Here is a 56116-nt window from a genome sequence, read left to right on the forward strand (position 1 = left end):
CTTCCGGGGTGAACATCCGCAGGTCGATCCCTGCCGAGAAGGACGGCCCCTCACCCCTGATCACGACGACCCTCACCTGCTGCGGCAGGCTGTCACCGATCCGGGCCAGCGCCGACCAGGTCGCGAACGTCTGAGCGTTCCGCTTGTCCGGCCGGTCCAGCGTGATCGTCGCGATCTCGCCGTCCACCTCGTAGCGCAGACCGGCCTCCTCCGGAGAGGCCCCTTCCGCGCTTCCCGCGAACACCGCTTCCGTCATGGCTCGCCCTCCCCGCTGCCGTCTTCCGTCTCGCCCGAGCCTATCGACTCTCCAGAACGAGGTTCTACAGGCCCGAGCGGGACGTCTCAGCGTGGGGGACGAGCGGCTGCGGTCGCGCGTTCCGAGGCGGTGTCAGCGCTTCGACTTACCCCGGGTGGCGCCGCCGCGCCCTCGCAGAGTCACACCGGACTCGCTCAGGATGCGGTGGATGAAGCCGTACGACCGGCCGGTCGAAGCGGCCAGGGCGCGGATGCTCTCACCCGCGCTGTAGCGCTTCTTCAGGTCGGCGGCCAGTTTTTCACGGTCGGCCCCGGTGACCCGGGTGCCTTTCTTGAGAGTCTCGGCCACGAGTACCTCCTGTAGTGCCAGACTTCCGCAGCGTTACTCACGCCATGATCAGTCATTTCAGCGCGATCGGCTACCTACTCCATGGGAAAAGATCCGTACCCGCTCAAATTAAGATCAGGCAAGTGCCACAAGATCGGAAAATTCATCACTCCAAGCATCTTCGACTCCGTCAGGTAGCAAGATCACCCTATCGGGTCGTAGTGCCTCTACTGCGCCCTCATCGTGCGTGACGAGAACAATCGCCCCAGAATAGGACTTTAGTGCACTGAGGACCTGCTCGCGGCTGGCGGGATCAAGGTTGTTCGTGGGCTCGTCGAGCAGCAGCACGTTGGCCGCGGACAGCACCAGGGTGGCCAGGGCCAGCCGGGTCTTCTCCCCGCCGGACAGCACCCCGGCCGGCTTGTCCACGTCGTCCCCGGTGAACAAGAACGACCCGAGGACCTTGCGCAGCTCGACGTCGGCCAGCTCGCTGGCCGAGCGCATGTTCTCCAGCACGGTCCGGTCGGGGTCGATGGTCTCGTGTTCCTGGGCGTAGTAGCCCAGCTTGAGGCCGTGGCCGGGCCTGACGGCGCCGGTGTCGGGCTGCTCCAGGCCGCCCAGGATGCGCAGCAGGGTGGTCTTGCCGGCGCCGTTCAGGCCGAGGATGACGACCCTGCTGCCCCGGTCGACCGCGGCGTCGACGCCGGTGAAGACCTCCAGAGAGCCGTAGGACTTCGACAGGTCCTCGGCGGTGATCGGCGTGCGCCCGCACGGCGCGGGCTGCGGGAAGCGCAGCCGGGCGACCTTGTCGCCCTGCCGCTCGGTCTCCAGGCCCGACAGCAGCCGCTCGGCGCGGCGCTGCATGTCCTGGGCCGCCTTGGCCTTGGTGGCCTTGGCGCGCATCCGGTCGGCCTGCGACAGCAGGGCCGCGGCCTGCTTCTCCGCGTTGGCGCGCTCGCGCCTCCGGCGCTTCTCGTCGGTCTCCCGCTGGGCCAGGTAGGCCTTCCAGCCGACGTTGTAGGTGTCGACCACCGAGCGGTTGGCGTCGAGGTACAGGACCCGGTTTACCGTCGCTTCAAGAAGCCCGACGTCGTGGCTGATAATGATCAAACCGCCCTGATGGGATCGTAAAAAATCACGAAGCCACCCGATTGAGTCGGCATCGAGGTGGTTTGTCGGCTCGTCGAGCAGGAGAGTCTCCGCCCCGCTGAACAGGATCCGCGCCAGCTCCACCCGCCTGCGCTGGCCTCCCGACAGGGTGGAGAGCGGCTGCCCGAGCACCCGGTCGGGCAGCCCGAGGCTGGAGGCGATCGAGGCCGCCTCCGACTCGGCGGCGTATCCCCCCAGGACGTGCAGCCGGTCCTCCAGCCGCCCGTAGGCCCGCACCGCCCGGTCGCGGGTCCGCTCGTCCGCCGAGGACATGCCGGCCTCGGCGGCGCGCAGCTCGCGCAGCACCTCGTCCAGCCCGCGGGCCGACAGGATGCGGTCGCGGGCCAGCACGTCCAGGTCGCCGGTGCGGGGGTCCTGCGGGAGGTAGCCGACCGCGCCGGTGGTGGTCACCGTGCCCGCCGCGGGCAGCGCCTCCCCGGCCAGCACCTTGGTCAGGGTGGTCTTGCCCGCGCCGTTGCGGCCGACGAGCCCGATCTTGTCGCCCGGGTTGACCCGGAACGACGCGCCCTCGATGAGCAGCCGGGCCCCGGCGCGCAGCTCGATGTCAGAAGCCACGATCATGGTGGAAAACACTCCAGAATGGGATGGAACGGCTCGCCGTACTGCCGAACTGCCGAAGTACCGCCGAACCCGCCGTCGTGTGCTCCTCAGGCTCCCGGCCCGGCCGTCTCGCCTCGGGGGCGGCGTCAATCGGAAGTGCGCATACCGATCAGTGTACGGCGCGCGTGCGAGGGCTCTCCCCAGGTCGCGCCGACCGGCCGTCCCGGCGGGCGCGGCGGGACACGACCGGTCAGGTCGGGTCGACCAGCCGGATCCGGACCGCGCGGAACAGGCCCGGGGCGGTCCGCAGCACGGCCAGCCGGGGGTCGGGGACCGTCAGGAAGGGCCCGGCTTCCAGCGCGAAGACCGCCTCCAGTCTGCGGTCGGCCCGCAGCGCGTCCACCGCGCGCCGGTCGCCGCCCAGGACCACCGCCTCCAGCTCGGCCAGGCCCGGGAGGAGGACGCGCAGCGCGACCTCGGCCGCCGCCGCGTGGGCCTCGCTCACCTGCTTGTCCCTGCGCCGGGCGAACCGCTGCTGGGACCAGCCGCCCGCCGCGCTGCGCCCGTGCACGAGCCGCGAGCCCACCTTGGAGGCCAGGAGCGTCTCCCCCTGGAAGACCCCGGCCGCGTGGCCGCCGAGCCGTACCAGCAGCACGCCGACCCGGCGCTCGGCGCGCGCGTGGGTGATCAGCCGCGCCAGCGGGCCGCCGCCGGAGGACGTCAGCGGCGGGAACGGCACGTGGCACTCGGCCACCGCGCCGTCCGCGGCGGCCAGCCGCACGACCTCGTCGCCGGCCGTCGTCTCCAGAGGGCCGTGCCGGGCCGCGAAGCCGTCGATCCAGCGACCGAGCCGCTCCGGCCCCACCGACACCCAGCGGGCCCCGCCTCCGGCCGGTCGTGACGTCATGGAAGCCGACCATACCGGCCCCCTCCCCGCTCGGGCCCGGCCGGGCGGGTGACGTCCCCGCCGCGGGCGGCACCCCGCCGGCACGTCCCCGGCGGCGTCCGGCCCGCCGCGGTGACGTTTCCGCCACGTCGTCCGGCCGGCCGGCGCAACCCCGGGAGAAAACTCGGTGAACATCCCCGCACCTGGTTCAGGAGCACACCGCGGAGGCCTCATCCTCGGAACGTGCCGAGTAGAACGTCCCCTTTCTCGCCGGCCCCCGGACCCGCCGCCGCGAACCCCGCCCCCGTCGTCGACCTCGACACCGGGGGCGTCATCGCCCTCCAGCCCGCGGTCCGGGGCGAGAACCTCTCCTCGGTACTGCACGCGATCCCGCACGTCACCGGGGCCGGGACCCGCATGCCGCTGCTGCTGCCCCTGCCGTCGGCGGTGGTGATCGGCGGCTCGGCCGCGCTGGCGCCGCTGCACGAGGCCCTGCGCGTCCGCGGGCGGCGCCCTCCGGAGGTGATCCTGCTGGTGCGGGGCGACTTCGCCCGGATCGAGCGCCGGACCCTCCTCACCGGGCTGACGGGACTGCGCGCCGTCGGCTACCTGACGGCGATCGGCGACCTCGGCGCCGGCCACGTCCCGCTGGACCTGATCGCCGACGCCGCGCCGTACCTGGCGGCGCTCTCACCCGCGCTGATGGCCGAGGTGCCGCGGGACCGGCGGCGCGCGGCGCTCGCGGAGTCCCTCTCGGCCCTCGCGCGCGGGCTCGGCGTCCACATGCTCGCCCCTGCCGTGGCCGGGGAGGCCCAGCTGGCCGCGGTGCGCTCCTGGGGGGTACGGCTGGCGCAGGGGCCGCTCCTGGTCCCCGGGCCGTCCGGTCGGGTGCACGTGCCGCTGCCCGTCGTCGAGCGGGAGCCGGCGGCGGCCCCGCTCGGCCCTCGTGTCCAGGACTTCCTGCTTCCGGCGGTGACGCTGCCCTGCGAGGCGACCGCCGAGGAGGCGGTGGCGGCGTTCGGCGGGGAGCCGTCGGTCACCAGCGTGGTGCTGGTGGACGAGTACCAGCGTCCCCGGGCGAGTCTCGACCGGGGACGCTTCCTGCTGGCCATCGCCAGCCGTTTCGGGCACGCGCTGCACGCCCGCAGGCCCGCCGCGCGCCTGGCCGCCCCGGCGCGCGTGGTCCCCAGGTCCACCCCGGCCATCGCCGCCATGCGGACCGCCGGGCACGACCCGGCGCGCGTCTACGACGACCTGGTGGTCACCGACGAGATGGGCCGCTGCATCGGGATCGTCCGCGTCTCGGACCTCATCCGCCACGTCGCGTCCGGCGCTCGCTGACCCTCTCCCCGCTCGGGTCTCCCCCGCCTCCTCCGCCCCCGTCTCCCGCCTGCCGTCCCGGTTCTCCGTCGCCGCCGTCACATCCCCTCGCCGCCACCGCCACCGTCGTCACCACCACCGTCGTCACCACCACCGTCGCCGCCCCGGCCGGATCGGCGGAAGGCTCGGTCCTTTACCTTGTAGATTCACCGGTCACGGCTCCGTACGGCTACGGCTACGGCCGCGCCGGAGGCGGGTCCGGGCGGCGGGAGCACGTTTCGGACTGGAAGCGAACGGGTAACCAGTCCCGAAATCACGACATTTCCTGGCATCAGCCTTGGTGGCGAGCGTCGTGCGCGCCACGGACGACCGCGGGCACGACGCCTCCCGGGCCTCCGGGGCGCGCCCCGCCGGCCGGGTCCACCGAGCGGCCGGCTCCGAAGCCCTCCGACGGGCCCGCGGCGGCCCGCCCGCCGCGAGGGGGACGGACGGACGCGGTGCCCGTGAGCACCGGAAACGCCCCGAAGGCGTGGGACGCGGGAGGCCCCTGGAGGATCAAGTCCGACAAATACTCGTATGATACGAATTAGGTGAACCTAACTTTTCATACCGGAGTGATCATGGCAGAGGGCAGACCGGTGCGCAGGGCGACCCGCGGCGAGGTGGTGCGGGTGGAGCGGCTCACCCCGCACATGATCCGGGTGGTGCTCGGCGGCGACGGCCTGGCCGGGTTCGAGGCGGGCGAGTTCACCGACCACTACGTGAAGCTGCTGTTCCCCCCGGCCGGGGTGTCCTACCCCGAGCCGTTCGACCTGGCGGCCGTCCAGCGCGACCTGCCCCGCGAGCAGTGGCCCACCACGCGGACCTACACGGTCCGCGCGTGGGACCCCGTGGCGCGCGAGCTGACGCTCGACTTCGTCCACCACGGCGACAGCGGCCTGGCCGGACCCTGGGCGGCCCGGGTGCGGCCCGGCGACGAGATCCACTTCCTCGGCCCCGGCGGGGCCTACGCGCCCGACCCCGAGGCCGGCTGGCACCTGATGGCGGGCGACGAGAGCGCCCTGCCGGCCATCGCCGCCGCACTGGAGCGCCTGCCCGCCACCGCCCGCGCCCACGTGTTCCTGGAGGTGGCCGGGCCCGAGGAGGAGCAGCCGCTGAACCACCCGGCGGACACGGAGATCGTGTGGCTGCACCGCGGCGACGCGCCGGTCGGCGAGGCGCTGGTCGCCGCCGTGCGGGCCCTGGACTTCCCCGAGGGCGAGCCGCACGTCTTCGTGCACGGCGAGGCCGGGTTCGTCCGGGACCTGCGCCGCCACCTGCGGGCCGAGCGCGGCCTGCCGCTGTCACGGCTGTCCATCTCCGGCTACTGGCGCGCGGGCCGCGACGACGAGTCCTGGCGGGCCACCAAGAAGGAGTGGAACCGGCGGATCGAGGAGGAGGAGACCACGCTGCTGTCGGCCTGAGGCGCGACGTCGTGGAGCCGCGGCGTCCGGGAACGGCGGCGCGGGCGTCCCGATCCGGGACCGGAGCCGGTCCGTCACGGAGTCAGAGCCAGCCCTGCGACCGGGCGCGCCGGACCGCCTCGATGCGGTTGCGGGCGTGGGTCTTGTGGATGGCCGAGGACAGGTAGTTGCGGACCGTGCCCTCCGACAGGTGCAGGCGCCCGGCGATGTCGCCGACGGTGGAGCCGTCGGCTGCGGCGGCCAGGACGTCGCGCTCGCGGGGCGACAGCGGGTTCGGCCCGGCGCTCAGCGCCACCGCGGCCAGGTCCGGATCGATGACCCGCTCGCCGCGGCGCACCCGCCGTACGGCGGCGGCGAGCTCGCTCGCCGGGCTGTCCTTGACCAGGAAGGCCACCGCCCCGGCCTCCATCGCCCGGCGCAGGTAGCCGGGGCGGCCGAAGGTCGTCAGGATCACGACCCTGCAGTCCGGCACCTCCTCGCGGATCATCGCCGCGGCCGTGATGCCGTCGCCGCCGGGCATCTCGATGTCGAGCAGCGCGACGTCCGGGCGGACCTCCCGCGCCACGGCGACCGCCTCCGGGCCGGAGGCGGCCTCCCCCACGACCTCGATGTCGGGCTCCAGCCCGAGCAGGGACACCAGTGCTCCCCGGACCATCGCCTGGTCCTCCGCCAGCAGCACCCTGATCACGCCCGCGCCTCCCCAGCCGCCGCGGGGACCGTGACCCGCAGGACGAACCCGTCCTTCCGCGGCCCGGCGCTGACCACGCCGCCGGCCGCCTCCACCCGCTCGGCCAGGCCGCGCAACCCGCTGCCCGGCTCGTACGGCTCCGCCCCGCACCCGTCGTCGGCGATCTCCAGCACGGTGACGTCGCCGCCGGAGATCACGCCGATCTCGCACCGGCTCGCCCGGGCGTGCCGTATGACGTTGGTGACGCCCTCCCGCACCGCCCAGCCGAGCAGGCCGTCCAACTCCTCGGGCAGCGGCGTGCCCGCCAGGCGGACCGTCACGTGCGTCCCGGCGGCCTCCAGGGCCGCGCGGGCGCCGTCCAGCTCCTCCGGCAGGCCGCGCCTGCGGTAGCCGGCGACGGCCTCGCGCACCTCGACCAGCGCCTTCCTGGCCACCGCCTCGACGTCGCGGATCTCCGGCAGCGCCCCCTCCGAGCCCTCCTCCGCCAGCCGCCCGGCCAGCTCGCTCTTCAGCACGATGAGCGACAGGCTGTGACCGAGCAGGTCGTGCAGGTCGCGGGCGATGCGCAGCCGCTCCTCGCTCGCCGCCAGCCGGGCCACCTCCTCCTGCGCCCGGCGCAGCTGGGACACCAGCAGCCGGGTGGAGCGCATGCCCCGGAACAGCACGCCGAGGGTGACGGCCTGCAGCAACAGCAGGAGGGTCATGCCGGGGTCGTGCTCCCTGAGCAGGCCGACCAGCAGGACGGTGACGCCCATCGCGGCGATCCCGGCCATCGACACGCGCGACGGCAGCAGGACGCCGTGCATCACGGCCATGAAGATCGGCAAGGCCAGCCAGTCTCCGCCGAAGGCCACCGCCAGCACGACGGCCAGGACCGTGGCGGCGCCCAGCAGCCGGTAGGTCGCCCGGCCGGGATCTCCGAAGGCCCGCATGGCCAGCACGGCGGCGGCGTAGCAGGCCACGAAGGCGACCAGCCCGAGCACGCCCCACGCGGCGCTCACGCCGGTCACCTCCCCGGTGACGATCTCCAGGATCGGAAAGCACAGGTACGTCAGGCCGATCGAGAGCCTGGCCAGCAGCAGGAGACGGTCGCGGTCCACCCCGCGGAGGACCCGGGCAGGGGGGGTGTTCACATCGGGAATCCTCCCATCGGGAGATCTCAGGCGCGCGCGGTGGCCCGCCGGTAGGCGAGGACCGCGATCACCCCCAGGACGGCCGCCCAGACGACGACGGCCAGGGCGTCACCCGCAGGCAGGCCGTCCCCGGCGACGATGCCGCGCCCCATGCCGGCGTAGTCGGCGGACGGCAGCACCCGGGCGACGCTCCGCAGGCCCTCGGGCATGACCTCCAGCGGGATCCACAGGCCGCCGAGGAGCGCCAGCCCGAACATCCCGATCATCGACACCGGCTGCGCGGTGTCGGGGGGCAGCAGCGAGCCGATGGTCAGGCCCAGCGCCGCGAACGGCGCCACGCCGAGCCACATGGCCGCCAGCAGGCCGAGCCACCGCCCGGGGGGCAGCGAGACGCCCTGGACCAGCACGGCGGCGGCGCAGACGAGCAGGACGGCCGGCAGCACCAGCAGCATGGAGGCGACCAGCTTGGTGGTGATGATCTTCCAGCCGGCCAGCGGGGTGATCTGGAGCTGACGCAGCCAGCCGCTCCCGCGCTCCTGCGCCCACGGCACGGCGGTGCTCATCAGGGAGGCGGCGAGCGCGCCGTAGGCGCTCATCGAGACCATGAAGTACGCCTTGCCGCTCAGCCCCCCGGCGGCGACCTCACCGCCGTAGATGCCGGAGAAGACGAGGTAGAAGGCCACCGGGAAGGCCACGACGAAGATGACGTAGCGCTTGTTGCGCAGCATCCGCAGGAGCTCGATCTTGATGTAGTCCGTCATCGGGACTCCTGGACGAGTGAGAGGAAGGCGTCTTCGAGGTCGGCGCCGTCGATCCGCAGGTCGCGGATCTCCAGCGTGGTGCCCCGGTAGAGGGCCGCGACGGTGGCGTCCGGGTCGGCGGTGCGGAGCGTGGCGGTGCCGGCGGAGATCTCCACGGCGGAGACGCCGGGCAGCGCCTCCAGGCCGGCCGCCGCCTGGCCGCCGAGGGTGAAGCGGACGGTGTGCCCGCCCGCACCGGCCTTGATCTCGGCGGCGGTGCCGTCGGCCACGACGCGGCCCCCGGCCACCACGATCACCCGGTCGGAGTTCTCGTCGGCCTCCTGGAGGTAGTGGGTGGCGAACAGGACGGTCCGGCCGCCCTCGGCGTAGGAGCGCATGGCCTCCCAGAACCGCAGCCGCGACTCCACGTCCATGGCCGCGGTGGGCTCGTCCAGCACCAGCAGCCTGGGCGCGCCGACGACGGCCAGGGCGAACCTGACCCGCTGGGCCTGCCCCCCGGACAGCTTGACGGCCCGGCGCCCGGCCAGGGCGGTGAGGTCGGCCATCTCCAGGACCTCGTCCAGGCCGAGCGGGGAGGGGTAGAGCCGCCGCACGAAGGCGACCAGCTCCCGGACGGTGAGCTCGGGGATGAGCTCGCCGCTCTGCAGCATGGCGCCGACCTCTCCCCTGGCGACGGCCTCGTCCGGGGAGTGCCCGAAGACCTCGATGCGGCCCCGCGTGGGGCGCAGCAGCCCGAGCAGCATGTTGATCGAGGTGGACTTGCCGGCCCCGTTGGGCCCGAGCAGGGCGACGGTCCGGCCGGCCTCGACGGTCAGGTCCAGGCCGTCCACGGCGAGCACGTCGCCGTAGCGTCTGCTCACGTCGGCGAAGGCGATGGCGTTCATGAGCGCAACGCTAGGGACGTCCGGGCGCGGGCCTCAGTGCCCGTCGTCCGTGATCGACGGTGACATTTGTCAGATCCGCCGTACGGCCTCCCACCGCGGGCCGTACGGCGGGCGGCGGGGGCGGGCGGCCCGACGGGGACGGCGGCCGGCCGGAGACGCCGCGCGGCCGGGCGGGGCGGGCGTCAGAGGCGGCAGGCGAAGATGGCGGTGACCAGGATGGCCTTCGCGCCGATCTCCCAGAGCCGGTCCATCACCTGCTGGTGCCCCTTGCGCGGCACCATGGCGCGGACCGCCACCCAGCCCTCCCGGTGCAGCGGGGAGACCGTGGGCCCCTCCATGCCGGGGGTCAGGGCGATGGCCTCCTCGATCCGCTCGACGCGGATGTCGTAGTCCATCATCACGTAGTCGCGGGCCACCAGCACGCCGCGCAGGCGGCGCAGGAGCTGCTGCATCCCCTGGGTGTCGGGGGCTCCGACCCGCCTGATCAGCACCGCCTCGGAGCGGGCGATCGGCTCGCCGAACGCCTCCAGGCCCATGTTGCGCAGCGTGGTGCCGGTCTCGACGACGTCGGCCACGGCGTCGGCCACGCCCAGCCGGACGGCGGTCTCGACCGCGCCGTCCAGTTTGATCACCCGGGCGTCCACGCCCTGCTCGGCGAGGTACGCCTCCAGCAGGCCGGCGTAGGCGGTGGCGACGCGCCTGCCCTTGAGGTCGGCGACGCCGGAGAAGCGGCCCGGGTCGGCGGCGAAGCGGAAGGTGGAGCCGCCGAAGCCGAGCGGCAGGATCTCCTCGACCTGCGCGCCGGAGTCGCGGAGCATGTCGCGGCCGGTGATCCCGGCGTCGAGCGTGCCCTCACCGACGTAGACGGCGATGTCCTTGGGACGCAGGAAGAACAGCTCGCAGGAGTTGTCGGGGTCGACGACCACCAGTTCCTTGCTGTCCTTGCGCGGGCGGTAGCCGGCTTCCTTGAGCATGGTCTGGGCGCCCTCGGTGAGGGCCCCCTTGTTGGGGACGGCGAGACGCAGCATGGCGTGGAAGTTCCTTACACGGGTGGAAGAGGTGTCATGGGAGCCGGAGCCGGGCGCGCCGGCTCACAGATGCTTGTAGACCTCGTCCAGCCCGATCCCTTTGGCGATCATGAGAACCTGCACGTGGTAGAGGAGCTGGGAGATCTCCTCCGCGGCCCGCTCGTTCGACTCGTGCTCGGCGGCCATCCAGCTCTCGGCGGCCTCCTCGACGACCTTCTTGCCGATGGCATGGACCCCGGCGTCCAGCGCGGCCACGGTCCCCGACCCCTCGGGCCGGGTGCGCGCCTTGTCGGACAGCTCGGCGTACAGCTCTTCGAAGGTCTTCATCGTCTCTTCTCGAAGTCGTCGGACGTACGCGTCAAGGGTAGCCGGACCCCGGGACCGGCGGGGTAGGTGTTCGCACTTCGGGACGGGTACGGGGACGACGGCCCGCGCCGGGCGGGCGGATCCGGGGTGCTTCGTCCTGGATCCGCCCGCCCGGCCGTCGCGGTCCCGCCCGTGCGGACGCGGAGGGGCCGGTACGGCATCGCCGTACCGGCCCCTCCGGTCAGATCAGGACGCGCGCCGGCGACCCTCAGCGGCCGTGGCGGCGGTTGCCGCGCCCCTCGGGGCGGCCTCCGGAACGGAACGGCTCCCGGTCGCCGCGGAACGGCTCGCGGTCCCCACCGGAGCGGTAACCGCCGCCCTGGCGCTCACCGCCGCGGCGGCCGCCGGGCCTCGAGTCGGGGTGGCCGTCGAAGCGGCGCTCGGTGCGGTACTGGCCGCGCAGCTCCGAGACGTTCCCGCGGGGCTCGCCGGCGCCGCGCTCGCGGGAGCGGTGGCCGTCCTCGCCGTGGGCGGGCCGCTCGCGGAACCGGCGCGGGCCGCGGCCGCCGCCGCCGAAGCCACCGCCGCCGCGACGCTCGCGCTGCTTGGGCGCGGGGGCCGCGGGCTCCCAGACCGGGACCGGCTCGCCGCTGGGCGTGCGCGCCCCGGCGATCTCCGAAAGGCGCGGGTGGCCCGGGGTGACCCGCAGGCGGAACGGCTTGATGCCCGCTCGGCGGGCCATCGTGTCGGTGGAACGGCGCTCGCTGGGGAGCACCAGCGTCATGACGGTGCCCTTCTCCCCCGCGCGGGCCGTACGGCCGCCGCGGTGCAGGTAGCTCTTGTGGTCCTGCGGCGGGTCGACGTGCAGCACGAGGCTGATGTTGTCGACGTGGATGCCGCGGGCGGCGACGTCGGTGCAGACCAGGACGTCGATCGCGCCTTCCTTGAACTCGGCCAGGATGCGGGTGCGCTGGTTCTGGCGTTTGCCGCCGTGCAGGCCGCCGGCCCGGACGCCGACCTGGGCGAGCTGCTTGCACAGCCGGTCGACGCCGTGCTGGGTGCGCGCGAACACGATGGTGCGGCCCTCGCGGTTGGCGATCTCGGCGGTCACCGCGAACTTGTCGTCACGGTGGACCTCCAGGAGGTGGTGCTCCATGGTGTCCACCGGCGAGGAGGCCGGGGCCAGGGAGTGGGTGACCGGGTCGGTGAGGAAGCGGCGGACGAGCTTGTCCACGTCTCCGTCGAGGGTGGCGGAGAACAGCAGGCGCTGGCAGTCGGCCGGGGTCTGCGCGAGCAGGGCGCTGACGACCGGGAAGAAGCCGAGGTCGCACATGTGGTCGGCCTCGTCCAGGACGGTCACCCGGACCTCGTCCAGGACGCACTCGCCCTGCTGGACGAGGTCGGTGAGCCGGCCCGGGGTGGCGACGACGATCTCGACGCCGCGGCGCAGCGCCTCGATCTGGCGGCCCATGGACATGCCGCCGACGACGGTCTTCATCCGCAGTGACAGGCCGCGGCCGAGCGGCTCCAGCGCGTCGGTCACCTGCATGGCCAGCTCGCGGGTCGGCACCAGGATGACGGCGAGGGGGCGGCCGGGGCGGGCCTTGACACCGGCGACGCGGACCATCGTGGGCAGGCCGAAGGCGAGGGTCTTGCCGGAGCCGGTCTGGCCGCGGCCGAGGACGTCGCTGCCGGCGAGGATGTCGGGGATGGTGGCGCGCTGGATGGGGAAGGGCGCCTCGATGCCCCGGCGGGCCAGGCCGGAGACCAGCGGCCGGGGCAGCCCCAGCAGGGTGAACTCTGACGGGCCGGCGGGGGTGCCGGGCTCGCCCTGGGTCTCGGTGATCTCGGGCAGGGCGGCGTCGAGCATGGTCACGAAGAGTCGTGCCTTTCGATAGAAGGACGCGGCACGTCACTTCTGCGAAAGGACGAGCCTGGAACACGCGGCCCTCGGAAGGCCGCGGTCGAACTACGCCCACGTGGGGGGCGGTGGTGCGGTGCGAGTCGAGGCGCACCGCGGGGGCGGGTCTCGGTCACCCGCGCGCAGTCGAACCACGGACTGGCGTACCTGGCCGTCGCAGTGCCAGGTCGATCACGGGGGCGCCTCGCACGGAAAGAGGCGGGCGCCTGCCCGACTATGGAGCCAACGCCCCGTGCCGGATGTTCATTCCCGGCACGGGGCATCCTCTCACACGATTCACATGATTCACGCGATCCGGCCGCGGCCCGGCACCCGGCGGGTGCGGGCCGCGGCCGGCGGGACGGTCAGACGTTGAAGCCGAGCATGCGCAGCTGCTCGCGCCCCTCGTCGGTGATCTTGTCCGGGCCCCACGGCGGGAGCCAGACCCAGTTGATCTTCACGTCCGAGACCATGCCGTCCAGGGCCGAGTGGGCCTGGTCCTCGATGACGTCGGTCAGCGGGCAGGCCGCGCTGGTCAGCGTCATGTCGATGGTGGCGATCGGCGCGGCGCCGGTCTCGGCGGGGTCGAGGTTGACCCCGTAGACCAGGCCGAGGTCGACGACGTTGATGCCGAGCTCGGGGTCGACGACGTCCTTGAGGGCCTCCATGACCTCGTCAAGGGTGGTCTCCCCGTCGTACGACGCCGAGGTGGGCGTCTCCACAGGCTTGCTCACTTGGAACTCCTCATGACCGCGTCCTTGTAGGCCATCCAGGCCAGCAGGGCGCACTTCACGCGGGCGGGGTACTTGGAGACGCCGGCGAACGCCACGGCGTCGCCCAGCACCTCCTCGTCGCCCTCGATCTGTCCCCTGCTCTGCATGAGCCGGGTGAACTCCTCCACCACGGCGAGCGTCTCGTCCACGGTGGAGCCCTCGGTCAGCTCGTACAGCACCGAGGCGGCGGCCTGGCTGATGGAGCAGCCCTGGCCGTCGTAGGAGACGTCCTCGACCTTGCCGCCGTCGCCGAGCTTCACCCGCATGGTGATCTCGTCGCCGCACGTCGGGTTCACGTGGTGGACCTCGGCGTCGTACGGATCACGCAGCCCCCGGCCCTGGGGGTGCTTGTAGTGCTCCAGGATCAGCTCCTGGTACATCGACTCGGCGATCATCTCAACTGCTCCGGCATTGCTAGGCGAACACCTTCCGCACGTGGTGGAGGCCGCGGACCAGGGCGTCGATCTCGGCCGGGACGGTGTAGAGGTAGAAGGAGGCCCGCGTGGTGGCGGGGATCCCGAACCTCAGGTGCAGCGGGCGGGCGCAGTGGTGTCCGACCCGCACGGCCACACCGAACTCGTCATCGAGAATCTGCCCGACGTCGTGCGGGTGAATCCCCTCCAGGGTGAAGGACACCGTGCCGCCGCGCATGTCGAGGTCGCGCGGCCCGACCACCTTCAGCCCCGGGACGTCCGCCAGCGCCTCCAGCGCGTAGGCGGTGAGCTCCCGCTCGTGCCGGGCCACCGCGTCCAGGCCGATCTCCGACAGGTAGTCCACGGCGGCGCCGAGGCCGACGGCCTCGACGATCGGCGGGGTGCCGGCCTCGAACTTGTGCGGCGCGGGCGCGTAGGTCGAGCGGTCCATCCAGACCGCCTCGATCATCTCGCCGCCGCCGAGGAACGGGGGCATGGCGTCCAGCAGCTCGCCCCGGCCCCACAGCACGCCGACGCCGGAGGGGCCGACGACCTTGTGCCCGGTGAAGGCCAGGAAGTCGACGCCGAGCGCGGCGACGTCCACCGCCTGGTGGGGGACCGACTGCGAGGCGTCCAGCATCATCAGCGCGCCGACCTGGCGGACCCGGGCGAGGACCCGCTCGACGGGGTTGACGGTGCCGAGGACGTTCGACTGGTGCACGATCGAGACGATCTTCGTCCGCTCGTTGACCAGCTCCTCCAGGTTGCCGAGGTCCAGGCGGCCCTCATCGGTGACCCCGAACCAGCGCAGCGTGGCGCCGGTGCGCTGGGCGAGCATCTGCCACGGCACGATGTTGGAGTGGTGCTCCATCTCGGAGATGACGATCTCGTCGCCGGGGCCCATCCGGAACCGGGGGTCGTCGTTGGTGCGGTTGCCGAAGGAGTAGGCCACCAGGTTGAGCGCCTCGGAGGCGTTCTTGGTGAAGACGATCTCCTCGCGGCTCGGCGCGCCGACGAACGCGGCGATCTTGTCGCGGGCCGCCTCGTACGCCTCGGTGGACTCCGCGCCCAGCGCGTGCATGGCCCGGCCGACGTTGCTGTAGTGCATGGCCATGTGCTCGCGCATGGCCTCGACGACCCGGGTCGGCTTCTGCGCGGAGTTGGCCGAGTCGAGGTAGACCAGCGGCCGGCCGCCGGGCAGCTCACGGGAGAGGACCGGGAAGTCCTTCCTGATCCTCTCCGCGTCAAAGCCGGTCGTCATCAGGCCGTTGCCTTCGTGTACGCCTCGTAGCCCTCGGCCTCCAGCTTCTCGGCGAGCTCGGGGCCGCCCTGCTCCACGATCCGGCCGCCCGCGAAGACGTGGACGAAGTCCGGCTTCACGTAGCGCAGGATGCGGGTGTAGTGGGTGATGAGCAGCACGCCGGTGTCGCCGCCGGCGCGGAAGCGGTTGATGCCCTCGGAGACCACGCGCAGGGCGTCGACGTCGAGGCCGGAGTCGGTCTCGTCGAGGACGGCGATCTTCGGCTTGAGCAGCTCCAGCTGGAGGATCTCGTGGCGCTTCTTCTCACCGCCGGAGAAGCCCTCGTTCACGTTGCGCTGGGCGAAGGCCGAGTCGATCGACAGGGCGTCCATGCCGGCCTTGAGGTCCTTGGAGAACTGGCGGAGCTTCGGGGCCTCGCCGCGGGCGGCGGTGACCGCCGAGCGCAGGAAGTTGGAGACGCTGACGCCGGGGACCTCGACCGGGTACTGCATGGCGAGGAACAGGCCGGCGCGGGCGCGCTCGTCGACCGACATCTCCAGCAGGTCGGCCCCGTCGAGCAGGACCTGGCCGCCGGTGATGGTGTACTTCGGGTGGCCGGCGATCGCGTAGGCGAGCGTGGACTTGCCGGAGCCGTTGGGGCCCATGATGGCGTGGGTCTCGCCGGCCCGCACGGTCAGGTTGACGCCGCGCAGGATCTCCTTGTCCGCGACGGAGACCTTCAGGTCGCGGATCTCGAGCGTGGAGCCCGCGGGGATCCGGGTCGAATCAGACACTTTATGACTCCTTCGAGAGCGAGACGAGGACGTCGTCGCCGTCGATCTTCACTTGGTAGACAGGGACGGGCCTGGTGGCGGGCGGCCCGGTGGGCTTGCCGGTGCGCAGGTCGAAGCACGAGCCGTGCAGCCAGCACTCCAGCGTCTCGTCGTAGACGTCGCCCTCGCTGAGGGCGACCTCGGCGTGGGAGCACACATCGTGCAGCGCGAAGACCTCCTGCCCCTTGCGCACGAGGGCGACCGGGGTGCCCTCCACGTCAACGGCGATCACTCCGCCGTCGGGGACGTCGCCGAGCTTGCAGACCTTTTCGAACGTCACTTCTCCAGCTCCGCCTCGACCTTGGCGAAAACGCGCTCGCGGAGCTCGTCCAGCTCGATCTTCTCCAGGAGCTGGGCGAAGAAGCCGCGGATGACCAGGCGGCGCGCCTCCTCGAAGGGGATGCCGCGGGCCTGGAGGTAGAAGATGTGCTCGTCGTCGAGCCGGCCCGAGGCGCTGGCGTGGCCCGCCCCGGCGACCTCGCCGGTGAGGATCTCCAGGTTGGGCACCGAGTCGGCGCGGGCGCCGTCGGTGAGCAGCAGGTTGCGGTTGAGCTCGTAGGTGTCGGTGCCCTCGGCCTCGACCCGGATGATGACGTCGCCGATCCACACGGCGTGGGCGCCGTCGCCCTGCAGCGCGCCCTTGTAGACGACGTTGCTGCGGCAGTTGGGCTGGGAGTGGTCGACGAGCAGGCGGTGCTCCAGGTGCTGGCCGGCGTCCACGAAGTACAGGCCGGTCAGGTCGGCGTCGCCGCCGGGGCCGGTGTAGGCGACCGAGGGCGACAGCCGTACGAGGTCGCCGCCGAGGGTGACCACGAAGCTCCTGAACGTGGCGTCCTTGGCGAGCCGGGCGTGGTGGTGGGAGACGTGCACCGCGTCGTCGGCCCAGTCCTGCAGGCTGACGACCTTGAGGGTGGCCCCCTCGCCGACGGCGAACTCGACGTTGTCGGCGTAGACCGCGCTGCCCCGGTGGTCGAGGACGAGGACGGCCTCGGCCATCGGCTCCACGTTGACGAGGGTGTGGCCGTAGGCGGTCCCGTCGCCGGACCCGGTGACGGTGATCACGGTCGGGACGGAGGCGACGGCCTCGCGCGGGACCGTGATCACGGTCGCCTTCTCGAAGGCGCCGTAGGCCTGGGCGCTGACGCGGTCGGCGGGGACGTAGGCCCGGCCGAGCCGCGGGTCGTCGCGGCCCACGGTCTCGACGGTGACCTCGGGGGCCGCCTCCACGGCGACCACGACGCCTCCGCCGGAGGCGGCGGCGCCGGTGTGCAGGCCCTTCAGACGCGACAGCGGGGTGAAGCGCCACTCCTCCTCGCGGCCCGTGGGGACCGGGAAGTCCTCGACGTCGTAGGAGGCCTTCTCGTGGAGGGTCGACAGGGGCTTGGTTTCGAGACCCATCAGCCGACGGCCCCTTCCATCTGCAGCTCGATCAGGCGGTTCAGCTCCAGGGCGTACTCCATGGGCAGCTCGCGCGCGATCGGCTCGACGAAGCCGCGCACGATCATCGCCATCGCCTCGTCCTCGTCCATGCCGCGGCTCATCAGGTAGAAGAGCTGGTCCTCGGAGACCTTGGAGACGGTGGCCTCGTGGCCCATGGACACGTCGTCCTCGCGCACGTCGACGTACGGGTAGGTGTCGGACCGGCTGATCTGGTCGACCAGCAGGGCGTCGCACTTGACCGTGCTGGCGCTGCCGTGCGCGCCCTCTTCGATCTGCACCAGACCGCGGTAGGAGGTGCGGCCGCCGCCGCGGGCGACGGACTTGGAGATGACGCTGGAGCTGGTGTTGGGCGCCAGGTGCACCATCTTGGAGCCGGCGTCCTGGTGCTGGCCCTCACCGGCGAAGGCGACGCTGAGGGTCTCGCCCTTGGCGTGCTCGCCCATGAGGTACACCGCCGGGTACTTCATGGTGACCTTGGAGCCGATGTTGCCGTCGATCCACTCCATGGTCGCGCCCTCGTAGGCGACGGCGCGCTTGGTGACCAGGTTGTAGACGTTGTTCGACCAGTTCTGGATGGTCGTGTAGCGGCAGCGGGCGCCCTTCTTCACGACGATCTCGACGACCGCGCTGTGCAGCGAGTCGGAGGAGTAGATCGGCGCGGTGCAGCCCTCGACGTAGTGGACGTAGGAGTTCTCGTCCACGATGATCAGGGTCCGCTCGAACTGGCCCATGTTCTCGGTGTTGATCCGGAAGTAGGCCTGCAGCGGGATCTCGACCGTGACGTTCGGCGGCACGTAGATGAACGAGCCGCCCGACCACACGGAGGTGTTGAGCGCGGCGAACTTGTTGTCGCCCACCGGGATGACCGAGCCGAAGTACTCCTTGAAGAGCTCCTCGTGCTCGCGCAGGCCCGTGTCGGTGTCGACGAAGATGACGCCCTTCTCCTCGAGGTCCTCACGGATCTTGTGGTAGACGACCTCGGACTCGTACTGGGCGGCGACGCCGGCGATGAGGCGCTGCTTCTCGGCCTCGGGGATGCCGAGCTTGTCGTAGGTGGCCTTGATGTCCTCGGGGAGCTCGTCCCAGGAGGCGGCCTGCTTCTCGGTGGAGCGCACGAAGTACTTGATGTTGTCGAAGTCGATGCCGGTGAGGTCGGAGCCCCAGGTGGGCAGCGGCTTCTTGCCGAACAGGCGCAGGCCCTTCAGGCGCAGGTCCAGCATCCACTCCGGCTCGTTCTTGAGCGCGGAGATGTTGCGGACGACCTCTTCGGACAGGCCACGGCGGGCGGCGGCTCCGGCGGTGTCCGGGTCGGCCCAGCCGAACTTGTAATTCCCGAGGCCTTCCAGCTCCGGGCGGTCGGTGACAGTCACCTTCCGGTCTCCTTGCTCGTTTCGTCGGTGGTTTCTTGACGGGGTGCGGGCCGCTCGGACCCGGCCGCCCGCCGGAGCGCGTCCGGGCCGGGCGTCCTGCGCGGGCTCACGTGCGTGGTGCAGATGCCGTCGCCGTGGGCGATGGTCGCCAGTCGCTGCACCGGCGTGCCGAGGATGCGCGCGAACGCCTCCGTCTCGGCCTCGCACAGCTGGGGGAACTCCGCCGCCACATGGGCCACGGGGCAGTGGTGCTGGCACAGTTGCTCGCCCCCGGATCCGGCACCGCTGGCGGAGGCGGCGTAGCCGTCGTCCGACAGGGCCTCGGCCAGGACGCGCACCCGCTGGTCGGCGGGGACCTCGCGCATCTTGGGCAGCAGGCGGCCGACGAGGCCGGACACCTGCGAACGGGCGAACTCCGCCACCGCCTCCGATCCCATGCGGTCGGCGATGAAACGCAGGGCGTTGCCGGCGAGCCCGTCGTAGGCGTGCTCGAAGGCGCTGCGTCCCGCGTCGGTGATGGCGAACAGCTTCGCCGGCCGCCCGCGTCCGCGCTGACCCCGGGGCCGGGCCGTACGGGGCTCGATCATGCCCTCGGCCAGCAGGGTGTCGAGGTGGCGGCGGACGGCGGCGGGGGTGAGCCCGAGCCGTTCGCCGAGGGCGGCGGCGGTGATGGGTCCGTGCTCCAGGATGAGCCGGGCGACACGCGCGCGCGTGCTGCGCTCGGCGGACACGCCGGAGTGCCGCGCGGCGGCGGCCTCCCGGGCGTCCTGCATCTCGGTCACGTATTTCACAACATCAGTGTGGCGTAATTCCTTCCCGCCTGACAAACCACGGCGTGCGGCCTCTCCGGTGCGATTCATCACGCAGGGAAGGCTTACCTAATCAGCGGAAACACTGGGAGAGGCGCCGGCCGCGCCGCGGCGCAGCACGGTGAAGGCGGCGAGGGCGGCGAGCGCGAAGGCGGCGAGCACGGCGGCCATCGGCAGCGCTCCCCCGCCGGCCAGCCCGGTCAGCGGCGCGGCGACGGCGCCGAGCGCGAACTGCAGCACGCCGGTCAGCGCCGAGGCGCTCCCGGCGACCTGCTGCGGCTGCCCGGCCAGGGCGAGCGCCCCGGCGCCGGGCATCACCAGGCCGCCCCCGCACATCATGACGAGCAGGCCGGCGGCCAGCACCGGCAGGGACAGGTGGGCGAGGGCGGTGACCAGCAGCACGGCGGCGCCCGCGGCGAAGAGGAACAGGCCGATGACGATCAGCCGCGTGGGGGCGACCCTGCGCCCGGCCAGGCGCCCGCCGATCTGCGCGGCGATGGTCAGCCCGAAGGCGTTCAGCGCGAACAGCAGCGAGTAGGTCTGCGGGGAGGCGCCGTAGACCTCCTGGATCACGAACGGCGAGGCGGAGATGTAGGCGAACATCGCGCCGAAGCCCAGGCCGGCGGTCAGCGCGCTGGACATGAACGACCGGTCGCGCAGCAGGTGCCAGAAGGTGACGAGGGTGTGCCGCAGCCCGCCCTCCTCGCGCCGGCCGGGCGGCAGCGTCTCGCGCACCCCGAACAGGGCCGCCGCCAGCAGGAGCAGCCCCGCGACGGAGAGCGAGACGAACACGCCCCGCCAGGAGGTGTGTTCGAGCAGCTGGGCTCCCGCGATGGGGGCGAGGATCGGCGCGAGGCCGCTGACCAGCATGAGGGTGGCGAAGATGCGGGCGATGGCCGCGCCGTGGTACAGGTCCCGGACGACGGCCCGCACGATCACCAGCGCGGCGCCGCCCGCCACGCCCTGCAGCAGCCGGAACCCGATCAGGCCGTAGACGCCGGGCGAGAACGCGCACAGCAGGGAGGCGACGGCGTAGGCCGCGATTCCGATCAGCAGCGGCCCCCGCCGCCCCCGCACGTCGCTGATCGGGCCGGCGAGGACCTGCCCCACCGAGACCCCGATCAGGCAGGCGGTCAGGCTGAGCTGCACCTGGGACTGGCCGGCGTTCATCTCGGCGGCGATGGACGGCAGCGCCGGCAGGTACATGTCGATCGACAGCGGGCCGATCGCGGACAGCGCGCCCAGGATGAGCAGCAGCGGCCCCCTGCGCCGCGCGGCGGGTGCCTCCCCGGGCCCGGCCGGCGCGCCCTCGGGCCCGGCGGGCGCCTGTGCGGTCCCGACGGGCGCCTTCTCCGACTCGGCGGCTGCCGCGGTCATTCCCCAACCCCTTTTCCCTCAACGGGCCACGATGGGCCCTTGAGGGCCAGGGGTCTCGAACCGCAATCAGGTCATCCGAATTCCCAAATTTCGGAAATGTGATGGAAAAAGTGTCGGCACCCGCCGTACGGCCGGCTCCGCGCGGGGCCGGCCGGCGGCGTCGCGGGGGCCGGCCGCGCCGGTCACGGCCGGCGCGCCGGTCACGGGCTCAGCCGGTCACGGGCTCAGCCGGTCACGGCCGGCGTTCCGGTCACGGGCTCAGCCGGTCGCCTCCCGAGGGCCGACCACGGCGAACAGGGCCGCCTGCGGGTCGGCGACGACCGCCGTCCTGCCCGCCGGCGTCGTCGCGGGCGGCGTCTCCACGGAGCCGCCCAGGTGGACGATCCTCGCCACGGCCTCGCCGACGTCCTCGACGGCGAAGCAGGCCAGCCAGTACGGCGGCGCGCCGGGCGGGAGCGGCCCCCAGGCCGCCGATGCCCCGGCGACGGGGCGGCCGTCCACCCGCCATTCGACGCGGTCGCCGTCCGGCCCGCCGATCGCGTCGGTCCCGTCCGCCCCGCCGGTCCCGCCGTCACCGCGGCTCCAGCCGAAGACGGACGCGTAGAAGGGGTCACAGCCGCGGGGGTCGGCGGTGACCAGCTCGCTCCAGGCGAACGCGCCCGGCTCGCCGGTCACCTCCGCGCCCCGGTGCAGGCCCGGCTGCCAGGCGGCGAAGACGGCGCCCCACGGGTCCTGGAAGGCCGCGGCGACGCCCTCGCCGAAGACCTCCGCCGGCTCACAGACGACCTCTCCCCCGGCCGCGCGGACCTTCAGCGCCGTGACGCCCGCGTCGTCGGTGGCCACGTAGGTGTTCCAGACCGAGGGGACGCCGTCACCCGAACCGGGACCGACGCCGGCCACGGCCCTGCCGCCGAGCGTGAACCGGCCGTACCCGCCGGACTCCGGACGCGGGTCGAACACCGCCTCCCAGCCGAAGACCTCGCGGTAGAACCGGACCGACAGGGTGACGTCGGCGCTCGACAGCTCCACCCAGCACGGGACACCTGATTTGCAGCCACTCCGCTCGGACACGCCGAACCTCCTCATGTCGTGATTCGGGACAGGCACAGAGTGGCACGCGGCCCGCGGCGGACCCGGCGGCCGATCGGCCGCCTTGGCGGGATCCGCCCGAAGCCTTTACCGGACGCCGGGACGGCCCGCCGCCACGACGGGAACAACCGCAGGTCCGGCAGCGGGAGCACCCGGCGCAGTCCCTAAACTCGTGGTCATGGAGTCCCCAGCCGTCGAGATCATCGATCTGGTCAAGAGATACGGCCGCACCACCGCGATCGACGGCCTCACGCTCGCCGCGGGCCGCGGCGCGGTCACCGCCATCCTCGGCCCCAACGGGGCGGGCAAGACCTCGACCATCGAGATCTGCGAGGGGTTCCGGCGGCCCGACGGCGGCACCGTCCGGGTGCTGGGCCTTCCGCCCACGCGGCCGGAGCTGCGCGCCCGGGTCGGGGTGATGCTCCAGGCCGGGGGCGTCCCCCCGGCGGCGCGCTGCGGAGAGTGGCTGCGCCTGATGTCGCGCTTCCACGCCCGCCCCCTGGACCCGGCGGCGCTGCTGGAGCGGCTCGGAATGACCGAGCACGCCCGCACGCCGTACCGCAGGCTGTCGGGCGGGCAGCAGCAGCGCGTGTCGCTGGCCGCGGCCGTCATCGGCCGCCCGGAGCTGGTCTTCCTCGACGAGCCGACCGCGGGCCTGGACCCGCAGGCCCGGCACGCCTGCTGGGACCTCGTCGCCGACCTGCGGACCGCGGGCGTGTCGGTGGTGCTCACCACCCACCACATGGACGAGGCCGAGAGGCTCTCCGACCACGTCGTGATCATCGATCACGGCGGGGTGGTCGCCGAGGGCACCCCGAGCGCCCTCACCGGCGCCGAGCGGCAGCTGCGCTTCCGCGCCCGGCCGGGCCTGTCACTGGACGAGCTGCTGGCCGCCCTGCCCTCCGGCAGCACGGCCAAGGAGTCCCCCTCGGGGCACTACATCGTCGAGGGGCAGGTCGGCCCGGAGCTGCTGGCCACCGTGACCACCTGGTGCGCCGCGGAGGGCGTCACGGCCGCCGACCTCAGCATCGAGCGCCGCACGCTGGAGGACGTCTTCCTGGAGCTGACCGGCCGGGAGCTCCGATGACCACCACGCCCCGCGGCAGACCGACCGGAAGAGCACGGAGAGCACAGTGACCACCCTCGACCTCACCCCGGCACCCGGCGCCGCCCCGCTGCCGCGGATGGTGCTCGCGCAGGCGGGCGCGGAGATCAAGTCGACCCTCCGCAACGGCGAGCAGCTCCTGCTCACCCTGATCATCCCGGTGCTGCTGCTCGTCGGCTTCTCCACCACGTCGCTGGTGAACATCGGCCGCGGCTCCCGGGTCGCCTTCATCGCCCCCGGCGTGATCGCGCTGGCCGTGATGTCCACCGCCTTCACCGGCCAGGCCATCGCGACCGGTTTCGAGCGCCGGTACGGCGTGCTCAAGCGGCTGGGCGCCAGCCCGCTGTCCCGGTCCGGGCTGATGCTGGCCAAGACGCTCGCGGTGATCGCCGTGGAGGTCGTCCAGGTGGTCGTCATCGGCGCGGTGGCGCTGGCCCTGGGCTGGCGTCCCGCGGGCTCCCCCCTGGCCGCGCTGGTGCTGATCCTGCTCGGCACCGCCGCCTTCAGCGGCCTCGGGCTGCTGATGGCCGGCACCCTGCGCGCCGAGGCCACGCTCGCCGGGGCCAACCTGGTCTACCTGGTCCTGCTGGGCTGCGGCGGGGTGATCTTCCCGCTGACGGCCTTCCCCGCGGCGGTGGAGCCGGTGCTGCGGCTGCTGCCGATCTCCGCGCTGACCGGCGGGCTGCGCTCGGTGCTGACCGACGGCGCGGCGCTTCCGCTGGGCGCCGTCGCGATCCTCGCGGCCTGGGCGGCGGTCTCGCTGGCCCTGGCCTCCCGCACCTTCCGGTGGGAATGACCCCGCCGGCCGGGAACGACCCGGCGGCGCCCCGCCCGGGTGTCCGGGCGGGCGTCCTCTCGCGGCCGCCGGCGATCTCACATCCCGGATGTCGCTCGGCCGTCCCGGCCCCGGCGAGTAAGGTCTGAAAGTCGATACGGCACTGACACTAGGGAGTCTCATGACCGCCGAGGGGCTGCCGGGACCCGCGGAACCGTACCGGCGGGGCCTGCCGGGGCCGGGAGCGCTGCTGCGGACCGCCGCCGACGCCGTCCCGCCGTCCGGGCTGGTGCTGCTGGCCATCCTGTCGGTGCAGCTCGGCGCGGGTTTCGCCAAGGACCTGTTCGCGCAGTTGCCGCCGAGCGCGGTGGTGTTCCTGCGCATCGCGATGAGCGCGCTGGTCCTGGGCCTGGTCGCCCGGCCCCGGCTGCGGGGCCTGACCCGGGCGGACGTCGCGGCCGGGGTGGCGTTCGGCGTGATCCTGGGCGTGATGAACCTGTCCTTCTACGAGGCGCTGGCCCGGCTGCCCATGGGCATCGCGGTGGCGATCGAGTTCCTCGGACCGCTCGGGGTGGCGGTCGCCGCCTCGCGCCGCCGCCTGGACCTGCTCTGGGTCCTGCTGGCCGGATCGGGGATCGTGCTGCTGGCCCCGTGGGGCGCGGCGACCGGGACGAGCTGGGCCGGGATCGCCTTCGCGCTGGTGGCCGCGCTCTGCTGGGCCGGCTACATCGTGCTGTCGGCGGCCGTGGGCCGGCGCTTCCCCGGCACGACCGGCCTGTCCTTCGCGATGATCGTGGCGTTCGTGGTGATCGCGCCGCTGGGGATCGGCACGGGCGGCGCCGACCTGCTGCGGCCGGAGGTGCTGCTGATCGGGCTCGGGGTGGGCCTGCTGTCGTCGGTCATCCCCTACTCGATCGAGCTGGAGGCGCTGCGCAGGATGCCCAAGCAGGTGTTCGGCATCCTGATGAGCCTGGAGCCGGCCGCGGCGGCGCTGATCGGGCTGGTCGTGCTGGGCGAGGTGCTGGACGCACGCGAGTGGGCCGCCATCGCCTGCGTGGTCGTCGCCAGCGTGGGCGCCACCCGCAGCGCCCGCTGACCCGCGCCCGGCGGACCTCGCGAACGGCGCCGCCGCGCGGCCTTCCCGGAAGGTACGGCGCGCGGGCCTGGACGGCCCGGACCTAGTCGGTGCCGCCGGCCCAGATGCCGCGGACGTGGCCGATGTGGCGGCGGATCAGCCGCTCGGTGCCCTCCCGGTCGCCGGCCGCCAGCAGGTCGAGCAGTTCGAGGTGCTCGCGGGCGGAGCCGGCCAGGCCGCCCCGGGCGCTGAGGGCGGGCAGGCCGTACAGGCGGGCGCGGCCGCGCAGGTCGCGCACCACGTCCACCAGGTGCGCGTTGCCGGCCAGCGCCAGCAGCTCCAGGTGGAAGCGGATGTCGGCGTCGACGTAGGCGATCAGGTCGCCGCGGTCGGCCGCGTCGACGATCCGCCGGGCCAGCGGGCGCAGCGGGTCGAACCTCGCGGCGCCGTCCGTACCGTCCGTACCGACCGCGGCGGCCAGGCGGGTCACCGTGGGCACCTCGATGAGCAGCCGGATCTCGGTGAGCTCGTCCAGGTCGCGGTCGGACAGTTCGGTGACCCGGAAGCCCTTGTTGCGCACCGCCTCGACCAGGCCCTCCTTGGCGAGGTCGAGCATCGCCTCGCGCACCGGGGTGGCCGAGACGCCGAACTGGGCGGCCAGCACGGGCGCCGAGTACACGACGCCGGGCCGCATCTCGCCGGTGATCAGGGCGGCCCGCAGGGCGTGCGCCACCTGCTCCCGCAGGCTCTGCCGCTCACCCACCGCCGGCAGGTCGAGCCGGTCGTCCGCCGAAGGAGCCATCCTCCCGCCTCTCATCTCGTCGTCCGGGCCCGCAGCCACGCCTCGTAGGCGGCTCCCGCCACCACCAGGTCCTCCCACGCCATGCCCACGCTCTTGAACACCCGCGGTCCCGGGCCGGGGGACACGGCACCGGTGACGAGGTCCGCGAGATTCCCGGCGAGATGACCGGAGGTGATCGTACCGTTCCGCACCGGGATGACCAGATCTCCCGCCTCGGCGAGGGCGGCGCGGCGCGCCTCGACGACCACGGTGGACCGCGCGACGAGGTCGTCGTCGATCTCCCGGGCGTCCGGCTCGTGGGAGCCGACCGCGATCACGGTCACACCGTCGCGGATCATCCTACCGTCGAACAACGGGGTCCTGGAGGTGGTACAGCAGGCCACGAGGCCGGCCTGTCCGGGATCGGCCAGGGCGGGCGCCGTTCCGTACGCGGCGGCGGGTGCTGTGGCGGGTGCTGCGGCCGGCAGGGTGTCCGCCCACAGGCCCGCGGCGGCGCAGCGGGCGGCGAACTCCTCCGCCCGCGCCGGGTCCCGGGCGACCACGCTGACCCGCCGCAGCGGCCGGACCGCGCGCAGCGCCTCCACGTGCCCCCACGCCTGCGGCCCGGTGCCGAACACCGTCAGGTGCCCGGCGTCCTCAGCGGCCAGGTGCCGTACGGCCAGCGCCGAGACGGCCGGGGTGCGCAGCGCGGTGAGCGCGGCGCCGTCCAGCACGGCCAGCGGGACGAGGGTCTCGCCGTCCATCAGCAGGTAGGTGCCGCAGATCCGGGGCAGGCCGCGGGCGGGGTTGCCCGGGGCGACGCCGGCCACCTTGATCCCGGTGAAGCGGCCCCAGGCGGCGGGCATCAGCAGCAGCTGCCCGGCGGGGACCTCCACGACGGGCCGCTGCGGGCCGTCCTCGGGGTCGAGCCCGGCGAGCAGCGCCTCCTCCAGCACCCGGACGGCCGTGGCCATCGGCACCAGCTCGCGCAGCGCCGGCCCGTCCAGGTAGGGGGGCGCGCTCATCGGAGCGTGAACCCGGTGCCCAGCGGGTCGCGCGGGTCCAGGGTGAAGCGGTGCTCGCCGGTGCGGTAGGCCATGCCCTCGATCTCGGGGATCACGCCCGCCTCCGTCTCCTCCGCCACCCGCGCCCGGAAGGAGGCCCCCACGACGCCGTCGTGGACGAGCGTTCCGGTGAAGCCGTCGGCGTGCAGCAGCGCCAGCCGGGCGGCGGTGCCCGAGCCGCAGGGCGAGCGGTCCACCTCGCCGTCGGCGAAGACCGTCACGTTGCGCTGGTGGCCGGGGTCCAGTTCGTCGTAGAAGATGACGCCGTAGATCCCCGACAGCCGCTCGTCCTCCGGGTGCCGGGCGGCGGGGTGGCCGGCCAGGGCGGCCTTGACGGCCCGGCCGAGCGCGATCAGCGCGGTCAGGTGCTCGGGGGTCGCGGCGAGGCCGAACGCGGCGGCCGGGACGGAGGCGTAGATGGCCCCGCCGTAGGAGACGTCGGCGGTCACCCCGGCCAGGCCGGGAAGACCCGGGACGGACGAGGCGGGGCCGGCCGCGGCGGCGAGGGGGCCCAGCTCGACGTCCCGGGCGAGCGCGTAGGAGGGGACGTTGCGGAAGGTGACGGCCTCGACGCGGCCCGCCGAGCGGCGCACCCGGGCCGTCACCCGGCCGGAGGGGACGTCCACCACGACGTCGGTCTCCCCGTCCGGGGCGGTCGTCACCAGGCCGGTGGCGGCGGCGTGGACGCCGAGCGCGATGGTGCCGTGGCCGCAGGCGGTGGAGTAGCCGTCCTTGTGCCAGAACAGCACGCCGAGGTGGGCTCCGTCGTCGTCCGGCGGGACGAGGAAGCAGCCGTACATGTCTGCGTGGCCGCGCGGCTCGTGGCAGAGCAGCCGCCGCACGGCGTCGATCTCCGGGGCCCGCGCCGCCTCGCGGCGTTCGAGGACCGTGCCGCCGGGGATGTCCGGCGTCCCGGCGGTGACGATCCGGAACGGCTCGCCGCCGGTGTGGTAGTCCACGGTGTGGATCTGCATGTTCTCCCGTTCTGTCGTTCCCGCACGGTCCGGGGCCGCCGGAGGGCCGTGCCGCCCGGCGGGGCCGCCCCGCGGACGCGGGACGGCCCCGTCTTGTGAGGGCCCTCTCGTGAGGGCCCTCATGAGAGGCGCGGCCCCTTCGGGGCGCCGTGCCCGCCGGACGCCGTCAGACGCCGCCCAGGTACGCCTCGACCACGCGGGGGTCGTCGCGCAGCTCGGCGGCCGGGCCGTCCAGCACGCGCTCGCCGTTCTCGATCACGTAGCCGCGGTGGGCGATGCCGAGCGCGGCGGTGGCGTTCTGCTCGACGAGCAGCACCGCGGTGCCCTCGGCGTTGATCTGCGCGATCAGCTCCATCACCGAGGCCACCACCAGCGGGGCCAGCCCCATGGACGGCTCGTCGAGCAGCAGCATCCTGGGCCCGGTGACCAGGGCCCGGCCGATGGCGAGCATCTGCTGCTCGCCGCCGGACAGCGTGCCGCCCTGCTGGGCGCGCCGCTCGGCCAGCCGGGGCAGCAGCTCGTAGACCCGGTCGATCCGCTTGCGCACCTCGGCCTGGTCGCGGACGAGGTAGCCGCCGAGCTGGAGGTTCTCGTGGACGGTGAGGGTGCTGAAGACCCGGCGGCCCTCGGGGACGTGGACCAGGCCCAGGGCGGTGACGCGGTGCGGCCTGCCGCCGGTGACGTCGTGGCCGTCGAAGACGACCGTGCCGCCGCTGGGCCGTACCAGCCCGGAGGCCGCCGCCAGCGTGGTGGTCTTGCCGGCGCCGTTGTTGCCGAGCAGGGCGACGATCTCGCCCGGCCCGACGGTGAGCGACAGCCCCCGCAGGGCGTGCACGCCGCCGTAGTGGACGTCGAGTCCGCTGATCTCAAGCATGGGTGTCGCTCCCGAGGTAGGCCTCGATGACGGCCGGGTCGCGGCGCACGTCCTCCGGGCGGCCGTCGGCGATCTCCTTGCCGAAGTTGAGCACGACCACGCGCTCGGAGACCTCCATGACCAGGCCCATGTCGTGCTCGATGAGGACGATGGCCACGCCCAGCGCCTGGATGCGGCGGATCAGATCGAGCAGCTCGGTCTTCTCACCGTGGTTGAGGCCGGCGGCGGGTTCGTCGAGCAGCAGCAGGTCGGGGCGGCGGGCCAGCGCCCGGGCGATCTCGACGCGGCGCTGCTCGCCGTAGGGCAGGTGGCGGGCCTCGCCGTACCGGTCGCCGCGCAGGCCGACGAAGTCGAGCCAGTGGTGGGCCTGCTCGGTGCACTCGCGCTCGGAGCGGCGGTAGCGGGGGGTGTGCAGCAGCGCGTCCAGGACGTTCTGCCGCAGCCACAGGTGGGCGCCGGCCCGCACGTTGTCCAGGACCGACAGCTCGCCGAACAGGCGCAGGTTCTGGAAGGTCCGGGCGACGCCGAGCGCGGCGACGGCCGACGGCCTCAGGCCGCGCAGGCTCCGGCCGCGCAGCATGATCTGCCCCGCCGTGGGGCGGTAGAAGCCGGTGACGCAGTTGAAGGCCGACGTCTTGCCGGCGCCGTTGGGCCCGATGACCGAGACGACCTCCGCCTCGTTCACCGAGAACGTCAGCCCGTCGATGGCCAGCAGCCCGCCGAAGGACAGGCGCAGGTCCGAAACGCTCAGCAGGGTCGTCACGGGACCTCCTTGGACCGGGCGGGCCACAGCCCCTGCGGGCGCAGCAGCATGACGGCGATGAGCAGGACTCCGAACAGGAAGAACCGGTAGTCGGCCAGGTCGCGGAGGATCTCCGGCAGGATGCTGATCACGATGGCGCCGATGACGACGCCGGGGACCGATCCCATGCCGCCCAGGACGACGGCCATCAGCACCAGGGCCGACTGCAGGAAGGTGAAGCTGCCCGGGGAGATCGCCGACAGGTGGGCGGCGAACAGCACCCCGGCCAGGCCGCCCCAGACGGCGCCGGCGATGTAGGCCGCGAGCTTGACGCGGTAGGTGTGCACGCCCATGGCCTCGGCGGCGTCCTCGTCCTCGCGGACGAACCGCCAGGCCCGGCCGATGCGGGAGCGGCCCAGCCGGGCGGCGCCGAGGACGGCCAGCGCGACGACGACCACGGTCAGGTAGTAGAACGCCACCGGGCTCCCGGCCAGGCCGGGGATGCCGTAGATGCCCGAGGGGCCGCCGGTGACGTCCAGGTTGTTGGCGGTGATCCGGATGATCTCGCCGAAGCCGAGGGTGACGATGGCGAGGTAGTCGCTGCGCAGCCGCAGGGTGGGCGCGCCGATGACGACGCCCGCCACGACCGTGACGACGATGACGACGGGCACGGTGGCCACCAGCGGCAGGTCCAGGCGGGTGGCCAGCACGCCGCTGGTGTAGGCGCCGACCGCGAAGAACGCGACGTAGCCGAGGTCGAGCAGACCGCAGTAGCCGACCACGATGTTCAGCCCGGCGGCGAGCATCACGAAGATGGCCGCGCTGGTCATGACCGACAGCGCGTACGGCGTGGCGTCGACGAACGGCGCGAGCAGCGCGAGCAGCAGGCCGGCCAGCCCGGCCCAGCGGTTCTGCAGCAGCCGGGAGGCCCGGGTGGGGGGCCGGCCGGCGCCGCGGCGGCGGACCTCGGCGGTCTTCCGCGCGGGGCCCGGGGCCTCGTTCGCGGTCTCGCCTGTGGCCTCGTTCGGGGCGGCGGCCCGTGCCACGCCCGCGGTCGCGCTCCCGTCCGTGCTCTCTGCCGTGTCCGCCGCCGTGCTCCGGACCGTGTCCTCGGGGGCGCCTTCGGGGGTGGTGTCGGGGACGCCGGTCACACTCGCTCCGTCACACGTTCGCCGAGCAGGCCGGTGGGCCGCACGGTCAGGAACAGGATCAGCACCCCGAAGGCGAAGACGTCGCGCCACTCGCCGCCCAGCCAGAACGTGCCGAACGACTCCAGCAGGCCGAGCACCAACCCGCCGAGCATCGTGCCGGGGATGTTGCCGATGCCGCCGATGACGGCCGCGGTGAACGCCTTGAGCCCGATCAGGAACCCCATCAGGAAGTCGATCTTGCCGTAGTAGGCGCCCGCCATCACCCCGGCGGCCCCGGCGAGGGCCGAGCCGATGAAGAAGGTCCGGGAGATGACGGCGTTGACGTCGATGCCCATCAGCGAGCTGGTGGTCGGGTCCAGGGCGATGGCCCGCATGGCGCGGCCCTCGCGGGTCCGGGTGACCAGCAGGTTCAGCCCGATCATGAGGACCACGGCCACCCCGACCAGGACGAGCTGCGCGAGTGTCAGCCTGGCCCCGGCGACCTCCAGCGAGGAGCCGCCGAGCCGCAGCGGGTAGACCCGCGGGTCGGCCCCGGCGGCGGCGCGCATGCCGTACTCCAGGGCGAAGGACGCGCCGACGGCGGTGATCAGCAGGGAGAGGCGGGGGGCGCGGCGCAGCGGCCGGTAGGCGATCCGCTCCAGCGCCACCCCGGCCAGGCCGGTGACGGCCATGGTCACCACCAGTACGGCCAGCAGCACCGGCAGCGCCATCGAGGAGGACACGCCGCCGACCGCGCCGAGGATGGCGAAGCCGGCGAACGCGCCGAGCATGTACAGGTCGCCGTGGGCGAAATTGAGCAGTTTGATGATCCCGTAGACCATGCTGTAGCCCAGCGCCACCAGGGCGTAGAACGAGCCGACGAACAGCCCGTTCCAGATGAGCTGCGTCATTTCAGGGAGTCCTGCAGGGTGATCTTGCCGTCCTTGACGACCAGGATCTGGAAGCCGCCGTTGGACAGGGTGTGCTCGGGGGTGAACTTCAGCGGGCCGGAGAACATCTGGAACCCGTCGATCGCCTCCAGCGCCGCGATGACCTTGGCGCCGTCGGTGCCGCCCGCCTTGCCGACCGCCTCGGCGGCCAGCCGCACGGCGTCGTAGGCCTGGTTGGAGTAGGGGCCGGGCTCGGTGCCGAACTTCTTCTTGTACGCCTCGATCCAGCCCTCGGCGCCCTCCAGGGTGTCGGGGGTCTGGGTCATGGTGGCGTAGACGCCCTCGGCTGCCTCGGGCCCGGCGATCTCGACGAGCTTGGGCGAGACCGAGCCGTCGCCGACCATGATGGAGCCCTTGTAGCCGGCCTGGCGGAGCTGGCGGGCGATCAGGCCGCCCTCCTGGAAGTAGCCGGTCCAGTAGACGAAGTCGGGCTTCTTGGCCAGCACGTTGGTGATGTTGGCGCTGTAGTCGCTCTCCTTGGGGGTGACCGCCTCGATGAGCGCGGTGTCGGCGCCGCCGGGAGCGTCCAGCAGGGCCTGGGTGCGCAGCGCGATGTCCTTGGAGTAACTGGTGTTGTCGTGCATCAGCGCGACGCTCTTGGCGCCCTGCTTGGTCATCCACTTCTCGGCGGCGGCGGCCTGCTGGGTGCCGGTGCCGTTGATGAGGAAGACGTGCTTGAGCTTCTGGTCGACCAGCTCCTGGGAGTTGGCCGCCGGAATGATCATCGGGATGTTCGCCTTCCCGAAGATCGGAAGGGTGGGCAGGGTCGCGCCGGAGCAGTATCCTCCGACCGAGACGTCCACCCCCTCGGTGACCAGCTTGTTGGCTCCGGCCGCCGCGGACTGGGCGTCGCAGGCGTCGTCGGCGGTCTTGAGCTCCAGCTTTCGGCCGAGGACCCCGCCCTTGGCGTTGATCTCGTCCACGGCGAGCTGGGCCGCGTTGCTCATATATGGGCCGATCGCGGCCTCGCTGCCCGACTGGGGGATCAGCATTCCGAGGACGATCGGCTCGTTCGTCTTGGCGGTGTCGCCTCCGTCGCCGCCGCCGAGCAGCCCCTGGCCACATCCGGTGGCGAGCAGGGCCACGGCGGCCAGTGAGGCGATGGAGGTAAGGGGGGTGGCACGCATGTGCGGCTCCTCACGGCTAGTGATGTGTGACATTGCACTAGCGCGTGCCCTGGGCCGTCAAGGACCGAAACAAGACCGTTAGCCTTCTCGTCCCGAACCTTCACCTGCCCGCGCCCGCCCGCTCGGAGCGGGCGGGCACGGGCAGGAGCGGGCAGGCCGGATCAGAGCAGGAAGCCCGCGGGGAACGGGTCGCGCGGGTCGAGGAAGTACTGCGCGGTCCCGGTGACCCACGCCCGCCCGGTGATGGCCGGGACCACCGCGGGCCGGCCCGCCACCTCCGTCTCCGCGACGAGCCGCCCGACGAACCGGGTGCCGATGAACGACTCGTTGACGAAGTCGGTGTCCAGGCCCAGCTCGCCCCTGGCGTGCAGCTGCGCCATCCGGGCGCTGGTGCCGGTGCCGCACGGCGAGCGGTCGAACCAGCCGGGATGGATGGCCATCGCGTGCCGCGAGTGGCGGGCGTCGGAGCCGGGAGCGGTGAAGTGCACGTGGTGGCAGCCCCGGATGCCGTCGTCCAGCGGGTGGACCGGCTCGTCCTCCTCGTTGACCGCCTTCATGATCGCCAGCCCCGCGCCGAGGATGCGGTCCTTGGCGGCGCGGTCGAACGGCAGGCCGACCGACTCGATCGGCACGATCGCGTAGAAGTTGCCGCCGTAGGCCAGGTCGTAGCGGACCTCGCCCAGGCCGGGCACCTCCACCACCCGGTCCAGGCCGGCGCTGAAGGAGGGCACGTTGACGATGGTGACCGCGACGGCGGCGCCGTCCTCGACGCGCACCTCGGCGACGACCAGCCCGGCGGGGGTGTCGAGCCGGATGATGGTGACCGGCTCGACGACCTCGACCATCCCGGTCTCCACCAGCACGGTCGCCACGCCGATGGTCCCGTGGCCGCACATCGGCAGGCAGCCGGAGACCTCGATGTAGAGCACGCCGTAGTCGGCGTCGGGCCGGGTGGGCGGCTGCAGGATGGCCCCGCTCATGGCCGAGTGGCCGCGCGGCTCGTACATCAGCAGGGTCCTGACGTGGTCCATCTCGGCCAGGAAGTGCTCGCGGCGCTCGGCCATGGTGGCCCCGGGGATGACCCCCACTCCCCCGGTGATCACCCGGGTGGGCATGCCCTCGGTGTGGGAGTCCACCGCGTGGAAGACCCGTTTCGTTCTCATCTCCCCCTCCTCGGGGACGTTCGGTTTCCCCTCGGGAGGGTTCGGTCTCCCCTCCCCGGGGACGTTCGGCCTCCCCTGCCCGGGGAGGTTCGGGACGCTCGGGGACCCGCGGCCCGTGCTAACGCAGGCCCTCCGCCAGGACCTTCTCGGTCGCGGTGCGCACCGCGGCCTCCTGCTCGGGGGTCAGCGGCGTGCGCGGCGGACGGCAGGGGCCGCCCGGCCGGCCGGCCAGGTCCATGGACAGCTTGATGGCCTGGACGAACTCGGTCTTGGAGTCCCAGCGCAGCAGCGGGTGCAGCGAACGGTACAGCGGCAGCGCGGTGGCCAGGTCGCCGGCCGCGGCCGCGGCGTACAGGGCCGCGCACGAGTGGGGCAGCGCGTTGGGGTAGCCGGCCACCCAGCCGACCGCGCCGGCCAGCAGCAACTCCACCAGCACGTCGTCGGAGCCGACCAGCAGGTCCAGGCCGGGGGCCAGCTCGGCCAGCTCGTAGGCCCGGCGCACGTCGCCGGTGAACTCCTTGACGCCCACGATCAGCCCCTCCTCGTGGAGCCGGGCCAGCAGCCGGGGGGTGAGGTCCACCTTGGTGTCGAGGGGGTTGTTGTAGGCCACGATCGGCACGCCCGCCCTCGCGACCTCGCGGTAGTGCTCGAACACGGCCCGCTCGTCGGCCCGGTAGGCGTTGGGCGGCAGCAGCATGACCGCCCCGCAGCCGGCGTCGCGGGCCTGCTCGGCCCAGCGGCGCGCCTCCAGGGCGCCGTAGGCGGCGATGCCGGGCATGACGCGGTCGCCGCCGACCGCCTCGACCGCGGTCTCCACGACCCCGGCCCGCTCCTCGGCGGTCAGCGTCTGGTACTCGCCCAGTGATCCGTTCGGCACCACGCCGTCGCAGCCGCCGGCGACCAGCCAGCGGCAGTGCTCGGCGTAGCGGGCGAGGTCGGGCGCCAGGTCCTCGCCGCCGAGCGGCAGCGCGGTGGCCACCATCACTCCGCGCCAGGGCTTCTCACGGGTCATCACGGTCATCCTTCCGAAGGGGGGTGTTCCAGGCCGGCGAGGTCGCCGAGCCGGACGGGCTGGGCGATCGGGCGCCGCGGCGCGGCGGGGTCCTCGCCCGCCAGGCACGCCACGGCGTAGCCGCACATGCGGCCCTGGCACCAGCCCATGCCGGGCCGGGCCAGGAGCTTGACGGAGCGCGCGTCGGTGGCGCCCAGGCGGCGTGCCTCGCGCACGGCCGACAGCGGCACCTCCTCGCAGCGGCAGACCAGGGTGTCGTCGCGCAGCCAGTCGCGCCAGCCGGGCCGTACCGGGTAGGCCTCGTGCAGCGCCCGCGCGAAGGCCGTGAGCCGGTCCACGCGCCGTGCCAGGGCGGGCAGCGGCGGGACGCGGCGGCCCCGGTCGGCGGCGACGGCACGGCCGGCCAGGCGGCCCTCGGCCTCGGCCAGCTCCGCGCCGCCGACGCCGGTGGTCTCCCCCGCCGCGTAGACGCCGGGCACGCTGGTGCGCCGGCCCGCGTCCACCGCGACGACGGGGGTGCCGTCGGCGTCGCGGCGGGTCGCGCAGCCGAGCTGGACGGGCAGTTCCAGCTGGGGGACGAACCCGTAGCCGCAGGCGAGGGTGTCGCACGCGACCGTCCTCGTCGCGACCGGCCGCCAGTCCGCGTCGAGCCGGGCCACGGTGACGTGGGTCAGCGCGTCCTCGCCGTGCGCGGCGACGACCGCGTGGCGGCCTCGGTAGGGCACCCGGTGGCGGGCCAGGACGGCGGCGTAGCCGGCGGCCTCGGCGGCCTTGCCCGCGGCGAGCAGCGGGTGCCGGGCCAGGCCGAACCGGCCGCCCGCCTCGTAGACACCGCGCACGTCGGCGCCGGCCCTGGCCAGCCCGGCGGCGACCGGCAGCAGGAAGGGGCCCGTCCCGGAGACCACGACCCTGCGGCCCGCCACGACCAGGGAGCCCTTGAGCAGCGCCTGGGCCCCGCCCGCGGTGAGCACGCCGGGCAGGTCCCAGCCGGGGAACGGCAGCGGCCGGTCGTGCGCGCCGGTGGCGATCAGCAGGGCGCGGGCGCGGACGGCGCGGGGCCGCTCCTCGCGGTCGCCGGCCAGGCACCGCACGGTCACCGTGGCGTCCGTCGTGGCGCCCACCGTGCCGTCCACGGTGTCCCCGGCGTCGGCGGTGTCGCCGGCGCCCGCCGCCGCGCCCATCGCGGCGCCCGCCGTACCTCCCGCCGCGTCCCCGCCGGTCCGCTCGACCGCCCAGACGCGGTGGCCGAGCAGGATCTCGGCGCGCGACCGCAGCGCCTCCCACTGCCGCATGAACCGCTCCAGGCCGTGGTGCAGCGCCCCGGGGCGCAGGGCGTGGAAGGAGCCGGGCAGGTGGCGGTGGTACTGCCCGCCGGGCCGGGGCGCGGCGTCGATCACCACGACGTCCAGCCCGGCGAGGGACGCCTCCAGCGCGCCGGCGACCCCGGCGGGTCCCGCGCCGATGACGGCAAGGTCGTACACGCGCGTCACCGGCCGTTCACCCCCTCGTCGTCGCCACCGGATTCCCCGCCGGGCTCCTTGCCGGCGGCCCCTGGACGGCCCGCCCCGGCGACGCTCTTCCCCGCGGTGTCCTTCCCGGCTCCCGCCCTCGCGGCGGCCGTTCCGGAGTCCGCCGCGGACGTGCGGACCCGGTCGCCCGGGCGGGCCTCGGTCACGCAGGCCCGCAGGGCGGGGACGTCGTTGACGGTGACCAGGCAGTCGAAGCAGACCCCGATCCCGCAGAACAGCCCCCGGGGACGGCCCCCGAACCGGGTGGAGCGCCAGGAGCGGACGCCCGCGGCGTGCAGCGCGGCGCCGACGCTCTGGCCGGGGACGACGGGGACGGGCCTGCCGTCCACGCTGATCTCGAACGCGGGGTCGGGACGCGCCCCCACGAGCTCGTACGGTGGCCGCATCAGCCCTCCTTGGCGGGTGTGCCGGTGCCGGAACGGTCCGGGTCGAAGCGGTCCGGGCGGAAGGGGCTCAGGTCCAGGCCGGGCCTGCCGCCGGTCAGGGCCTGGGCGATCAGGTGCCCGGTGGCCGGGGCCAGGCCGATGCCGGCGCCCTCGTGGCCGCAGGCGTGGTACAGGCCCGGAGCCCTGGGGTCCTCGCCGATCACCGGGAGGTGGTCGGGGCAGTAGGGGCGGAACCCGCAGTAGGCGCGGATCACCCGGCGCGCGGCCAGCGCGGGGAACAGCTCGACGGCCTGGCGGGCGAGCCGTTCCAGGACCGGGATCGAGACCGTGCGGTCGAAGCCGACCCGCTCGCGGCTGGCGCCGATGAGGACCGGCCCCGAGGGGGTGCCCTCGACCACGGCCGAGGTCTCCAGGCCCGCCGAGTCGCTGGCGACGTTGGTGACGTAGGCGGCGGTGTAGACCTTGTGCAGCACGAGCGGCTCGTCCAGCGGCTCGGTGACCAGGATGAACCCGCGCCGCGGCAGGATCGGCAGGTGCACCCCGGCCAGCGCGGCGACCTCGCCGCCCCAGGTGCCGGCGGCGTTGACGACGGCCCCGGCGGGGATGTCGCCGCGGTCGGTCCGCACGCCGGTGACGCGCTCGCCGTCGCGGAGGAACCCGGTGACCGTGACGCCGGTGCGCAGGCTCGGCGTGCCGCGCCCGGCGCCCCGGGCGCCCTTCCGGAGCAGCGTGGCCGCGGCCAGCATGGGCTGGACCTGGGCGTCCTGGGGGTAGAACACGCCCCCGGCGAAGCCCGGGGCCAGGTGGGGCTCGTAGTCGGTGAGCCGCCCGGCCTCGACCACGGTGTGCTCGACGCCCTGCCCCGCCGCCAGCGCGGTGAGGGCGGCCAGCACCTCGTCGTCCTCGGCGACGACCAGGCCGCCCTTGGGCTCGTACTCGAACCCGCCGAGCCCGGCCAGTTCGCGCCACAGCCCGGCGGACAGCACGGCCAGGTCGAGCTCGGGGCCGGGCTCCTTGTCGGAGACCAGCACGTTGCCCTCCCCGGCGCCGGTCGTGCCACCGGCCACCGGCCCGCGGTCGAGCACGACCACGTCGAGTCCGGCCCGCGCCGCGTAGTGGGCGCAGGCGGCGCCCACGACCCCGGCGCCGATCACGACGACATCCGGCACGGCCCACCTCGTTTCCTCGCCCGGCTCGCCGGTACTATGTCACATACCTCAAGGGCGATCAATGCCTTCACGTCCCGATTCCACCCGGGACCCGGCCCTGGCATCCACCCCTGCCGTCCCGGCATCGCGCGGCCCCCAGTCCGGCTCCCCCGGCTTCCGCCCCGCCGCCCCGGCCTCCGGCGGCCCGGGGGCGAAGGCGGGACCATCCACCGCGCCGCCTAGCATGTGAGCCGTGAACCACCTTTTCGACCAGGCTCGTCACCGTGCCGTGGACCTGTGGCTGTCCGTGTGGTCGCCCACCGCCGCCACCATGCGCCGCTGGGCGCTGGCCGCGGTGGTGGCCAACGCCGGCATCACCGTGACCGGCGCGGCCGTCCGGGTCACCAAGTCGGGCCTCGGCTGCCCGACCTGGCCCCGGTGCACCCCCGAGAGCCTCCTGCCGACCGCCCACGAGGGCATCTCGGCGGCCAACATGGCCGTCGAGTTCGGCAACCGGCTGCTGGCCTTCCTGGTCCTGGCCGCCGGCCTGGGCTGCCTGATCGCCGCGGCGCGGCTCGCGCCCCGCCGCCGGGCCCTCATCGGCCTGGCGCTGGTGCAGCCGGCCGGCGTGGTCGCGCAGTCCGTCTGGGGCGGCCTCGTCGTGCGCAGCGCGCTCAACCCGGTCACGGTGAGCGTGCACTTCCTGCTCTCCATCGCCCTGCTCGCCGCCTGCGTCGCCCTCTACGTCCGCGCCGGGGAGGGCGACGGCGCCCCCGAGTCGCTGGTCCACCGTGACATCCGGATCCTCGGCCGCGCACTGGTCGCCGCCGTGGCGGTGCTGCTGGTGGTGGGCGTCGTGGTGACCGGCACCGGCCCCCACTCCGGCGACGAGATCGCCACCCGGTTCCCGTTCGACATCCAGGCGGTGGTCCGGCTGCACGCCGACGTCGTCTACGTCGTCCTCGGCCTCACCCTCGCCCTGCTGCTCACCCTGCGGGTGAGCGGCGCCCCGGCCCACGCGCGGCGCGCGGCGCTGGTGCTGCTGGGCGTGGAGCTGGCCCAGGGGGTCGTGGGATACGTCCAGTACTTCCTGGCCGTGCCCGCCGTGCTGGTCGGCGTGCACGTGTTCGGCGCGACGCTGGTGTGGATCTTCACGCTGCGCGCGATGTACGCGCTGCGGACCCGGCCCGCGCTCGCCGTCCCCTCCGCCGAGCGGGAGAGGCTCGACCCCGTCCCCGCGTGACCGGGGGTCGCGATGGGGACCACGGCCGGGAACCAGAGCGGTCCGGTCACGTCCCCGCGTGAGCGGAGACATGACGGAGACCACGCCCGGGACCGGGACGGTCCGGCCACGTCCCGGAATGATCAGGACAATCGGCGCACGCGCCGGGACAATGGGCGTATGCATCCGTCCCGCAGACTCCTCCGGCGTTCCTACCTGGCGGCCGTCCTGCTGAGCGTGCTGGCGCTCGCCCCGATGACCTGGGCGTGGCTGGCCAGCTCCGGGCACCGGGCGGTCGCCGACGCCTCCCCCGGCTGGCTGTCCGCGGTCCCGCGGGCGCCGGTGGCGCTGGTGCTGGGCGCCAGGGTCAACGGCCGGACCCCCACCCCCATGCTCGCCCGCCGCCTGGACGTCTCCGCCGAGCTGTACCGCGCGGGCAGGGTCCGGGCGATCCTGCTGTCGGGCGACAACGGCCGCCCCGGCTACGACGAGCCGACCGTGATGCGCGACTACCTCCTCGCCCGCGGCGTCCCCGGCCGCGCGCTCGTCCTCGACTACGCCGGCTTCGACACCTGGGACTCGTGCGTGCGGGCCCGCGAGGTGTTCGGGGCCACCCGGGTGACCGTGGTGAGCCAGGTCTTCCACCTGCCCAGGGCCGTCGCGCTGTGCCGGGCGGCGGGGCTTTCGGCCTTCGGCGTCGGCGACGACTCCTCGCGGCGGTGGGCCTCCACCACCTACGCCTACGCCGTCCGCGAGTTCGGCGCCTCGGCCAAGGCCCTGCTGGACGCGGCGCTGCGCTCCTCCCCCGCCTTCCCCGGGCCGCGCGAGACGACCCTGGACGCCGCGCTCCGGGCCGCCGGCGCGCCCTGAGCGGGCCTGACCGGCGCGCCGAGGGACGACGGCGGGGTTCCGCCCAGGTCTCCCGTACGGGCCGTCCGGCGGCCGGTACACGGGCGACCGGCCGCCCGGCGGGCCCCGTACGGACGGCTCAGCGGCCGGGCGGGGATGTCCGCGCGGGCGCCGGGAAGGAGGCGCGGGCGCCGGCGATGCACCGCAGCAGCGCCTGCTGCTCCTCGTCGAACGTCCGCTCGTCGATCACGCCGCGCCGGGCCCGCTCGTGCAGCAGCCCCAGCTCGGTCGCGGCGAGCTGGAAGTCGCTCATCGCCCGCAGTCCGGCCCGGCCGCCGTGGTTCCTGGCCCAGTCGCGCGCCTCGCGGCGGGCCGGCAGCGACGACAGCATGAAGACGTCGTACGGGCCCACCAGGCCGGTCGGCTGGTAGGCGGGCAGGTAGGTCTGGATCAGGGCGACGATGCGCTTGCGGTCGCGGAAGACGATCACGATGAGCACCACCAGCACGACCATCAGCAGCAGGTAGGCCACGGCCAGGCCGGCGATGCCGGCGTAGGTGGTGAAACCGTTCCAGATGCCGTGCAGCAGCATCGCCCCGGCCCAGCCCGCCAGGACCACCCAGGTCTTGCCCGGACCGCGGCGCAGCGCGGCGTAGGCCACCGCGACGCCGATCATCGAGGTGAACAGCGGGTGGGCGAACGGCGACAGCACGCCCCGCAGCACGACCGTCACCGCCAGGCCGTGCGCGCCGGCCTCCGACAGGGCGGCGATGTAGTAGCTGACGTTCTCGCTCATCGCGAAGCCCAGGCCGACCATGCTCGCGTAGATGACGCCGTCGGTGGGCCCGTCCAGCTCGGCCCGGCGGAACCGCAGCAGGCCCAGCAGCACCAGGCCCTTCATCGTCTCCTCGACCACCGGTGCGCCGAAGGTGGCCGCGACGGCGCGGGCCGCGCCCGGGCCCAGCTGGGCGGCGTTCTCGATGTAGAGCAGGTTGAAGGAGTTGATCAGGCCGGCGACCAGCACCGCCACGCCCGCGCCCCAGGCGAAGGCGAAGACGAGGTTGCTGCGCGGCTCGGGCTCCATGCGGTCGAGCGCCAGCACGGCCGCCAGCAGCACCGGCACGGGCGCCAGGGCCAGGGCCAGGGCGATGAAGAAGTACACCGGGTCGCCGTTGAGCACGTCGAAGGAGAACGACGCCAGCGCGCACAGCCCGGTCACGACGAGCCCGGAGATCAGCGCGACGGACGGGCGGTCCCTCAGCACCCACCGGGGGTCACGGCTCGCCATGTGGCAACCGTAACGGAACAACCACGACGTGTCCCAATCCCGCCCCCTCCGGGGGCCTCCCTGGCCGCGAGCGGTCATCTCCCCGGCTCCGTACGGTCACCCGGAGGCGGCCCCCGCCTCGGGCGCCGTACGGTTCCGCCCCCGTACGGTTCCGGCCCCGTACGGTTCCGCCCCGTTCCCGCCCCGGACGACCCGGCGCGGGCGGGCCGGATCAGACGAGCATCGAGTCGATGGCGACGGTGAGGAAGAGCAGCGCCAGATAGGCGTTGGACCAGTGGAAGAAGCGCATCGGGCGCAGGTCCACCCCGGTCTTGCCGGCCTTGACCCGGCCGAGGAGGCGGTAGACCTCCCACAGGCAGGCGCCGCCGAGGACGGCCGCCACGACGGGGTAGAGCAGGGTGGTGTGGGCCACCGGCCACAGCAGCAGCGAGCACAGCACCGTGGCCCAGGTGTAGGCCAGGCTCTCCAGCACCACGCGGCGCTCGGTGGCGACCACCGGCAGCATCGGGACGTTCGCCGCGGCGTAGTCCTCCCGGTAGCGCATGGCGAGGGTCCAGGTGTGCGGGGGCGTCCAGAAGAACACCACCCCGAACAGCACCACGGGGGCCCAGCCGACGTCGCCGGTGATGCCCGCCCAGCCGATCAGCACCGGCATGCAGCCGGCGATGCCGCCCCACACGACGTTCTGCGGGGTGCGGCGCTTCAGGAGCATCGAGTAGACGAACACGTAGAACAGGTTCGCGGCCAGTGAGAGACCCGCCGCGAGCCAATTCACCGCAAAGCCCAGGCCAAGAGTGGACAGCACGCCGAGGGCGACGCCGAAGATCAGCGCGTTGCCCGGCGGGACCTGCTCGCGGGCCAGCGGCCGGCGTCGGGTGCGGCGCATCGCCGCGTCGATGTCGCGGTCGATGTAGCAGTTCAGCGCGTTGGCGCTGCCCGCGGACAGGGTGCCGAAGACCAGGGTGGAAACGGCCGTCCACAGCGGGGGCAGGCCCCGCGCGGCCATGAACATCACCGGCAGCGTCGTGATCAGCAGCAGTTCGATGATCCGCGGCTTGGTGAGGGCGACGTATGCCTTCACGACGGCGCCGAACGAGCGCGGAGCGGCGGACGCCGCGGCGCCCTCGCGAAGCGGGGCCGTCGTCGGTTGCTTGTCGGTCAGCACCATCTAAGGCGCTTCCAGCACGTGCGGGGTCAACGCGTAACCTCTGATTAGAGCGGATCCGTGAATGCGGGCACCAGCCAGCCTTGAGGTCTCAACTGTAGTTGCTGAGAGGGGCGGTCCCGGCACAGGGTGCGGAAAGCGGCGTGAGCGGACGGCCGCGGGGGGTTCCCCGGGAGTCGTCCGCGCTGGTGAGCGCCCGGCGGAGCCGCCGCCGATCGGCCTGCGCGACGCTGAGGAGGCCGACCCGTTAGGGTCCGGTGTGGGCGGGAAAAGCCAAACCGGCGCCACCATCACACGACTAGATCCGGAGATCGAGCACTTGAGCAGCGAACTCGTGCCAACCCTTGAATGGAACGACCTCGACCGCAGGGCGGTCGACGTCGTACGGGCTCTGGCGATGGACGCGGTAGAGAAAGCGGGGTCGGGCCACCCCGGCACCGCCATGAGCCTGGCCCCCGCCGCCTACCTCCTGTTCCAGAAGGCGATGCGGCACGACCCCTCCGACCCGACGTGGGTGGGGCGCGACCGGTTCGTCCTCTCGGCCGGTCACTCCAGCCTCACCCTGTACATCCAGCTCTTCCTGTCGGGCTACGGCCTGAGCCTCGACGACCTGAAGTCGCTGCGGCAGTGGAACAGCCTCACCCCGGGTCACCCCGAGTACGGCCACACCGCCGGCGTGGAGACCACCACCGGCCCGCTGGGCCAGGGCATCGGCAACGCCGTGGGCATGGCCATGGCCGCCCGCCGCGAGCGGGGCCTGTTCGACCCCGACGCCCCCGAGGGCGCCAGCCCGTTCGACCACATGATCTGGTGCATCGCCTCCGAGGGCGACATCGAGGAGGGCGTCAGCCACGAGGTCAGCGCCATCGCCGCCCACCAGAAGCTGGGCAACCTCGTCGTCGTCTTCGACAGCAACCACATCTCGATCGAGGACGACACCCAGATCGCGCTGAGCGAGGACATCGCCAAGCGTTACGAGGCCTACGGCTGGCACGTCCAGACCGTCGACTGGACCGGCGACGGCGAGTACAGCGAGGACGTCGAGGCGCTGAACCAGGCCCTGGAGGCCGCCCGCGCCGAGACCGGCAGGCCGTCGTTCATCCGCCTGCGCACCATCATCGGCTGGCCCGCGCCCAACAAGCAGAACACCGGCAAGGCCCACGGGTCGGCCCTGGGCGCCGCGGAGATCTCCGCCACCAAGCAGATCATGGGGATGGACCCGGAGAAGGACTTCGACGTCCCCGCGGAGGTGCTGGAGCACACCCGCAAGGTCGTCGAGCGCGGCCGGGCGGCCCGCCACGAGTGGGAGAGGGCCTACGCGAGCTGGCGGGAGGCCAACCCCGAGCGGGCGGCGGAGTTCGACCGGATCAGCCACCGGCGGCTGCCGGCCGGCTGGACCGAGGCGCTGCCGACGTTCGAGCCCGGCGCGTCCGTCGCCACCCGCAAGGCCTCCGGCGAGGTGCTCAACAGCCTCGCGCCGGTCCTGCCGGAGCTGTGGGGCGGCTCGGCCGACCTCGCCGAGTCCAACAACACCACGATGAAGGGCGAGCCGTCCTTCATCCCCGAGGAATACCAGACCAAGGAGTTCCCCGGCAGCCGCTACGGCCGGACGCTGCACTTCGGCATCCGCGAGCACGGCATGGGGGCGATCCTCAACGGCATCGCGCTGCACGGCGGCACCCGCCCCTACGGCGGCACGTTCCTGGTCTTCAGTGACTACATGCGGCCCTCGGTACGGCTCGCCGCGCTGATGAAGCTGCCGGTCACCTACGTGTGGACGCACGACTCCATCGGCCTGGGCGAGGACGGCCCCACCCACCAGCCGATCGAGCAGCTGTGGGCACTGCGCGGCATCCCGGGCCTGGACATCGTCCGCCCGGCCGACGCCAACGAGACGGCCGCCGCCTGGCGTGCCGTGCTGGAGCACACCGACCGCCCGGCCGGCCTCGCGCTGACCCGGCAGAACCTCCCGGTCTACGAGGGCACCCGCGACCACGACAAGGTCGCCAAGGGCGCCTACGTGCTGGAGGAGGCCTCCACCGGCCAGCCCGCGGTGATCCTCATCGCCACCGGCTCGGAGGTCGAGCTGGCCGTCGGCGCCCGGAAGCTGCTGGAGGAGGAGGGCATCCCGGCCCGCGTGGTGTCCATGCCGTGCGTCGAGTGGTTCCAGGAGCAGGACACCGCCTACAAGCAGCTGGTGCTGCCCTCGTCGGTCCGCGCCCGCGTCGCGGTGGAGGCGGGAATCACGCTGGGCTGGCGGCAGTTCGTGGGAGATGAAGGGGAAGTCGTGGGACTGGAGCACTTCGGTGCCTCGGCCCCCTACAAGACCCTGTACGAGCAGTTCGGCCTGACCGCCGAGCGCGTGGCCGCCGCCGCCAAGGCGAGCCTCGCCCGGACCGGGGCCGACAAGGGCGAGACGACGGGAAACTGATCATGAGCGAGATCCTGAAGAAGCTCTCCGACCAGGGCGTGTCCATCTGGCTGGACGACATCAGCCGCGAGCGGCTGCGCACCGGCAACCTGAAGGGGCTCATCCGCGAGAAGCACGTGGTCGGTGTCACCTCCAACCCGACGATCTTCGCCTCGGCGCTGAGCAAGGGCGACGCCTACGACGCCCAGATCCGCGACCTCGCCGTGCGGGGGGTGGACCTGGAGGAGGCGGTGCGCGCGATCACCACCTACGACATCCGCTGGGCCGCCGACGTGCTGCGGCCGGTCTTCGACGCCACCGACGGCGTGGACGGCCGGGTCTCCATCGAGGTGGACCCGCGCCTGGCCAAGGACACGGCCAAGACGATCGCCGAGGCGCGCGCCCTGTGGTGGCTGGTCGACCGCCCCAACACGATGATCAAGATTCCGGCCACGGTCGAGGGGCTCCCCGCGATCACCAAGGCCCTGTCCGAGGGCATCAGCGTCAACGTCACGCTGATCTTCTCCCTGGAGCGCTACCGCGCGGTGATGGACGCCTGGCTGACCGGCCTGGAGCAGGCCAAGGAGAAGGGCCTGGACCTCTCGGGCATCGACTCGGTGGCCTCCTTCTTCGTCAGCCGGGTCGACACCGAGATCGACAAGCGGCTGGAGAAGATCGGCACGCCCGAGGCCAAGGCCCTCAAGGGCAAGGCGGCGATCGCCAACGCCCGCCTGGCCTTCGCCGCCTACGAGGACGTGATCAACTCCCCGCGCTGGCAGGCCCTCAAGGAGGCCGGCGCCCGCCCGCAGCGTCCGCTGTGGGCCTCCACCGGCACCAAGGACCCCAGCTACCCCGACACCCTCTACGTCGACCAGCTGGTCACGTCCGGCACGGTCAACACGATGCCGGAGAAGACCCTCGACGCCGCGGCCGGCCACGGCCGGATCGAGGGCGACACGATCCGCCCCCTCTACGAGGACGCCTGGAACACCATGGCGGCGCTCAAGGAGGCCGGCGTCGACTACGACGACGTGGTCGCCGTGCTGGAGCGGGAGGGCGTGGACAAGTTCGAGGCGTCCTGGAAGGAACTCCTGGCCACGGTCGAGTCCGAGCTGCGGAAGGCGTGAGGCACATGACGGCATCCGTGACGATCGGCAACGAGCGGCTGGCCGAGCAGGCCGCCGAGGCCGTCAAGGACCTCGTCGCCGCGGGCTTCCACCAGGCGCTGTCGAACGGCGACCCCGGCCTGTGGGGCCCGGACGCGCAGGCCGAGGCGGCCGTCCGCCTCGGCTGGCTCGACCTGCCGCGGAACAGCAGGGAGCTGCTGCCGGAGATCGGCAAGCTGGTCGAGCGGGCCCGCGCCCAGGGCCTGGACCACGTGGTCCTGGCCGGGATGGGCGGCTCCTCCCTGGCGCCCGAGGTCATCACGACCACCGCGGACGTCCCGCTGACCGTGCTCGACACCACCGACCCCGGCCAGGTGCGCCGCGCGCTGGCCGACCGGCTGGAGCGCACGATCGTGGTGGTGGCCAGCAAGAGCGGCGGCACCGTCGAGACCGACAGCCACCGCAGGATCTACGAGCAGGCGTTCCGCGAGGCGGGCATCGACCCCGCCGAGCGGATCGTCGTGGTCACCGACCCGGGATCGCCGCTGGAGCAGGCCGCCATCGAGGCGGGCTACCCGGTCATCCTGGCCGACCCCAACGTCGGCGGCCGCTACAGCGCCCTGTCGGCGTTCGGCCTGGTGCCCAGCGCGCTGGCCGGGGCCGACATCGAGAAGCTCCTCGACGACGCCGAGGCCGTGCGCCCGCTGCTCGCCCAGGCCGAGGGCAACCCGGGCCTGACGCTCGGCGCCGCCCTGGGCGCGGCCGCGGCCGCCGGGCGCGACAAGCTCGTCCTGGAGGACAGCCTCGCGGAGATCAACGGCCTGCCCGACTGGATCGAGCAGCTGATCGCCGAGTCCACCGGCAAGCAGGGCCGGGGCATCCTGCCGGTCGTCGGCGCCGACCCCAACGACACCGATGACGAGCTGGTCGCCGGGATCGAATCCGGCGGCGACGTGACCGTCAGCGGCCCGCTGGGCGCGCAGTTCCTGATCTGGGAGTACGCCACGGCCGTCGCCGGCCGCGTCCTCGGCATCGACCCCTTCAACCAGCCGAACGTGGCCGAGTCGAAGGAGAACACCGCCAAGATCCTCGACCGCGCCGAGCCGCCGGTCGGCACGCCGGTCCTGGTGGACGGCCCGGTGGAGGTCTACGGCGAGGTGCCCGGCTCCTCGGCTCCCAAGGACCTGCCGGAGGTGCTCACCCGGCTGCTGGAGGCCATCCCCGAACGGGGTTACCTCGCGGTCATGGCCTACCTCGACCGGGAGGCCGCGTTCGACGCCCCGCACGCCGAGGGCGCCTCGTTCGAGGAGATGACCGACGCCTGGAGCGCGGCCGACCCGGCCACGCTGCGCGGGCTGCTGGCCGTCCGCACCGACCGGCCGGTGACCTTCGGCTGGGGTCCCCGGTTCCTGCACTCCACCGGCCAGTACCACAAGGGCGGCCCGCAGAACGGCGTCTTCCTCCAGCTCACCGGGGCGAACGAGGCCGACGTCGAGGTGCCGGGCAAGCCGTACACCCTGGGCAGGCTCCAGCTCGCGCAGGCCCTGGGCGACCTGGGCGCGCTGGCCGACCGCGGCCGGCCCGTGGTGCGGCTGCACCTGACCGACCGGGCCGCCGGGGTCGCACGCCTGCTCGAGGCAGCGCGGGAGGTCTGAATGAGCAAGCAGAAAGCGGGGAAGGCCGCCGAGGCGGCCGTTCCCGACGGCACGGGCGACGGGCAGGTCACGCCCGCCGAGCCGCGCGCCGAGACGCCGAAGGGCGACGACCGCCGTACCGAGGACCTGCACACCTCCGACTCGGTGGCCGTCGCCTCGGCGGGGGCCACCGCGGGCACCACCGACGCGGTGGTGGCGGCCAACCCGCTGCGCGACCCGCGTGACAAGCGCCTGCCGCGGGTGGCCGGGCCGTGCGTGCTGGTGCTGTTCGGCGTGACCGGCGACCTGGCGCGCAAGAAGCTGCTGCCGGCGATCTACGACCTGGCGAACCGGGGGCTGCTGCCGCCGGGCTTCTCGCTGGTCGGGTTCGCCCGCCGCGACTGGGAGGACCAGGACTTCGCGCGGCTGGCCCACGACGCCGTCAAGGAGCACGCGCGCACGCCGTTCCGCGAGGAGGTCTGGAAGCAGCTGGCGGAGGGCATCTTCTTCTGCCCCGGCGAGTTCACCGACGACGGCGCGTTCGACGCGCTGGCCATGATGCTCAAGGAGATCGACGAGACCCGGGGCACCGGCGGCAACTACGGCTTCTACCTGTCGGTGCCGCCGAAGTTCTTCCCGGTCGTGATCGAGCAGCTCAAGCGGACGAACCTCGCCGACGGGCCCCCCGGGTCGTGGCGGCGGGTGGTGATCGAGAAGCCGTTCGGGCACGACCTGAAGAGCGCCCGGGAGCTGAACGCCGTCACCAGCGCGGTCTTCCCCGAGAGCTCGGTGTTCCGCATCGACCACTACCTCGGCAAGGAGACCGTCCAGAACATCCTGGCGCTGCGCTTCGCCAACAACCTGTTCGAGCCGATCTGGAACCGCGGTTACGTCGACCACGTCCAGATCACGATGGCCGAGGACATCGGCATCGGCGGCCGGGCGGGCTACTACGACGGCATCGGCGCGGCCCGCGACGTCATCCAGAACCACCTGCTCCAGCTGCTGGCGCTGGTGGGCATGGAGGACCCCACGTCCTTCGACGCCGACGCGCTGCGCCGCGAGAAGGAGAAGGTCCTCAAGGCCGTACGGCTGCCGCAGGACCTGACCCTGGGCACCGCGCGCGGCCGCTACGCCGCCGGCTGGCAGGGCGGCGAGCCGGTCGTCGGCTACACCGACGAGACCGGCATCCCGCCGGGCTCCACGACGGAGACCTACGCCGCCGTCAAGCTGGAGATCGCCAACCGCCGCTGGGCGGGCGTGCCGTTCTACCTGCGCACCGGCAAGCGGCTGAGCCGCCGGGTGACGGAGGTCGCGGTGGTGTTCCAGCGCGCGCCGCACCTGCCGTTCAGCAAGGACGAGACCGAGATCCTGGGGCAGAACGCCCTGGTCATCAGGGTCCAGCCGGACGAGGGCATCACGGTGCGGTTCGGTTCCAAGGTGCCCGGCACGGCCATGGAGGTCCGGGACGTCTCGATGGACTTCGCCTACGGCGAGTCGTTCATGGAGTCCTCCCCCGAGGCCTACGAGCGGCTGCTGCTGGACGTGCTGATCGGCGACCCGCCGCTCTTCCCGCACCAGCGCGAGGTCGAGCTGTCGTGGAAGATCCTCGATCCGATCGAGGAGTTCTGGGCGTCGCAGGGCCCGCCGGAGGAATACCCCTCCGGGACGTGGGGCCCGGCGTCGGCCGACGAGATGATGGCCCGTGACGGTCGCGCGTGGAGGAGGCTGTAGATGGCGAACTTCATGCTCAGCGGCACGACCGCGTCGAAGATCTCCGCCCAGCTCACCCAGCTGCGGCACCAGATGGGCACGCCCGCGCTCGGCATGGTGCTGACCCTGGTGGTCGTCTGCGACGAGAGCAACCAGTACGACGCGGTCCGCGCGGCGACCGACGCGGCCCGGGAGCACCCCTCCCGGATACTGGTCGTGATCGCCCGCGACCCGTCCGAGCCGAACCGGCTCGACGCGGAGATCCGGCTCGGGGAGTCCACCCCGGGCGAGGTGATCCTGCTGCGCCTGTACGGCGAGCTGACCCGGCACGCCGACTCGGTGGTCAGCCCCCTGCTGCTCACCGACACCCCGGTGGTGGCGTGGTGGCCGGGCCACTGCCCGGAGTCGCCGTCCAAGGACCCCATCGGGGTGCTGGCCCAGCGCCGCATCGTCGACGCGCACGCCGCGCCCGACCCGGTCGCGGCGATCATCTCCCGCGCCGAGGGCTATCTCCCGGGTGACACCGATCTCGCCTGGACCCGGCTGACGTCGTGGCGGAGCCTGCTGGCCGCCGCGTTCGACCAGCAGGTCAGCAAGGTCACCGGGGGCACGGTCGAGGCGGCGTCCCGGCACGCCAGCGCCCCGCTGCTGGCGGCCTGGCTCGGCGAGCGCCTCGGAGTCCCGATCAGGGTGGCCGACTCCGCGGGTCCCGGCCTGACCGCGGTCCGGCTGGAGACCCCCGGCGGGGAGATCGCCGTCCTGCGCGAGGACGCCCGGGTGGCCACCCTGCAGCGGCCCGGCCAGCCGGACCGGCAGATCGCGCTGACCCGCCGCCCGCTGTCGGAGCTGCTGGCCGAGGAGCTGCGCCGGCTGGATCCCGACGAGATCTACGAGGCGGCGGTCCGGCGGATCGCCCACGGCGGCCCGGAGTCCTGACGCGGCGGGCGCCCGGCGTTCCCGGGCGCCCGCGGCCGGCCGGTTCCCGCGCGGGGGCGTTCCGCGCCGGGCCCGGCTCAGTGCGAAAGCGCCCCGCGGCACGTCGCGGGGCGCTTTCGCGTCACGGGCCCTTCGGTGGGAACCTGCTGTCGCACGTCCTCATCGCCCGCCGTACTGACTTCGATGTGAAATGAGAGGTTCCGTGAGCGTTCCCACCGTGATCGTCCACCGTGACGCCGACATGCTCGCCAAGGCCGTCGCCGCGAGGGTGATCACCCGTACCGTCGACGCCCAGTCGGCCAAGGGGTCGGCGTCCCTGGTGCTGACCGGCGGCACCGTCGGCACCGCGACGCTGGCCGAGATCGCCGCCAGTCCGGCCCGCGACGCCGTCGACTGGCGCAACCTGGACCTCTGGTGGGGCGACGAGCGCTTCCTGCCCGACGGCGACCCCGAGCGCAACGAGACCGGCGCCCGGCGGGCCCTGCTCGACCACGTCGACGTCGATCCGGCCCGCGTCCACCCGATGCGCGGCCCCGACTCGGGGATGACCGTCGAGGAGTCGGCCGAGGCCTACGCCGAGGAGCTGCGCCGCGCCGCCCGCCCGGAGGACCACGGGCCGGCGCCGTCGTTCGACGTCATGATGCTGGGCATGGGCCCCGACGGCCACGTGGCCTCGCTGTTCCCCGGAATGCCGGCGCTGTACGACGAGCGGCCCGTGGTGGCGGTGCACGGCTCCCCCAAGCCGCCGCCCATCCGCGTCTCGCTGACCCTGCCGGTCATCCGGAACTCCCGCGAGGTGTGGGTGGTCGTCGCCGGTGAGGACAAGGCGGGAGCCGTACGGCTGGCCCTGTCGGAGTCGGGGCCGATGCAGGTCCCGGCGGCCGGGGCCCGGGGCCGGCAGCGGACGCTGTTCCTGCTGGACCGCGCCGCCGCCTCCAAGATCCCCTCCTCCCTGAGCCGCATCTCCTCCCCCTGATCCGCCTTCCCGGCCGGACGCGCGAACCGTCCGGCCGGGCACGGGGCCGCGTACCGGTCACGGCGTTCCCGTGATGGTCAGCGCGCCGGTTCCGGTGCTCCGTGGGCGGCGGTCACGGCGTCGATCTCGGCGAGGAGGGCCTGCTTGCCTGCCGGGTCCAGGTAGGAGGCGACGACGGCGTTGCGGGCCAGCCCGGCGAGCGCCTCCCGGTCGAGGCCGAGGACCTCGGCGGCGGCCCGGTACTCGCCGCGGAGGGTGGTGGCGAACATGGGCGGGTCGTCGCTGTTGAGGGTGACGAACAGGCCCTCCCGGAGCATGCGGGGCAGCGGGTGCTCCCCCAGGTCGGCGATCTGGCCGGTGCGGAGGTTGGAGGTGGGGCAGACCTCCAGCGGGATCCGGGTGTCGCGCAGGTGGGCGACCAGGCGGGGGTCGCCCAGGCAGCCGATGCCGTGGCCGATCCGCTCGGCGCGCAGCCCCTCGACGGCCTCCCAGACGGTCTCGGGGCCGGTCATCTCCCCCGCGTGCGGGACGCTGTGCAGCCCGGCGGCGACGGCGGCGCGGAAGGCGTCGCGGAACGCCTCGCGATACTTGGGGCGCACGTGCTCGGTCCCACCGAGGCCGAAACCTACCAATGCCTGGGGAGGTTCGCCCAGCGCGTGGTCCAGCGTGACGCGGGCGCCCTCGGCCCCGCACTCGCCGGGGATGTCGAAGACGTAGGCGACGCGGACGCCGTGGTCGTCGAGGGCGGCGCGGGCGGCCAGGTCCAGCGCCTCGGTGACCTCCCGCATCGGCATGCCCACGACGTGGTGGGAGTAGGGGGTGACCGTCAGCTCGACGTAGCGGGCGTTCTGCGCGGCGAGGTCCCGGGCGAGGCCGGTCACGAGGGCGGCCACGTCCCCGGGCTCGCGCACCAGGGCGTTGACCGCCTCGTACACCGTGGCGAAGTGCCCGAAGTCCCGGAACCGGTAGAACTCCCGCAGTTCCTCCCCGGTGGTGGGCACCCGGCTTCCGGGGTGGCGGCGCGACAGTTCCAGCACGGTGGGCACCGACGCGGAGCCGACGAGGTGGACGTGCAGTTCGGCCTTGGGCAGCGCGTCGATGTAGGCGTCGATCGTCATGGCGGAGACCCTATGCACCTCTCTTTCCTCAGCGGTAGCAGTTACCGGCGAATCTGCCATTAAAAAGTCAGCTTCATTTTGTCGGTGGCACAGGCTTGACTGGGCGGGCACGGATCCCGGGGTCCCGGCGTCTCACGGGCGCCGGCGGGACGACCAGATCACGAAGGCAGGAAGCATGGCGACATACGTGTTGATCCCCGGCGCCGGATCCGACGCGTGGTTCTGGCACCGGGTGACCCCGCTGCTGCGGGCGCGCGGCCACGACGTGGTGGCGGTGGCGCTGCCCTGCGAGGACGACGCGGCCGGGCTGGCCGAGTACGCCGACGCGGTCGTGGCGGCCGTCGGCGACCGTACCGACCTGGTGCTGGTGGCCCACTCCCTGGGGGGCTTCACCGCGCCGCTGGTGTGCGAGCGGCTGCCGGTCGACCTGCTGGTGCTGCTCACCGCGATGATCCCGGCGCCCGGCGAGCCGCCCGGCGACTGGTGGACCGGCACCGGTCACGCCCAGGCCGTGCGCGAGCTGAACGAGCGCCACGGCCGTCCGGCCGACGCCCCGCTGGACCTGGCCTTCGCCTTCCTGAACGGCGTCCCGCCGGAGATCGCGGCCCAGGTGGAGGAGCACTCGCTGAACCAGTCCGGCACCCCGCTCCTGAAGCCGTGGCCGCTGCCGGCGTGGCCCGACGTGCCGACCCGGTTCCTCATCTGCCGCGACGACCGCCTCTTCCCCGCCGGCTTCCAGCGGCGCGTCGTCCGCGAGCGACTCGGCATCGTCCCCGACGAGATGGACGGCGGCCATCTCGCCCCGCTGAGCCACCCGGAGGAGCTCGTCGAGCGCCTGGAGGGGTTCCGGGCCGCGCTGTGACCACGGGTCGCGCTGTGACCGCAGGCCGCGCTTCGGTCACGAGGCGCGGGCGCGTCGTACGGCGCCCACGGCCCCGCCCCGTACGAGTACGAGCACGACGCGTGCGGGGCGGTGCGGGGTACGCCCCCTTCCGGGCCGGTCCCTGAGATCTCCCGGCCCTGAAGGGGGCGAGCGTGTGGGTCAGGCCGCGGGCACCGCCCGGGACTCCGCGGGTTCCCCGGACGCCGTGGACGCCGTGGACGCCGTGGAAGAGGCCGGCGGAGGAGCGGACGGGAGGGCCGCCGCCGTGACGCCGACCGCGAGCCTGGCCTCCACCACGCCGGGGTCGTCGGTGAGGGTCAGGGTCGCGCCCAGCGAGACCAGGAGCCTGCGCATGCGCGTGTTGCCGGCCAGCATGCTCGCCCGGACCTCGGCGAAGCCCAGGTCGCGGGCCTCGGCGAGGAGGATCCTGGCCAGCGCCGAACCCAGTCCCCGGCCCTGCCAGCGGTCCTCGACGAGCAGGGCCATCTCGGCGATGCCCGGGTCGGAGGTGAACATCAGGCCGGCCAGCGCGATCGCCTGGCCGTCGTGCCCGGCGACCAGCGAGTGGCCGTGCGCGCGGTCGCAGAGCCGGTCGAAGACGCGGTCCGGCAGCGTGGGCACGGGGGTGAAGTAGCGGAACCGGCGTGACTCCGGCGAGCAGCGGTCGTGCAGGTCGCGGATGGCCTCGCGGTAGAGCGGGGTGACCGGGCGCACCTGCGTCTCGGTGCCGTCGGACAGCCTGGCGGTCCGCACCGCGCCGGCCGGCCGGGGGCGGGCCGGCTGGGCGAGCCGTACGAAGGAGGCGGCGCGGGCGGCCTCGGTCATCGTGAAGGGCAGCCCGGCGCGGCGCAGCCGTACGGCGCGGCGCGGCGCGACCGGCACGGTGAGCTGCGTGGGGTCGGGCAGCTCGCTCATGTCGGCGCCGTAGACCCAGCGGGAGTCGTCGGCGCGCAGCAGCTCGCCCAGCAGCTCGGGCAGCCGCCAGGGCTCGGCGCGCAGCCGGGAGGCGAGCAGGAGCGCTCGGGTGGGCTCGTCGGTCAGCTCGTGGGCGGTGGCCGGGACGACCCGCACCCGGCGGCCGCCGGCGGCCTCCAGCGCCTGGCGGACGGTCTCCGGCCCGGCGGGGATGTCGGCCACGAACTCGTCCACGGTGCCGTCCGCGTCGGACTGGACGCTCAGGCCCAGGATGTTGCCGCCCCGCTCGGCGAGCGCGGTGGCCAGCGAGGCGAGCCGTCCGGGCCGCTCATCGACAGTAGTACGAATCCTCAGAAACCCCATCAAAGCTCCCTCCATCGCCATCAGCCTGGCGGAGCCCTGTTACGGCCCCGCTACACCGGAGTGAGCCCGCCGTTACGTCTTGAGGGAGTTGTGGATGATGCGGTTGTACAACGGTTTCCGTGGGGTGATGCGCGCCCCATGACGGATATAGCAGGATATGTGGCCATGAGCACGCGAGTTCCCCTGTCTGGGGACTTTGTCAACGGGGATGTCTCCTTCTGGTACCGCTCCCTCGGCATCCCCACGGCAGGAGAACCCCTCGACGGCGACCGCGAGGCCGACGTCGTGATCGTCGGGGCCGGCTACACCGGCCTGTGGACCGCCTACTACCTCAAGCGGGCCGATCCCGGCCTGCGCGTCACCGTGCTGGAGAAGGAGTTCGCCGGCTACGGCGCCTCCGGCCGCAACGGCGGCTGGCTGGTCGGCGAGCTGGCCGGCACCCCCGAGCGGTACGCCCGGACGCACGGCGTGGACGCCGCCAAGCGGCTCCAGCGGGAGATGTTCTCCTCGATCGACGAGGTCATCGCCGTCGCCGGCAAGGAGGGCATCGACGCCGACATCGTCAAGGGCGGCGTCACCACGGTCGCCACCAACGCCGCCCAGGACCGGCGGCTGCGCGCGCTGCTCGACCACGAGCGCCACTGGGGCTGGACCGAGGAGGACGTCCGGCTGCTGGACCCGGCCGAGCGGGAGAGCCGCCTGCGGGTGGACGGCGCGGTCAGCGCGATCTGGAGCCCGCACTGCGCGCGGATCCAGCCCGCGAAGCTGGTCCTCGGCCTGGCCGAGGTCGTGCGCGACCTCGGGGTGGAGATCTTCGAGCGCACCCCGGTCACCGAGATCGTCCCGCACGAGGCCCGCACGCCGTACGGCACGGTCCGCGCCCGCTACGTCGTCCGCGCCACCGAGGGCTTCACCGCCGGGCTGCGGCAGTACCACCGAGCCTGGCTGCCGATGAACAGCTCGATGATCGTCACCGAGCCGCTGGGCGACCTGTGGGACGCGATCGGCTGGGAGGGCTGCGAGCTGCTCGGCGACATGGCCCACTACTACATGTACGCCCAGCGCACCGCCGACGGCCGCATCGCGTTCGGCGGGCGCGGCAAGCCGTACCTGTACGGCTCGCGGGTGGACGACCGGGGCCACACCCACGCCTGGACGGTCGAGGCGCTGTGGGAGCTGCTGACCGGCATGTTCCCGGCCGTGCGGGAGTCGAAGGTGGCGCACGCCTGGTCCGGCGTGCTGGGCGTGCCGCGCGACTGGTGCGCCACCGTGCACGTCGACCACGAGACCGGCATCGGCTGGGCGGGCGGCTACACCGGCCACGGTGTCACCACCACCAACCTCGCCGGCCGTACCCTGCGTGACCTGATCCTGCGCGAGGACACCGAGCTGACGGCGCTGCCGTGGGTGGACCGGAAGGTCCGCGGCTGGGAGGTGGAGCCGCTGCGCTGGATCGGCGTGCACGCGATGTACGACCTGTACCGCCGCGCCGACGCCAGGGAGAAGGCCGGTCTCGGCCGCACCTCGGCGCTGGCGCGCGTCGCCGACGCCATCACCGGCCGCTAGGTTCGGTCGGATGAACGAGATCCTCTTCCGCGGCGGGCGCGCCTTCCTGCCCGGCGGCGCCTTCGCCGAGGCCGTACTGGTCCGCGGCGACCGCGTCGCGGCCGTGGGCGCCGAGGCCGACGTCGCGCGCC

Annotated in this window: 54 protein-coding genes (2 of these 54 running past the window's edge); 16 read left to right on the plus strand and 38 right to left on the minus strand. The window is 73.4% G+C overall.

Going from position 1 to position 56116, the window contains the following annotated elements; translation table 11 throughout:
- From IEZ10_RS26145 to IEZ10_RS26160, 4 genes are all read right to left on the minus strand, one after another.
- Positions 1–256: the start of an enoyl-CoA hydratase/isomerase family protein gene (locus tag IEZ10_RS26145; protein ID WP_189249159.1), read on the minus strand. The gene continues 554 nt to the left of window position 1, outside the view; the window shows 256 of its 810 coding nt (coding positions 1–256); the start codon lies at positions 254–256; the stop codon falls past the left edge of the window.
- Between the two features lie 132 nt (positions 257–388).
- Positions 389–604, minus strand: coding sequence for a helix-turn-helix domain-containing protein (locus IEZ10_RS26150; protein WP_030507271.1), 216 nt, complete (start codon positions 602–604; stop codon positions 389–391).
- Between the two features lie 114 nt (positions 605–718).
- A complete protein-coding gene (abc-f, locus tag IEZ10_RS26155) occupies positions 719–2314 on the minus strand; it encodes a ribosomal protection-like ABC-F family protein (RefSeq protein WP_189249160.1) in 1596 nt (531 codons plus the stop codon).
- A 229-nt stretch (positions 2315–2543) separates the two neighbouring features.
- Positions 2544–3200: an acVLRF1 family peptidyl-tRNA hydrolase gene (locus tag IEZ10_RS26160; RefSeq protein ID WP_189249161.1), complete on the minus strand. Its 657-nt coding sequence runs from the start codon at positions 3198–3200 to the stop codon at positions 2544–2546.
- A gap of 222 nt (positions 3201–3422) precedes the next feature.
- Between IEZ10_RS26160 and IEZ10_RS26165 the strand changes: the two genes are divergently transcribed.
- Together IEZ10_RS26165 and IEZ10_RS26170 are read left to right on the plus strand one after the other, a co-directional pair.
- Positions 3423–4520 carry an EAL domain-containing protein gene (locus tag IEZ10_RS26165; protein ID WP_189249162.1) on the plus strand — a complete coding sequence of 366 codons (1098 nt, stop codon included), beginning with the start codon at positions 3423–3425 and terminating at the stop codon, positions 4518–4520.
- A 599-nt stretch (positions 4521–5119) separates the two neighbouring features.
- The gene (locus tag IEZ10_RS26170) at positions 5120–5962 is read left to right on the plus strand and encodes a siderophore-interacting protein (protein ID WP_189249163.1); all 843 of its coding nucleotides are present in this window, start codon (positions 5120–5122) and stop codon (positions 5960–5962) included.
- Positions 5963–6044: 82 nt separating this feature from the next.
- Here IEZ10_RS26170 and IEZ10_RS26175 read toward each other — a convergent pair whose 3' ends face one another.
- From IEZ10_RS26175 to IEZ10_RS26255, 17 genes are all read right to left on the minus strand, one after another.
- Positions 6045–6650, minus strand: coding sequence for a response regulator transcription factor (locus IEZ10_RS26175; protein ID WP_189249164.1), 606 nt, complete (start codon positions 6648–6650; stop codon positions 6045–6047).
- Complete coding sequence (locus IEZ10_RS26180; protein WP_189249165.1) at positions 6647–7783, minus strand: sensor histidine kinase; 1137 nt, start codon at positions 7781–7783, stop codon at positions 6647–6649. The genes IEZ10_RS26175 and IEZ10_RS26180 overlap by 4 nt, the downstream gene beginning before the upstream one ends.
- A 26-nt stretch (positions 7784–7809) precedes the next feature.
- A complete protein-coding gene (locus tag IEZ10_RS26185; RefSeq protein ID WP_189249166.1) occupies positions 7810–8544 on the minus strand; it encodes an ABC transporter permease in 735 nt (244 codons plus the stop codon).
- Complete coding sequence (locus IEZ10_RS26190; RefSeq protein ID WP_189249167.1) at positions 8541–9428, minus strand: ABC transporter ATP-binding protein; 888 nt, start codon at positions 9426–9428, stop codon at positions 8541–8543. Before IEZ10_RS26190 ends, IEZ10_RS26185 begins: the two co-directional genes overlap by 4 nt.
- A 182-nt stretch (positions 9429–9610) precedes the next feature.
- Positions 9611–10456 (minus strand): ATP phosphoribosyltransferase, encoded by an 846-nt coding sequence (gene hisG / locus IEZ10_RS26195; protein ID WP_189249168.1) that lies wholly within the window; start codon positions 10454–10456, stop codon positions 9611–9613.
- Between the two features lie 63 nt (positions 10457–10519).
- Positions 10520–10783: a phosphoribosyl-ATP diphosphatase gene (locus IEZ10_RS26200; RefSeq protein ID WP_012892448.1), complete on the minus strand. Its 264-nt coding sequence runs from the start codon at positions 10781–10783 to the stop codon at positions 10520–10522.
- Positions 10784–11030: 247 nt separating this feature from the next.
- Positions 11031–12632, minus strand: a complete 1602-nt coding sequence (locus IEZ10_RS26205; RefSeq protein ID WP_189249264.1) for a DEAD/DEAH box helicase — start codon at positions 12630–12632, stop codon at positions 11031–11033.
- Positions 12633–13027: 395 nt separating this feature from the next.
- Positions 13028–13396 carry a metal-sulfur cluster assembly factor gene (locus IEZ10_RS26210; protein WP_189249169.1) on the minus strand — a complete coding sequence of 123 codons (369 nt, stop codon included), beginning with the start codon at positions 13394–13396 and terminating at the stop codon, positions 13028–13030.
- Positions 13393–13830, minus strand: coding sequence for a Fe-S cluster assembly sulfur transfer protein SufU (sufU, locus tag IEZ10_RS26215; RefSeq protein WP_179828003.1), 438 nt, complete (start codon positions 13828–13830; stop codon positions 13393–13395). The genes IEZ10_RS26210 and sufU overlap by 4 nt, the downstream gene beginning before the upstream one ends.
- A gap of 19 nt (positions 13831–13849) precedes the next feature.
- Positions 13850–15109 (minus strand): cysteine desulfurase, encoded by a 1260-nt coding sequence (locus tag IEZ10_RS26220; protein ID WP_189249170.1) that lies wholly within the window; start codon positions 15107–15109, stop codon positions 13850–13852.
- On the minus strand, positions 15109–15864 hold the full coding sequence (sufC, locus tag IEZ10_RS26225) for a Fe-S cluster assembly ATPase SufC (RefSeq protein WP_229811668.1): 756 nt from the start codon (positions 15862–15864) through the stop codon (positions 15109–15111). Before sufC ends, IEZ10_RS26220 begins: the two co-directional genes overlap by 1 nt.
- 19 nt (positions 15865–15883) lie before the next feature.
- Positions 15884–16201, minus strand: a complete 318-nt coding sequence (locus IEZ10_RS26230) for a non-heme iron oxygenase ferredoxin subunit (protein WP_189249172.1) — start codon at positions 16199–16201, stop codon at positions 15884–15886.
- Positions 16198–17319: a Fe-S cluster assembly protein SufD gene (sufD, locus tag IEZ10_RS26235; RefSeq protein WP_189249173.1), complete on the minus strand. Its 1122-nt coding sequence runs from the start codon at positions 17317–17319 to the stop codon at positions 16198–16200. The genes IEZ10_RS26230 and sufD overlap by 4 nt, the downstream gene beginning before the upstream one ends.
- Positions 17319–18731, minus strand: coding sequence for a Fe-S cluster assembly protein SufB (sufB, locus tag IEZ10_RS26240; RefSeq protein WP_189249174.1), 1413 nt, complete (start codon positions 18729–18731; stop codon positions 17319–17321). Before sufB ends, sufD begins: the two co-directional genes overlap by 1 nt.
- Complete coding sequence (locus IEZ10_RS26245) at positions 18728–19504, minus strand: helix-turn-helix transcriptional regulator (RefSeq protein ID WP_189249265.1); 777 nt, start codon at positions 19502–19504, stop codon at positions 18728–18730. The genes sufB and IEZ10_RS26245 overlap by 4 nt, the downstream gene beginning before the upstream one ends.
- 105 nt (positions 19505–19609) lie before the next feature.
- A complete protein-coding gene (locus IEZ10_RS26250; RefSeq protein WP_189249175.1) occupies positions 19610–20917 on the minus strand; it encodes a multidrug effflux MFS transporter in 1308 nt (435 codons plus the stop codon).
- Between the two features lie 258 nt (positions 20918–21175).
- On the minus strand, positions 21176–21988 hold the full coding sequence (locus IEZ10_RS26255; protein WP_189249176.1) for a VOC family protein: 813 nt from the start codon (positions 21986–21988) through the stop codon (positions 21176–21178).
- Between the two features lie 196 nt (positions 21989–22184).
- On the opposite strand from IEZ10_RS26255, the gene IEZ10_RS26260 reads away from it, so the two are divergent.
- The 3 genes from IEZ10_RS26260 to IEZ10_RS26270 all read left to right on the plus strand — a co-directional run bounded on the left by IEZ10_RS26260 (position 22185) and on the right by IEZ10_RS26270 (position 24982).
- Positions 22185–23093 carry an ABC transporter ATP-binding protein gene (locus tag IEZ10_RS26260; RefSeq protein WP_189249177.1) on the plus strand — a complete coding sequence of 303 codons (909 nt, stop codon included), beginning with the start codon at positions 22185–22187 and terminating at the stop codon, positions 23091–23093.
- Positions 23094–23139: 46 nt separating this feature from the next.
- Positions 23140–23907: an ABC transporter permease gene (locus IEZ10_RS26265; RefSeq protein WP_189249178.1), complete on the plus strand. Its 768-nt coding sequence runs from the start codon at positions 23140–23142 to the stop codon at positions 23905–23907.
- A 160-nt stretch (positions 23908–24067) separates the two neighbouring features.
- A complete protein-coding gene (locus IEZ10_RS26270) occupies positions 24068–24982 on the plus strand; it encodes an EamA family transporter (RefSeq protein ID WP_189249179.1) in 915 nt (304 codons plus the stop codon).
- Between the two features lie 82 nt (positions 24983–25064).
- Here the strand turns inward: IEZ10_RS26270 and IEZ10_RS26275 are convergent, their stop codons facing one another.
- The 13 genes from IEZ10_RS26275 to IEZ10_RS26335 all read right to left on the minus strand — a co-directional run bounded on the left by IEZ10_RS26275 (position 25065) and on the right by IEZ10_RS26335 (position 37862).
- Positions 25065–25763, minus strand: a complete 699-nt coding sequence (locus tag IEZ10_RS26275) for a GntR family transcriptional regulator (RefSeq protein ID WP_189249180.1) — start codon at positions 25761–25763, stop codon at positions 25065–25067.
- An 11-nt stretch (positions 25764–25774) separates the two neighbouring features.
- Entirely contained in the window at positions 25775–26767 is a 993-nt protein-coding gene (locus tag IEZ10_RS26280; RefSeq protein ID WP_189249181.1) for an ornithine cyclodeaminase family protein, read from the minus strand.
- Complete coding sequence (locus IEZ10_RS26285; protein ID WP_189249182.1) at positions 26764–27780, minus strand: proline racemase family protein; 1017 nt, start codon at positions 27778–27780, stop codon at positions 26764–26766. Before IEZ10_RS26285 ends, IEZ10_RS26280 begins: the two co-directional genes overlap by 4 nt.
- A 166-nt stretch (positions 27781–27946) precedes the next feature.
- Entirely contained in the window at positions 27947–28654 is a 708-nt protein-coding gene (locus IEZ10_RS26290) for an ABC transporter ATP-binding protein (protein WP_189249183.1), read from the minus strand.
- The gene (locus tag IEZ10_RS26295) at positions 28647–29417 is read right to left on the minus strand and encodes an ABC transporter ATP-binding protein (RefSeq protein ID WP_179827981.1); all 771 of its coding nucleotides are present in this window, start codon (positions 29415–29417) and stop codon (positions 28647–28649) included. The genes IEZ10_RS26290 and IEZ10_RS26295 overlap by 8 nt, the downstream gene beginning before the upstream one ends.
- On the minus strand, positions 29414–30547 hold the full coding sequence (locus IEZ10_RS26300) for a branched-chain amino acid ABC transporter permease (protein WP_268246374.1): 1134 nt from the start codon (positions 30545–30547) through the stop codon (positions 29414–29416). The genes IEZ10_RS26295 and IEZ10_RS26300 overlap by 4 nt, the downstream gene beginning before the upstream one ends.
- The gene (locus IEZ10_RS26305) at positions 30544–31437 is read right to left on the minus strand and encodes a branched-chain amino acid ABC transporter permease (RefSeq protein ID WP_189249184.1); all 894 of its coding nucleotides are present in this window, start codon (positions 31435–31437) and stop codon (positions 30544–30546) included. Before IEZ10_RS26305 ends, IEZ10_RS26300 begins: the two co-directional genes overlap by 4 nt.
- On the minus strand, positions 31434–32603 hold the full coding sequence (locus IEZ10_RS26310; protein ID WP_189249185.1) for a branched-chain amino acid ABC transporter substrate-binding protein: 1170 nt from the start codon (positions 32601–32603) through the stop codon (positions 31434–31436). The genes IEZ10_RS26305 and IEZ10_RS26310 overlap by 4 nt, the downstream gene beginning before the upstream one ends.
- Positions 32604–32764: 161 nt before the next feature.
- A complete protein-coding gene (locus IEZ10_RS26315; protein WP_189249186.1) occupies positions 32765–33766 on the minus strand; it encodes a proline racemase family protein in 1002 nt (333 codons plus the stop codon).
- Between the two features lie 118 nt (positions 33767–33884).
- Positions 33885–34778 carry a dihydrodipicolinate synthase family protein gene (locus tag IEZ10_RS26320; RefSeq protein WP_189249187.1) on the minus strand — a complete coding sequence of 298 codons (894 nt, stop codon included), beginning with the start codon at positions 34776–34778 and terminating at the stop codon, positions 33885–33887.
- Positions 34779–34783: 5 nt separating this feature from the next.
- Positions 34784–36259 carry an FAD/NAD(P)-dependent oxidoreductase gene (locus tag IEZ10_RS26325; RefSeq protein ID WP_229811657.1) on the minus strand — a complete coding sequence of 492 codons (1476 nt, stop codon included), beginning with the start codon at positions 36257–36259 and terminating at the stop codon, positions 34784–34786.
- A 5-nt stretch (positions 36260–36264) separates the two neighbouring features.
- The gene (locus IEZ10_RS26330) at positions 36265–36693 is read right to left on the minus strand and encodes a (2Fe-2S)-binding protein (protein WP_189249188.1); all 429 of its coding nucleotides are present in this window, start codon (positions 36691–36693) and stop codon (positions 36265–36267) included.
- Complete coding sequence (locus IEZ10_RS26335) at positions 36693–37862, minus strand: NAD(P)/FAD-dependent oxidoreductase (RefSeq protein ID WP_189249189.1); 1170 nt, start codon at positions 37860–37862, stop codon at positions 36693–36695. The genes IEZ10_RS26330 and IEZ10_RS26335 overlap by 1 nt, the downstream gene beginning before the upstream one ends.
- Positions 37863–38094: 232 nt before the next feature.
- Between IEZ10_RS26335 and IEZ10_RS26340 the strand changes: the two genes are divergently transcribed.
- Both IEZ10_RS26340 and IEZ10_RS26345 read left to right on the plus strand, forming a co-directional pair.
- The gene (locus IEZ10_RS26340) at positions 38095–39084 is read left to right on the plus strand and encodes a COX15/CtaA family protein (protein WP_229811658.1); all 990 of its coding nucleotides are present in this window, start codon (positions 38095–38097) and stop codon (positions 39082–39084) included.
- Between the two features lie 159 nt (positions 39085–39243).
- On the plus strand, positions 39244–39933 hold the full coding sequence (locus IEZ10_RS26345) for a SanA/YdcF family protein (RefSeq protein WP_189249190.1): 690 nt from the start codon (positions 39244–39246) through the stop codon (positions 39931–39933).
- A gap of 118 nt (positions 39934–40051) precedes the next feature.
- Here IEZ10_RS26345 and IEZ10_RS26350 read toward each other — a convergent pair whose 3' ends face one another.
- Positions 40052–41200, minus strand: coding sequence for a PrsW family intramembrane metalloprotease (locus IEZ10_RS26350; RefSeq protein ID WP_189249191.1), 1149 nt, complete (start codon positions 41198–41200; stop codon positions 40052–40054).
- Positions 41201–41411: 211 nt separating this feature from the next.
- A complete protein-coding gene (locus IEZ10_RS26355; protein WP_189249192.1) occupies positions 41412–42368 on the minus strand; it encodes a heme o synthase in 957 nt (318 codons plus the stop codon).
- 394 nt (positions 42369–42762) lie between these two features.
- On the opposite strand from IEZ10_RS26355, the gene tkt reads away from it, so the two are divergent.
- The 6 genes from tkt (at position 42763) to pgl (ending at position 51140) form a co-directional block, all read left to right on the plus strand.
- The gene (gene tkt / locus IEZ10_RS26360; protein ID WP_229811670.1) at positions 42763–44796 is read left to right on the plus strand and encodes a transketolase; all 2034 of its coding nucleotides are present in this window, start codon (positions 42763–42765) and stop codon (positions 44794–44796) included.
- A gap of 2 nt (positions 44797–44798) precedes the next feature.
- Entirely contained in the window at positions 44799–45902 is a 1104-nt protein-coding gene (gene tal / locus IEZ10_RS26365; protein ID WP_189249194.1) for a transaldolase, read from the plus strand.
- Positions 45903–45907: 5 nt separating this feature from the next.
- Positions 45908–47536: a phosphoglucose isomerase-related protein gene (locus IEZ10_RS26370; RefSeq protein ID WP_189249195.1), complete on the plus strand. Its 1629-nt coding sequence runs from the start codon at positions 45908–45910 to the stop codon at positions 47534–47536.
- On the plus strand, positions 47537–49249 hold the full coding sequence (gene zwf / locus IEZ10_RS26375) for a glucose-6-phosphate dehydrogenase (protein WP_229811659.1): 1713 nt from the start codon (positions 47537–47539) through the stop codon (positions 49247–49249).
- Positions 49250–50164: a glucose-6-phosphate dehydrogenase assembly protein OpcA gene (locus IEZ10_RS26380; protein WP_189249196.1), complete on the plus strand. Its 915-nt coding sequence runs from the start codon at positions 49250–49252 to the stop codon at positions 50162–50164. It begins immediately after the preceding gene.
- Between the two features lie 202 nt (positions 50165–50366).
- Complete coding sequence (pgl, locus tag IEZ10_RS26385) at positions 50367–51140, plus strand: 6-phosphogluconolactonase (RefSeq protein WP_189249197.1); 774 nt, start codon at positions 50367–50369, stop codon at positions 51138–51140.
- Between the two features lie 77 nt (positions 51141–51217).
- Here the strand turns inward: pgl and add are convergent, their stop codons facing one another.
- Positions 51218–52258, minus strand: coding sequence for an adenosine deaminase (gene add, locus IEZ10_RS26390; RefSeq protein WP_189249198.1), 1041 nt, complete (start codon positions 52256–52258; stop codon positions 51218–51220).
- 175 nt (positions 52259–52433) lie between these two features.
- On the opposite strand from add, the gene IEZ10_RS26395 reads away from it, so the two are divergent.
- Entirely contained in the window at positions 52434–53120 is a 687-nt protein-coding gene (locus IEZ10_RS26395) for an alpha/beta fold hydrolase (protein ID WP_189249199.1), read from the plus strand.
- Between the two features lie 180 nt (positions 53121–53300).
- Here IEZ10_RS26395 and IEZ10_RS26400 read toward each other — a convergent pair whose 3' ends face one another.
- Positions 53301–54419, minus strand: coding sequence for a GNAT family N-acetyltransferase (locus IEZ10_RS26400; protein WP_189249200.1), 1119 nt, complete (start codon positions 54417–54419; stop codon positions 53301–53303).
- A 165-nt stretch (positions 54420–54584) separates the two neighbouring features.
- On the opposite strand from IEZ10_RS26400, the gene IEZ10_RS26405 reads away from it, so the two are divergent.
- Positions 54585–55985: an NAD(P)/FAD-dependent oxidoreductase gene (locus tag IEZ10_RS26405; protein WP_189249201.1), complete on the plus strand. Its 1401-nt coding sequence runs from the start codon at positions 54585–54587 to the stop codon at positions 55983–55985.
- A 10-nt stretch (positions 55986–55995) separates the two neighbouring features.
- A protein-coding gene (locus tag IEZ10_RS26410; RefSeq protein ID WP_189249202.1) for an amidohydrolase crosses the window boundary here: on the plus strand, positions 55996–56116 show its start. Its footprint extends 1505 nt past the window's final position; only the first 121 of its 1626 coding nucleotides appear in the window; the start codon lies at positions 55996–55998; its stop codon lies off the right edge, out of view.

The organism is Streptosporangium pseudovulgare (assembly GCF_014648055.1).
GTDB classification, from domain to species: Bacteria; Actinomycetota; Actinomycetes; order Streptosporangiales; family Streptosporangiaceae; genus Streptosporangium; species Streptosporangium pseudovulgare.

Excerpts from the sequence above, each read along its gene's own strand:
- abc-f (WP_189249160.1), bottom strand. The coding sequence starts at position 2,314 with ATGATCGTGGCTTCTGACATCGAGCTGCGCGCCGGGGCCCGGCTGCTC.
- IEZ10_RS26160 (WP_189249161.1), bottom strand. The coding sequence starts at position 3,200 with ATGACGTCACGACCGGCCGGAGGCGGGGCCCGCTGGGTGTCGGTGGGG.
- IEZ10_RS26170 (WP_189249163.1), top strand. The coding sequence starts at position 5,120 with ATGGCAGAGGGCAGACCGGTGCGCAGGGCGACCCGCGGCGAGGTGGTG.
- IEZ10_RS26185 (WP_189249166.1), bottom strand. The coding sequence starts at position 8,544 with ATGACGGACTACATCAAGATCGAGCTCCTGCGGATGCTGCGCAACAAG.
- IEZ10_RS26190 (WP_189249167.1), bottom strand. The coding sequence starts at position 9,428 with ATGAACGCCATCGCCTTCGCCGACGTGAGCAGACGCTACGGCGACGTG.
- hisG (WP_189249168.1), bottom strand. The coding sequence starts at position 10,456 with ATGCTGCGTCTCGCCGTCCCCAACAAGGGGGCCCTCACCGAGGGCGCC.
- IEZ10_RS26200 (WP_012892448.1), bottom strand. The coding sequence starts at position 10,783 with ATGAAGACCTTCGAAGAGCTGTACGCCGAGCTGTCCGACAAGGCGCGC.
- IEZ10_RS26205 (WP_189249264.1), bottom strand. The coding sequence starts at position 12,632 with ATGCTCGACGCCGCCCTGCCCGAGATCACCGAGACCCAGGGCGAGCCC.
- sufU (WP_179828003.1), bottom strand. The coding sequence starts at position 13,830 with ATGATCGCCGAGTCGATGTACCAGGAGCTGATCCTGGAGCACTACAAG.
- IEZ10_RS26220 (WP_189249170.1), bottom strand. The coding sequence starts at position 15,109 with ATGACGACCGGCTTTGACGCGGAGAGGATCAGGAAGGACTTCCCGGTC.
- sufD (WP_189249173.1), bottom strand. The coding sequence starts at position 17,319 with ATGGGTCTCGAAACCAAGCCCCTGTCGACCCTCCACGAGAAGGCCTCC.
- IEZ10_RS26245 (WP_189249265.1), bottom strand. The coding sequence starts at position 19,504 with ATGCAGGACGCCCGGGAGGCCGCCGCCGCGCGGCACTCCGGCGTGTCC.
- IEZ10_RS26250 (WP_189249175.1), bottom strand. The coding sequence starts at position 20,917 with ATGACCGCGGCAGCCGCCGAGTCGGAGAAGGCGCCCGTCGGGACCGCA.
- IEZ10_RS26260 (WP_189249177.1), top strand. The coding sequence starts at position 22,185 with ATGGAGTCCCCAGCCGTCGAGATCATCGATCTGGTCAAGAGATACGGC.
- IEZ10_RS26270 (WP_189249179.1), top strand. The coding sequence starts at position 24,068 with ATGACCGCCGAGGGGCTGCCGGGACCCGCGGAACCGTACCGGCGGGGC.
- IEZ10_RS26275 (WP_189249180.1), bottom strand. The coding sequence starts at position 25,763 with ATGGCTCCTTCGGCGGACGACCGGCTCGACCTGCCGGCGGTGGGTGAG.
- IEZ10_RS26280 (WP_189249181.1), bottom strand. The coding sequence starts at position 26,767 with ATGAGCGCGCCCCCCTACCTGGACGGGCCGGCGCTGCGCGAGCTGGTG.
- IEZ10_RS26285 (WP_189249182.1), bottom strand. The coding sequence starts at position 27,780 with ATGCAGATCCACACCGTGGACTACCACACCGGCGGCGAGCCGTTCCGG.
- IEZ10_RS26290 (WP_189249183.1), bottom strand. The coding sequence starts at position 28,654 with ATGCTTGAGATCAGCGGACTCGACGTCCACTACGGCGGCGTGCACGCC.
- IEZ10_RS26305 (WP_189249184.1), bottom strand. The coding sequence starts at position 31,437 with ATGACGCAGCTCATCTGGAACGGGCTGTTCGTCGGCTCGTTCTACGCC.
- IEZ10_RS26310 (WP_189249185.1), bottom strand. The coding sequence starts at position 32,603 with ATGCGTGCCACCCCCCTTACCTCCATCGCCTCACTGGCCGCCGTGGCC.
- IEZ10_RS26315 (WP_189249186.1), bottom strand. The coding sequence starts at position 33,766 with ATGAGAACGAAACGGGTCTTCCACGCGGTGGACTCCCACACCGAGGGC.
- IEZ10_RS26320 (WP_189249187.1), bottom strand. The coding sequence starts at position 34,778 with ATGACCCGTGAGAAGCCCTGGCGCGGAGTGATGGTGGCCACCGCGCTG.
- IEZ10_RS26330 (WP_189249188.1), bottom strand. The coding sequence starts at position 36,693 with ATGCGGCCACCGTACGAGCTCGTGGGGGCGCGTCCCGACCCCGCGTTC.
- IEZ10_RS26345 (WP_189249190.1), top strand. The coding sequence starts at position 39,244 with ATGCATCCGTCCCGCAGACTCCTCCGGCGTTCCTACCTGGCGGCCGTC.
- IEZ10_RS26350 (WP_189249191.1), bottom strand. The coding sequence starts at position 41,200 with ATGGCGAGCCGTGACCCCCGGTGGGTGCTGAGGGACCGCCCGTCCGTC.
- IEZ10_RS26355 (WP_189249192.1), bottom strand. The coding sequence starts at position 42,368 with ATGGTGCTGACCGACAAGCAACCGACGACGGCCCCGCTTCGCGAGGGC.
- tkt (WP_229811670.1), top strand. The coding sequence starts at position 42,763 with ATGGACGCGGTAGAGAAAGCGGGGTCGGGCCACCCCGGCACCGCCATG.
- tal (WP_189249194.1), top strand. The coding sequence starts at position 44,799 with ATGAGCGAGATCCTGAAGAAGCTCTCCGACCAGGGCGTGTCCATCTGG.
- IEZ10_RS26370 (WP_189249195.1), top strand. The coding sequence starts at position 45,908 with ATGACGGCATCCGTGACGATCGGCAACGAGCGGCTGGCCGAGCAGGCC.
- zwf (WP_229811659.1), top strand. The coding sequence starts at position 47,537 with ATGAGCAAGCAGAAAGCGGGGAAGGCCGCCGAGGCGGCCGTTCCCGAC.
- IEZ10_RS26380 (WP_189249196.1), top strand. The coding sequence starts at position 49,250 with ATGGCGAACTTCATGCTCAGCGGCACGACCGCGTCGAAGATCTCCGCC.
- add (WP_189249198.1), bottom strand. The coding sequence starts at position 52,258 with ATGACGATCGACGCCTACATCGACGCGCTGCCCAAGGCCGAACTGCAC.
- IEZ10_RS26395 (WP_189249199.1), top strand. The coding sequence starts at position 52,434 with ATGGCGACATACGTGTTGATCCCCGGCGCCGGATCCGACGCGTGGTTC.
- IEZ10_RS26400 (WP_189249200.1), bottom strand. The coding sequence starts at position 54,419 with ATGGGGTTTCTGAGGATTCGTACTACTGTCGATGAGCGGCCCGGACGG.
- IEZ10_RS26405 (WP_189249201.1), top strand. The coding sequence starts at position 54,585 with ATGAGCACGCGAGTTCCCCTGTCTGGGGACTTTGTCAACGGGGATGTC.